We start from the raw sequence: 50,047 nt of genomic DNA, 5'->3' as shown, positions 1-50,047 counted from the left end.
TCACCGTGGGCGCGCCCCCCCGCCCGGCCGAGGCCTGGCAGGGCGCCGCTGCCTTCACGGCCTGGCGCTCGGGCCCGCGCCGGACCTTCGCACTCGCTCCACCCGACGGCGCGGCCCGCCCCGCTCCGACCACCCGGTCGACACGTAGGCTGACCTCGGATGAGGGTGGCCGGACGGATGACGACGATGGAGGCGGCGACGTATGGGCGTTGATGTCCTGCGCTGGAGCGAATACCCCAGCGTGCCGTGGAAGAACGGCGGCGGCGTGACCCGGGAGGTCGCGTCGGGTGCCGTGCCGGAGCCCCTCGCCTCCACTAAGGCCACCGACGGTTTCGACTGGCGGGTCAGCGTCGCGGACGTGGACACGCACGGACCCTTCTCTTCCTTCCCCGGGATCGACCGCGTGATCACCCTGGTCGAGGGCGAAGGCATGGTGCTCACCGTGGACGGGAGACCCCAACTGGTCGAGCCGTTGGCCCCCTTCGCCTTCTCCGGCGACGCGGCAACGGACTGCCGACTGGAGGCAGGCGCGGTCCGCGACATGAACGTGATGACCCGCAGGGGCCGGGCAACGGCACACGTGCGGATCCTCCCCGTCACCGCCGGACGGACGGCCACGCTGGCGTGCGCCACGCACGAGACTCTCCTCGTCATGGCCGCCAGCGAAGGGGTCACCGCCGGTGGCCCGGACGGACAGGAGACCTCGCTGGGCCGTCTCGACTGCGTACATCACCCAGGCCCGGGGCCGCTGGCCCTGCGGGGCGAGGGCACAGTGGCCGAGATCAGGATCGCCCCGGCGTTCTGACGACGGGAGCCAACCCGCCCCACGACGTGAGCGGCGCAGCTCGGAGAGTGCCGTCGCGAGGTCCCCGCACTGCATGCCCCGGACCAGCACCGGCAGGTGGCGGTCGCCGAGGACGACGACGGCACTGTCGCCGGACACGTCGTGTGGCACGCCGAGCCGGACCGCGGGCGCGGCAGCATCACGATGCGCGAACTGCGCGAACCGCACGAACTGCACAGGCTCGGCGCGAAGATGGTCGAGATCGGCACCGGAGGCGATGACCTTCACGCGCCCGGGCCCTCCACGAGAGTCTCGGGTGCGCAGCTCGGTCATGCCCTGGGTGAACGGCGCGCCGCCGCGTGGGCAATCGTGGGGCGAGGTGATCTGACTGATGCCGTCACCGCCCCATGTGACCGGTTTGCGCCCTGTTCATCATCCTTGATCCTCCCGAAAGATGGGGGCTTGTCAGGAAAGCGCACCTGTCGAGTGAGGATTCCAGGATGGCCAGGAACGCGAAGGGCACCACGACACCGCAGCAGGGCTACGAGGACCGGAGCCCCGAGGAGATCACGGCGCTGCTCGCCGGGGCCGCCGACCCGGAGCAGCGGCTGGCCGTCCACCAGGATCTGTACCCGGACGTGGTCAACCTCGCCACGGCGGAGAACGTGCTGGTCTATCCATCGCTGCGGGACAACGTCTTCGACGGGCTCGGCGTCCTCGAGCAGAAAGACGTCAAGTACGCCCCTTCGTACGGCAGCCCGGACATCCGCCACAACATCGCGGAAATGCTCCAGCCGATGCTCTCCCCGGACCTGAGGAGCGAGGACATCTTCGGCACATCGGGGACGTCGGCCGCCCTGGAGTGCCTGGCGTTCGCGCTCAAGGACGGCGGGATCCTGCGGAGCGGTGACCGGGTGCTGCTGCCCGCCCCCTACTGGCAGGGCTTCAACTGGTGTTTCGAGCAACGGCCCGAACTGATCACTGTTCCCGTTCACCTCCAGGAGAGGGGAGCGGAGAACTTCGAGCTCACCCTGGCAGATCTGCAACACGCCTACCGGACCCAGCCGGAGCCGCCGAAGCTGCTCGTCCTCACCAACCCCAACAACCCGCTGGGCGACAACTACGGCAAGGACCTGCTGGAGAGCATCTACCGGTGGGTTCTCACCGAGACCGGCATGCACATCATCTCCGACGAGATCTACGCCCACTCCCAACTCACCGGGGCCCAGCCGGAGTTCGTCAGCGCCCTTGCGCTGGACGCCTACCGGAACAATCCGGAGGCGAAGAACCGGGTGCACGTCGTATGGGGATTCGCCAAGGACTTCGGGATGTCGGGCTTCAAGGCCGGAGTCGTGATCTCCAGGTCGCCGGTGGTCCACCAGACCATGCAGGGCATCAAGGACAAGCAGAACTCCCTCTCCTGGTTCAGCCCGTTCGACTCGCTCAAACACTTCGTCATCGGGAAGATGCTGGACACCACCAGCGGCGGCAAGAGCTACCCTCTCGAGCTGATGAAGCAGTACCGGGGCTGGCTGACGACCGCGTTCCAGGAAATCCGCCGTGCCCTCGATGACGGCGGAATCCCGTACCGCTACCGCGAAGGGCAGAACGCGGCGCAGTTCTTCTGGCTCGACCTGCGCGCCTATCTGCCGCCGTCGGGCACGGTGATCCCGCCGGAGATCGGGCCGCACTTCCCGCAACTCGACCGCGTGCCGGAGCCGTTCGCCGAGAAGAGCGCGCAGGCCGAGAAGAAGGGGACGGTCGCGCTGCCGATCCTCTTCCCGAACATCTCCAGCGAGGAGGAGTGGCTGCGCTGGTACCTCGCCACGTACGCCCAGGTGCAGCTGCTCCCCGGACAACTCCTGTCGTGCGCCGAGCCGGGCTACTTCCGACTGTGCTACACGGCCGTCGACACCGCCGAAGTCATCGCGTCGGTACGGAGGATCGCCGACCTCCTGGCTCCTTGGGGGAACGGCGGCCGCTGACCCTTCTGTTTCGCTCTCTGCACCCAGCGCACCGTGGTCGCCGGCGGCGTGCTGGTTGCGGGTTCCATCGAACCCAGGAAGGCCCGGACCGAAGAGTCTCCGGCCTGGGCCTTCTGCGCTTGCTGGAGGATGGATGGCCCTCCCGCGGGTTACTTCACGTCGACGTAGTCCGCCGCGGAGGCGACCGGCGCAGTGGTGGAGGTGCCTGCGAAGGAGTAGCGGAAGTAGCCGTCCGCCGTGGCCTTCGTCGTCGTCCTCAGGTTGCCCTTGCTGTCTGTCGTGACGGTCTTGAGGGTCTTGTAGGTGCTGGTTCCCTTCTTCTTGAACTGGAGCTTCACCGGCTGCTTGGTGTAGCCCCCGTACTTGTAGGTCTCCCAGTTGGCGCGGGTCAGGGCGCCCGTGACGGTGATCGTCTTGTTCTTCTTCACCGGTTCCGGCGAGGCGTTGACGCTCAGTCGGGAATTGCGCAGGACCTTCGCCTTCGCGGCGGAATCCTTGGTCATGTAGTCACCGTCGTTGGCCAGGACGTGGGATCTCACGGTCCAGGTCCCGGCCGTGGTGTTGTCCTGGACGTGGATGCGCGGGTTGATCTTCAGCGTGTGGGTGCAGGTGGTCGTGGTGGAGTTCTGGCGCACGCACTTGCCCGCGACGTTGCCGGGCACCACGAGACCGTAGTTCTCGCCGTTCGGGAACTCGGTGTGCCACATGACCGGGAAGGTGTTTCCGGTCGCGATGCCCGAGTCGTCCGTGGCGGTCACCACGATGGTGAACGTCTTCACGTCCGTGGTCCCCAGGACGATGTTCTTCCCTCCGTTGACGACCACCTTCGTGATCTTGATGTCGCCCGAGAAGTCATCCGCCTGCGCGGCCGCCGGGATCGTGAGTGCGGACAGGGCGAGGGCCCCGGCGAAGCCTGCCACGGTGATGCGGTGATGCATAAAAGACGTTTCCCCATGTTCCAGCGCCTCAGGAACGTCCCGAGGCGGAGCTGCCAAAGCCCACCCGGTACGCGGGTGGCACGGACATGACCAGCAGGTCGCCGGAATGGTTGCCCACCAATCACATGGCTGCCTGGACGAGCGCGGGGCTCACCTCATCTTCTGGCCCCGGCGATCGGGCGGGACGAGCTGATCCGGTACTTCAACCCTCACTCCGGCCGACGAGGTGTTCCTGCCGAAGTTCCGCCGGTCCCAGAACATGCTCGGCGCCGCTGCTGCTGGCGCAGGGCAGGTGCTGGCGGGACTGGAGGCAGGCCCGCATCAGGTGGGCGACGGGCTCCGGCAGTGGGGACGGCGGGTCTCCCGACTGGATCGTGAGCCGCTACTCGACGGGCCCGCCCGCGTCCGCCGCGGATTTCGCCGCCGCCACGGGAAAGGGCCTGTCGTCACATGTCACGCCCCATCACCGTGGGCTCAACAGGTCCAGTGCAGACTGGCTGTCATCGTCCGCGGCGCGGTAGATCACCAACCGCTGGTCCGGATCTTGCAGTGGCGTGAGCACTTCGAAATGTACGGAGATCACGCCGACGTCAGGATGCCGCAGAACCTTGTGGCCGCGACCGTTGACCTTGACGTCCCGCTCCCCGGTCACTTACCGGTCCCGGCGCGGGCCGACCTGCGGGCGTGGATCGGCCACCTCGACGCTCTCGGCGTCAAGAACTCCGGCGGGCTGCGCGGCATCATCGGCTGGGTTCTGGTGTTCCGTGACCCCGACGGACTGGCGGTCCGGCTGCATACCCGAGAGCATCACGAGTTCGACGAGGCCCGTGCTGACGTCGATTCGCGGTGGCTGCGGCTCTCCGCCGACGCCGAGGTGGTCGACGCGAAACCGTGAGGTGCCACCCGAACGGGACTGTGTGGACGTTCCGGACTGGCTCGGCTTGGCGGCGGGGCCCGGATCGGTACGGGTCGTGGGCGACTAGGGGCGAGTCCAGGGTCGGCTACAAGAGATCGGCTCGTGCTGACCGTTGAAGAGCGGGGTCTCTGATCCCGGATGCGATCCGGCGCCTCGCTGCGGCGACCAGGCGCCGGCGCCGATCGCTCGTGTGCCGGGTGGCCACGTACGAGGGCGGTCTCGTTCAGCCGCCTGTCTTGCGATGCGAAGAGAAGGCCGGTCTCACAGAGAGGCACGGACCAGGGTCGCAAGGTGTTCCGCCGCGCAGCGCAGCGGGGCGTCATCGCCGGAGACGCGGCTGATCAGTTCGGCGCCTTCCAGCGCCGACAGGACGGTGCAGGCGAGCGCCGCCGCCTCGCCCTCTGGCATGCCAGCGTCCCGCAGCCTGACTGCGATCAACTCGCGCCACTGGCGCAACGCTTCGTCCGAGGCGCGTTGGATCAGCGGGGACCGGCCGATGATCTCCAGTGCGGTGGCCGCCACGGGGCATCCGTCGGTCCAGTCGGACTCACGCAGCGCGTCGGCCATCAGATGCGCGCAGCCTGCGATCGCGTCGGCGGGGTCGTCGGTTGCGGTCAGGCCCTGGCGCAGCAGCTCGGCGAAGTCCTCGGCTCCGAACCGCAGTGCTTCGGCGGCCAGTTCTTCCTTGCCCCGGGGGAAGTGGTGGTAGAGGGAGCCGTAGGTGGCTGCTGCCTCATTGAGGATCTGCTTGATGCTCGTGCCTTCGTATCCCTGGCGCTGCAGCAGCGTCGCCGTCGCCATGACGAGCCGGGTGCGGGTATCGCTCGGCTCTGCCCGCCCGGCTGTCGTCTGCTCCGTGGCCTTGGTGGCGTTCATGACATCAGGCTACCGAATAGATCGATCGATCTAGCCTGTTACGCTCCACTGGATTGATCGATCTAGTGGAGGTGCGATGAACGACGTATCCGTCCTTGACGCCCATCCGGGGTTCGGGCGCATGTTTGCTCCCGGGCGACTGACGCTCGGTCTCTTCTTGCCGCTGTGGCCGTACGCGGGCGACATGAAAGCCATGGCCGGACAGGCAGAGGTGATCAAGCGCGCCGACGCGTCGCCGCTCTCGGCGGTGTGGGTCCGCGATGTTCCCCTACTCGACCCGGGCTTCGGTGACGTGGGGCAGGTCTACGACCCCTGGACCTACCTGTCCTGGCTGGCCGCGCACACCAAGCGCCTGTCGTTGGCGGCGGGCAGCGCGGTCTTCACGCTGCGCCACCCCATCGACCTGGCCAAGCAGGCCGCCTCGATCGACCAGCTCGCCGGTGGCCGCCTGGTCCTCGGAGCGGCATCCGGAGACCGGGCCTCGGAGTTTCCCGCCTACGGGCTCGACCACACCACGCGGGGAGAGCGGTACCGCGACGCGTTCGAGTGGTTCCGGGGGCTGACGGAGACGACAGGCCCGACCATCTCCTCGGCTCTGGGCCGCATGGGCGGCGGGCTCGACCTCCTGCCCAAGCCGGTCGCTCGGCGGATTCCGCTTCTGGTCACCGGCTCCTCGCAGCAGAAGCCGGAGTGGATCGCCGAGCACGCCGACGGCTGGCTGGTCCACCCTGGATCCCCGAACTCGATCGCCGGCACCGACGCGCTCGGCCACAAGGTGGCGGCCTGGCGGGAACTCATCCCGGGCGGCCGGTTCAAGCCGGTGGCCACCAACGAGTGGCTCGACCTGGCCGAGGACCCGCACGCCCCACCGCAGTCGCTGCGCGGCGGCTTCGTCCTGAGGATCGGCACCCAGGCGCTGATCGAGCAGTTGCACCGGTGGCAGGAGCGCGGCATCAACCACGCCGCCCTCGGCGTGCAGCACGGCCGTCGGCCCGCAGCCGAGGTCGTCGCGCAGCTCATCGAGGACGTCGTCCCGCACTTTCCGGCGATGGCCGGACCCGAGCCCGAGGAGCCCGTGTGGTGACCCGGCCCATGACGTGCGCCGTGCCCCGGGCTCGGCAGGCTCCCTCGAGCAATTCCGCGACGTCATGCGGCACTTCGCCACCGGCGTCGCCGTCTTGACGACCATCGGCCCCACGGGCCCGCACGGGATGACGGCGAACGCCGTCATCCCGGTCTCACCGCGCCCGCCCACGGCACGTGCGGCGGCCCATCACGGCACGGCCATACACGCGATCCTGCAGACCGCTGCGAGCTGTGCCGTCGACCATCCTGCCGCGCACCAGCAGGCCCTCACGATGCTGTTCGCGCGCTCGCGCCCCGACAACGATCCCTGCCAGCAGGTGCCGTGGTGGCCCTCGAGGACAACGGGAAACCCGGTACTCAGCCAGCACTCAGCGTCACAGCCGGGACAATCACTCCTCAGCTGCCGTGAGCCTCTCGCTGAACTCGGCAATCTGTTCCCGAAGTTCCTGCACCTGCGTGCAGGCCCCAGCCCTCGCTGTCGGAGTTCTTCGATCAACGAGCCCATCGCCGCCCTCACAGTCCTCCCGAAGCGGAATCAGCCTGCCCGGGGACTGGGCCAGGACCGCTGTCGCCTGAGCCCGGGCACCGCTACCGTGCGATGGTGATCGGTTCTACGCTGCCTCTCCTCTTTCTCGATGTCGATGGACCGCTCATTCCCTTCGGAGCGGCCCAGCAACAGCTTCCCAACGGATACCCGACCTACCGGACCGGGCACGAGACGCAGGAAGCCGACGCGAATCCGCTGATCACCAGGATCAATCCGGCGCACGGTCCCCGGCTGTTGGCGCTGCCGTGCGAGCTGGTGTGGGCCACGACTTGGATGTCCGACGCGAACGAATGCATCGCACCGTGGCTCGGCCTGCCGGAACTGCCCGTAGTGACCTGGCCCGAGCCGACCGGCGAGGACGAGAAGGACGGGCTCCACTGGAAGACCCGTGATCTCCTCCACTGGGCCGCCGGACGCCCCTTCGTATGGGTCGATGACGAGATCACCGACACCGACCGCACCTGGATGGAGGCACACCACCCAGGCCCAGCCCTTCTGTACCGCATCGACCCCCGACAAGGCATCACGAGCGAGGACTTCGCCGCTCTCGACCACTGGCTGCAGCTACACGTGAGCCAGGCCCCGTGAGCAATGCGAGGCCGCAGCGCGGGAGCGCGTGAGTGAACTGCAGGCACAGATCGCTGAGTTGACCGAGCAGTTGGAGACAGCTGAGGAACGCCTGGTGCAGCTGGAGGGGGCCCGCGTCACGGTGCGCGAGGTTCTCGACGAGGTAGCGGACGACGAACGGGCCAGGGAAGTCCGCGTGGATGAGACGGGCGAGGCACACGAGGCTGAAGGGGACTCGCCGATCGGCGTGCTGACGGTGCCGGTACGGCGACCTGGTATGGGCGTGCCGGTTCTGCCTTCGCACGGGGCACGAGCAGCCGGTCGAGCGTGGCCCGCACCAGGGCAAGGGTGGCCGGGGACAGGTCCATGTGCCCGGTCGTCGCGACCGTCAAGCCCAAACGGCCAACCCCATCTCCCACGCAAAGCTCGGTATACGGGGCGGGAGTTGAGGCACCATCTGGGCATGACCGAGATGCGGGACACGCTCTGGAACGAGGCCATAGGCCCGGAGGACTACAGGGACACGGATTCCTCCGACCGCTACCGGACCACGGTGTTCGAGCGGTACAAGCTCCGCGTGGACCTGGCCGACCGCGTGAGCGCCCGGCGCACCGCCTCCAACACCTTCTTCCTCACCGTCAACAGTGTCCTGGTCACCGTCCTGGCGACGGCCGCCCCCGACCTGCGGGACGGCATCTCGGTGTGGCTGGTGCGCGGACTCCTGGTCCTGCTGTCGATGTGCGTGTCGTGGCTCGTCCTGGTGCGCTCCTACCGCCATCTCAACAAGGTCAAATGCGCGGTCATCGGCGCCATGGAGGAGCGGCTGCCCGCGTACGCGTACTCGCGCGTGGAGCGGGCCTTCCTCGGCGAGGGTCACGACCCGGAAAGGTCCCTCCAGCTCAGTTTCGTGGAGCAGTGGGTCCTGATCGTCTTCGCCCTCGCCTGCCTGCTGGGCTTCATACCCCTCGCCTCGTGAGCGGCTGGATACCGGCGACGCCGGGACAGTCGCTGCGGCACGTCCTGCGCAGCACCGGCCGGGAATCCTGGGCCGCCTGGGGGAACAAGCTGGTGTTCTGTATGGCGACGACGCTCGGCCTGATGAAGGTCGTCGCCTGGGCGCAGACCCGGCAGGGCCCGTGGGAGAACGGCGCCTTCGGGCTGCTGCTGCTCACGGCGGCGTTCGGCGTCTGCCTCCCGCTCTACCGGAGGCTCTCGGTGCGGTCCCTGCGGCGGCTCATACTGCCGCTGGAGTCGAGTGACCGCTGCACGGACGGCAGCTTCGTCCTCTACCTGCGCAACTTCCAGGTGGACGGTCGGCTAGCCGACGCCGACCACCTGAGCACTCAGCCACTGTGGAACCACGTCCTGGGCGAGGCCCTCGGCTACGGAAACGGCCTGGTCCACGAGAGCCCGCGGGAGGTGCGCGTCGTGCGCGAGATCCAGCGACTCGGAGCCGTCATCGCAGTGGGGGACGCGAGCGAGCCGCTGCCCTATCTGCCGGGTGCCAACCGCTACTTGCTGCCGCACCACAAGTGGAAGCGTGTCGTGGACCGGGACATGCGCCGCGCCCGCCTCGTGGTCATGGTCGCGGGGCTCGGCCGGGACAGCGGCCCGGCCACGAGCACCATGTGGGAGTACGCACAGGCCAGGCGCGTCCTGGCCCCCGAGCGGTTTGTGCTCCTGGTCTGCGGTGACCAGGACGACTACGAACGCTTCCGGAAGGCGACGACGGCGTATCTCGACGGCGTCCGCCGGCGCTCCACACCGTCCGAGCTACCCGACCACCCCGCGCTGCGGCGGCCCGAGCGGCTGCGGAAGCTGCACCCCCTGCGCGGCGTCATCACCTTCGGCCCCGACTGGACCCCGCGCTTCACCCTCTTCGATCCCACCGCGTCCGCCGCCCGCACGGAGCTGTGCCGCCAGCGTGAGGTGGTGCGCAAACAGCTCACTCCGTGCCTCGACGCGATCGAGGAGCGCCTTGAGGGGATGGCCGTCCACGTGCCCGACATCGACATGGCGTTCGCGGTGATGCGAACCGCCATCATTCCGGTGGCCGTCGGCTGCATGCTGTGGTCCCGGTTCGAGCTGACCGCCCAGCGAGCCGTCATCGCCGTCGTATGCGTGCTGCAACTGGTGGGAATCACACGGCGTATGCTCTCCGCCTCGGAGACCTTCGCCAGGATCCGGCACCCGGCGCCGGGAGACAACGATGCTGGACCTGAGCGATCAGCGGCATAACCCGCGCGCTCCCCAGTACGGGCGCCTTGGCGCTTTGGAGATCCGGTACGGCAGGGCGTCCAGGGGCAGCCCGCCCAAGCGGCGCACGGTGCTCACGGTGCCGGAGGTCGACTGGATCGTCCCGGTGGTCCAAGAGTGGGTTGAGGAGGTCCGCGCTGGCTTCCACCCAAGACGGCACCTCGCCTTGTGGGTCACGGAGCCTGGCGACGCCTGGAGGCGACCACCATGCACCCAGCCGACGCCGCCCTGTCGCTGCCGCGGGGTCGGCACTCGCACGGCCTGGCCCGCCTGGCCGTGAGGGAAGCGATCCACATGTCCTATGACGGCGCGCTGGAGGCCATCTGGCGTCGGTGCGGCCCGGTGCTCGACAAGCGCCGGCTCGCCGGCCTGCTCGTCGAGGCCGCCTGTGACATCGACGCCTTCAACAAGGGGCGGGTCGTCGAACCGTGCACATCGGACACGGTGTTGGTGCTGTCTGTGGACGGCAAGGGCATCGTGATGAGGCCCGCAGCCCTGCGGGAGGCCACCCGGCAGGCCGCCGAGAAGAGGCAGCACACCTTCCGCACCCGCCTGACCGCAGGCGAGAAGACCGCGCGGACACGCATGGCCACCCTGGGCGCGGTCTACGACTGCGCACCGGCCCCGCGGTGTCCGCACGACATCATCGCCCCGCCCGGCGGCCGATCCGGCGACTACGTTCCTCGGCCCGGCCCGGTCGCCCGGGCCAAGTGGCTGTGTGGTTCGGTCGTCCACGATGCCGAGCACGTCGTGCGGTAGGTCTTCGGCCACGCCAAGGCCCGTGACCCGCACCATCGCCGCTGCTGGGTGGTGCTCGTGGACGGCGTCCGGCACCAACTCGACCTGGTCCAGGCCGAAGCCCGCCTCCGTCACATCGGCGTGCACATCGTCGTCGATCTGATCCATGTGCTGGAGAAGGTCTGGTCAGCGGCGTGGTGTTTCCACTCGCCGGGCGATGCCGGGACCGAAGACTGGGTTGGCGCCCACGCCCTGGCCATCCTGACTGGCGGGGCCGTCAAGGTCGCCGATGCCATTTAAGGGCGGTCTGACCAGGCCGAGTTGACCACTGAACAGCGCCACGGCGTCGGCGTCCTACTGGAAAGATCATGTCGCGCGGGAACATCAGCGGCTCTATCCAACCTTTGACCAGTCCACATACGCCCCACACCCGCACTGCCCGGAGTGTCAGCGGCTCATCAGCGCGAAGACGCCCCAGCCGAGGTACTCACGGGTGTATTGCACGTAGCGGGCGGGCCCGGTGGCGAGTTCGGCCCGGACATCGGTGGCCAACTCGTCATCGGGGTTCTGGTCGAGCCAGCAGCGAAGGTTGAACCACTGCGCGGCCTGGTACCGGTCCCAGCTGTCCTGATCGGCCAGCACCATCTCCACGACGTCGTAGCCGAGGTCGCCGAAGTGCCCGATCAACTCCGGCAGCGACCGAAAGTCGGCTCTGCTGCCGGCGTGGCAGCCCTCGATGACGTCCTGGGTCGGCGGTGCCTGACGCCAGTACGGCTCGCCGATCAGCATGAGGCCGCCTGGGCGGAGGCTGCGGCCCAGCAGTTCGACGGTGCCGGCCACGCCGCCCCCGATCCAGGTGGCGCCGACACACGAGGCCAGATCGACCGGCTCGTCCGTGACGTGGCCGGAGGCATCGCCGTGGACGAAGTCGACCTGGTCGGCGACTCCGAGTTCAGCGGCTCGGGCACGGGCCTTCTCGGTGAACACGGTGCTGATGTCCACCCCCGTTCCCGTGACGCGGTGGTCACGCGCCCAGGTGCACAGCATCTCGCCCGTTCCGCTGGCGAGGTCGAGCGCCCGCGTGCCAGGTGCCAGATGGAGCGACTGGCCCAGCGTGGCGAGCTTGTCAGCGGTGATCGGGTTGTGGACGCGGTGGCTGCTTTCGCGAATGGTCCAAATACGTGGAAGATCCACAGGGGGGATTCCTTAATTCGATGAGGTCCTGCCGTTCCTGGAGGGCAGCCGTCCGCAGTCGGCCACCACTGCTCGAACCCTCATCAAATGCACCCCGCTTGGACGTGTCGATCTTGGACGCGGGTAAACCTAGAGCTCTCGGGAGCGATGCGTCCACCGATTTCGGGCGGTGCTGCCCACCACGCGGCCCGAGCAGGCGCTCAACACCAGCCCGACGGCCAGAGCGTGAAGCAGCACCAGCCTGTCATCGCCCGGACCCGGTCGCCGGGGGCGGCCCGCCGACCCGCGCCGCGAGCCGCTTCGGTGCCTGAACGCGGTAGCTCTCGGTGAGGAGTTCGGCCACCTCGGCCCAGTCGGTGGCCCCGTCCAGGCGCATGCCCACGACGTTCCTGCCCCAGGAGAGGCGGAAGAACGGGGCGCCCGCGTTGGTCAGGGCCTCGAACTCCTCGCCGTGCGAGCGGAACGTGAGCGTCGTGGTGAGGCCCTCGGTCGCGATGGCGCGCGCCGACGGGGAGGCTGAGCGGGTCCAGTCGGTCAGGTACACGTGCGCGAAGGTCGCGGTGCGGATGCGCCAGCGGGTGCCGATCCAGGCCGGTTCCTCGTGCGCGTCGGGGAGGTTCAGGCACACGGTGCGCAGGTGGGTGAGGACGTCGAGGGGGACCTCGTCGTCCGGGATCCTCTGGCGCGTCATAAGTGTCTCTCCCCTGGCTGCAGGTTTTCCGGTGAGTTTAAGGACCCGGTTGTCACGGTGGCGTTCGCAGGAAACCGGCCGACACGTGGTCCAGCGGCCCGCCGGTGGCGTCACCCCCGCCCGCATCCCGTACATGTACACCTCCGCGCTCAGACCCTCGCCGGAACAAGCTTGCCCCTCGCGCGCAGGATGGCTTCACACAGGTTGTGCCATGCGCCTCATGCCGACGTTCCAGGCGGCCCTCACCGCCTCTCCGCCGCTGGGGCCGCACCGCGGACCGGGCACGGGGCGAACCTGCGCTCACCAGTAGGAGCGTCCGCCAGTAGGTCATGTGCGCGGCGAAGTTGGCGGCCCGACGGGCACGATCTTGATGATCATGGAGTTCTCTACGCTCTGTGACTATGCGGAGTTCGCCGCGATTGTTCCTCTGTGTCGTTGTGGTGTTCGCGTTACGGAGTGCCCGGTCGACGAGGGAAGGGCCTGGCCGTAGGGGCGGGTGGGGCCAGTACCACTCCCTGCGAGAGTGCTGACGTATCCGGTCCGCCGCGTGTACGTTTCTGGGCATTCACGCCGCGCCACTGGACCGGAGACCCACGTTGGAGAGAACGGATCGCTCCTTACCCAATCGCCGCGCACTTCTCGCGACGGCCGGCGCGATGGCGGCGGGCAGCGTATCGGCCGCCCTACCCGCTGCCGCGGCCACCGGTACGGATGGTTCGGAGCCCACAGCGTTCGGGCCGGAGACGATCCGCCCGGACGACCGCCGGTACACCAGCCTGCTGCGCGGCAACAACTTCCGCTTCGTGGGCCACCCGGACGAGATCCGCGTGGCCGGATCGACCGGTCAGGTGGTGGAGGCGGTGTCGGACGCCGTGCGCTTGGGGCGCCGGGTCGCGGTACGCAGCGGCGGCCACTGCTTCGAGAACTTCACCGCCGACCCGGCGGTCCGCATGCTGGTGGACCTGTCGCCCATGGACGCGGTCGGCTACGACGCCGAGCACCGCGCGTTCGCGGTGCAGCCGGGGGCCACCCTCGGACAGGTCTACCGGACGCTGTTCAAGGGCTGGGGGGTGACGATCCCGGCGGGCTCCTGCCCTGAGGTGGGTGCGGGCGGACACCTCGTCGGCGGCGGGTACGGGCCCCTCTCCCGCCGGTACGGCTCGGTCGTGGACCACCTGTACGGCGTGGAGGTGGTGGTCGTCGACCGCGACGGCACCGCCCGCGCGGTGCTGGCCACCCGCGAGATGGGCGACCCGCACCGCGACCTGTGGTGGGCCCACACCGGCGGTGGCGGCGGCAACTTCGGCGTCGTCACCCGCTACTTGCTGAGGGCACCCGAGGCCACCGGCACCGACCCCTCCCGCCTGCTGCCGCCCTCGCCCCGCGAGGCGCTGGGGCGCCTGGTCCACTGGGACTGGGACCAGACGATGACCGAGCAGGCGTTCACCACCCTGCTGCGCAACTTCGGGATCTGGCACGAACGCAACAGCGCGCCCGGCTCGCCGGCCACCGGCCTGTACGCGATCCTCATGCCGTCGCACCAGGGCCCCCAGGGCATCTCGATGATCGTCCAGGCCGACGCCAGCATCCCCAACGTCCAGGGCATGGTGGACGATCTCGTCTCCGCCGTGACCGCGGGCACCGGCGTCAAGCCGGCCGGCGACTCCCAGTGGACGATGCCCTGGCTGCACCGGATGACCTGGCCGGGGACCGGCGAGCCAGGCGATGTGATCACCCGCCGCTTCAAGGACAAGGCCGCCTATCTGCGCCGCTCGTACACCGACGCCCAACTCTCCATCATCCACCGCTACTTGACCGACTCCACCGGCCCCGCGACCGGTGGCATGCTGCTCGTCGGCTATGGGGGCCAGGTCAACGCGGTGCGGCCACAGGACACAGCGGTCGCCCAGCGTGATGTGGTCATGAAGGCGGTGTACCACACGACCTGGGCGGACCCGGCGGACGATGCGGCCAACATGGCCTGGATCCGGGCCTTCTACCGTGACGTGTACGCCGACACCGGTGGCGTACCGGTACCCGGCGAGGTCAGCGACGGCTCCTACATCAACTACGCGGACGCCGACCTCGCCGACCCGGCGTGGAACACCTCCCAAGTGCCGTGGCACACGCTCTACTACAAGGACAACTACCGGCGTCTGCAGCAGGTGAAGGCGCGCTGGGACCCGCGGAACGTGTTCCGCCACGCGCTGGCGATCGAACCGCGCGCCTGAAGCGTGACGGCCCTCGCGGCCAGGAGCGCGGCCGACCGACCTGACCGCCCTAGAAACGTCGGCCAGCGGGTCGTGCGCTGGGATTATCGGACACGAGGACTGGCCGGTCGGGTGTCCCAGCGGTGGGTGTACCAGGCTCGCCGGATCAGGGCGGACGGTGATGATCGCTGTGGCGAGGGCGAGGTAGAACTCGGTGCAGATCCAGCGGCGTTCGGTGTTCCGCCGGAGTTTGCCGAAGTTGTTCATCCAGGAGTTCGTGCGCTCTACCACCCAGCGGCCGTCTGTCTGTATGGGCGTCTTCGTGCCGTGCCGGGTGATGCGGCCGGTGATGCCGCGCTCGGCGAGGTCGGTGTAGACGGGCTGGTAGGGCAGCAGGGTGTGGTCCCGCACGTTGGCTCCGGCTGGGACGGTGACCGCCGGTATCCCGTAGCCGTCGGTCACCTGGGACCGCTTCAGCCCCTGCTTGCCCCGATCCACCGGGCTCTTCCCGGCGGTGTCGCCGCCAGACGGCGCCTTGGTGATGCAGCCGTCCGCGGCCAGGTTCTCCAGCTCCAGGCCCACCATCGTGTCGTAGGCCCGCAGCACCGCGAGGACCAAGTGGCCGACGACACCGGCCTCGATCCACTCGTCCCGTCGACGCCGGATCGTAGTCGCCGAACATGCCTCGTCCGCGACCCGCTCGTGACCCATCCCCGACACCAACGCCAAGACGATCCGGTCGAACACGACCCTGTCGGGGATCCGGGGCCGGTGACATCCGAGTGGATGTTCGTCCCGGCGTTCGGGCAGTAGCGAGAGAAACTCCTCGCGGATCGGGGCGATGATGGACGCAGGCACGACAGACACACCTTCTCCTGAAGATCACAGAGCGTAAGCAACTCCATGATCACCAAGAAGAGTCTGTCGTGCCGTCAGCTTCGACGCATCCACGCCTTATTGGCGGACGCTCTAAGGGGATCCTCCGGAGACGCGCAGCGCGAATCCCGCCGCGGGCTTCGGCGCGAACGCGGTCGATTTACGCGGCAGCAGCACCCCGTGGGACGCCAGCTCCCACACCGTGGACTCGCTCATCGCCGGCAGGAGGAGCGTGACGCCGCTGTCCGGTGCGGCCGTTTCCGCGATGGCGCGTTCCGTGGTGTGCACGTGGCGCATCGCGCCGGGCAGGTCCGGTACCGAGAAGGCCCGGCTGACCAGCAGGTGGTCGGCCACCGCGACGGGCAGCTCCTGCCAGGGGGCCGGCCGCCCGGTCAGAGCCTCGCCCAGAGCCTGCGCGTCGAAGTCCGACACCGCCCAGGCGCTGCCGCCACCGGTCAGCAGCAGTTCGTCCCCGCGCGGTTCCCGTGGCCCTTCCGGCAGTTGTCGAACCCTGGCGACATCGGCGGCCAGGGCGGCCGCCTTGCTCGGATCGAGTCCGGGGAGCACGCGGTGGATCGCGCTCAGCCGAAGCGGGTGTGTCACGGTGTCCACCACCAGCGCCTGGGCGCCGTTCCAGAAGTCCCCTCCCCGTGTCGTCATGAGCCGGAGGGTCGCGGCGTGGCGGTGGTGTCCGTCGGCGATGAGGGCTGGTCCGGTCGCCAAGCCCTGGGTGAGGGCGCGTTGTTCGGCCGGGTCCGTACAGGCCCACAAACGGTGCGTGATGCGCCCGGTGCGGCCGATGGCCATGGGTGGCCGGCGGACCAGGCGGTCGATCAGGAGGGGAAGGGTTCGGTCCGTCGGGCGGCAGGCCACCAAGAGCGGTTCGAGCTGGGCGCCCAGAGCCGCCATCAACGTGGTGTGCCTGCGCACTTCATGGGGTCGCACCGCTTCGTGGGGTAGCAGAGGGCCCGGCGAGTCCGGTGAGTCCGGTGAGTCCGTCGGCAATCGCAGTTCCCCGATCAACCCTCGTTGCAGCACTTCATGGGCGTGACGCTGTTCGTACAGGTAGATCGCGGGCTTCTCGTCGCGGCGCAGCACTCCCCTGCTCAGCCAGCGGTGCAGCTGGCCTCGGGCCGCCCACGGGTCGTCGGTGCACAGGAGTCTGCGGATGTGGTGAGGGCGGACGCGCTGGGCGCGGCCGTGGGCCCGGGGCATGTCGTCATACGGCGGGGAGATCACCCCGGACAAGTCGCCGACGTATGCGGGGTCGTAGCGGACGGCCCGAAAAGGCCGTAGATCGAGGCCGGTTGGGCCCGGTGTGGCACAGCGAGGCATGAGGTCTCCATGATGGGCGGGCGCGCTTGAGGTGGGGCGGGTGGCGGTACCGCCACCCGCCCCGTCAGGGCATGGACGTGGGAATCAGGCCGTGGCAGCGGGCTGCGCTCGGGCCGGCTCGGGCCGCGTCAGACGACCGGCGCGCTGCAGGCCGTAGAGGGCAGCCGAGCAGGCCACGCCCAGCGCGAGCAGGGCGAGCCACGGCAGCGCGGACATGCCCGCCGCCCGGGCCGCGTCGAGGGCCGCGCCGGTGAGCAGGTTGCCCAGCGTGATGCCGACGCCGCAGATGGTGTTGTACAGGCCGTAGTGGGTGGCGACGAGGCGGTCGCCGGAGAGCCGGACGATGGTGTCCATCTCGAAGGGGTACGCGATCATCGTGCCCAGAGCCAGCAGCAGCGCCGCGAGGACGGGTGGCACGGCTGCGAGCAGCCCACGGCCGATCCCCCCGTCGGGCACGGGCGATGCCGTCGCGGCGAGCAGCGGCACGAAGGCCGCCCCCATGATGAGCAGCCCCCAGGCCAATGCCTGGCCGGGCGCGAGGTATTCCTTGCACCAGGCGGTCACCCGGGTCTGCCCGAGGATCGTGGTCAGTCCGGAGGCGGCGAAGAGCAGGGCCACGGCGACCGTGCCGAACTGCCCCTCGCCGCCGAGGCGTCGAACCTCCAGCGGCAGCGCGAGGTAGACCTGGAAGGACAGCACGTACGAGCCGATCATGGCCGTGGAGAAGAGCAGGAAGGCCCGGTTGGCCAGCACACCACGCCACTGGGACCACACCGTCTCTCGCGCTTCGGTGTCCTTGCTCGCGCCGTCGTCGGCCCTGCGGGACGGGAGCGCCCGGATCTGCACGATGCTCAGCAGGGCGAAGATCGCCGCCGATATGAGGCAGGTGACCTTGAAGTCGACTCCGGTGAGCAGCATGCCGACGAGCGGGCCGAGCAGGATGCCCGCCTGGTAGAAGACGTTGAACAGGGCGAAGGCTTCGACCCTGCGCTCCCCCGTGTCGGCGGCGAGGTAGGCCCGTACGGCGGGGTTGAACAATGCGCCCGCGAAGCCGGTGGCCGCGGAGGCCGCGAGCAGCGCGGGGACGGAGTCCACCAGGCCGAGCGTGGCGAAGCCGGCCGTGCGCAGCAGACATCCGGCGACGATCAGCGGCTTGTAGCCGAACCGGTCGGCGAGGGTGCCGCCGACCAGGAACATGCCCTGCTGGCTGAAGTTCCGTACGCCGAGGACGAGTCCGACCAGCCACCCGGCCAGGCCCAGTGTGCCGGACAGATGTTGGGCCAGATACGGCATCAGCATGTAGAAGCCGAGGTTGATGGTGAACTGATTCACCAGGAGCAGTTGGACGCTGCGTTCATAGGAACGCACCTGCGCGACGGCGCCTTTCACTGGTTGCCGCCTTCCGTCTCGCGCGGCTCCGCCGTCGGGACGATCGGGTCTGCCACCTGGGTGCAGCGGGTCCAGCGGGTGATCTCCTTCTCGTCGGGGCGGCCCACCACCTCCGGTTCGGGCGCCGGAGGAAGGCCCAAGAGCCCGTGCTCGGCGCAGTATTCGTCGCTGTAGACCGTCTCCAGGTAGCGCTGGGGGCCGTCGGGGAAGATCGCGACGATCCGGGTGTCCCGGGGCTGTGTACGGGCGAGCCATCCGGCGACCAGCGCGACGGCGCCGACGCTCCAGCCGCCGGTGGCGTAGTGCGAGGTGGCCAACTGCCTGCACGCCCACACCGATTCGGCCGGCGCCACCCAGTGCACCTCGCTGAAACTGTCGTACGCGACGTTGCGCGGGTAGATGCTGGAGCCGAGCCCGCGCATCAGCCTCGGCCGGGCGGGCTGACCGAAGATGGTCGACCCGACGGTGTCGACGCCCACGAGGCGCATGTCGGGGTACAGCTGGTGCAGGACGCGCGAGACGCCCGCGGAGTGGCCCCCGGTACCGACGCTGCACACCAGGACGTCGATGTGTCCCACCTGGGAGGCGAGTTCGAGGGCGAGCGGGGTGTAGGCGGAGACGTTGTCGGGGTTGTGGTACTGGTCGGGGCACCAGGCGCCGAGCCGCTCGGCGAGGAGTTCGACGACTCGCTCGCGGCGAGCCTGCTGCCAGCCACCGGTGGGATGCGCCTCGGGCACCACGTCGACGGTTGCGCCGTACGCGGCCAGGAGTCGGGTCATGGACGGCTCCAGGCCCGGATCGGTGACAAGCGTGACAGGGTGCCCGTAGACCATCCCGGCCAGGGCGAGGCCCAGGCCGAGAGTGCCGCTGGTCGACTCGACGATGGGGTGGCCGGGCTTCAAGTCGCCGCGGGTGCGCGCCCGTTCGACCATGTGGAGGCCGGGCCGGTCCTTGATGCCGCCGGGGTTGAAGCCCTCCAGCTTGGCCCAGAAGCCGCGGTCGGGCGGGGTGAACGGCCGGGACACCCGCAGGACGGGCGTGTTGCCGACGAGCTCGTGGAGGCCGGCGCCGGGGGGCGTGGAGTCGCTCTTGGTCATGGAGTGCATCGTTTTGCTCTCATTCGCTGCGGAAGCTGTGCGGGGTTCTCGTCTCGCGCGGCGCACGCGTTCGGCGCGCCTCGTGGCGGATCGACTGCGATCGGCTGCGGCCGACCGCGAAGGCGGCTCCTAGAGGAGCCACCTGAACAGGGCTGCCAGGGTGGTGCGGCCGCCTTCCGGTGTCCGGCTGCGCACGGCGCCGGAGCGGTCGGCGTTGAGTGGTCCGACTGAGCTTGTGGTGGTGGCGGTTGGGGCCGCGTGCGGCAGGGCCCGGACGGTGGCGGCGGCTCCGGATCGGCCGGAGTCGCAGGGGGAACAGTCGTCCGGGGTCTCCCGTCCGGCCTCGGCGGAGGAGGCGAGCCGCGCTTCGAGCGGCGGCAGCGGCGCGGAGACGGCGGCGGCGCGGGCTGTCGGCCGCTGCGCCGCATGCGCCGGTTCACCGGCGCACTGCACCAGCGCCAGCAACAGGACGGACAGAGCGGGCCATAGGAGTCGGTACTTCCAGAACGCCCGGGTCCGCACGCGCATCCAGCGCACCGGTGGCGAGGCGGGCCGTGGGACAAGGGCTGTCGGGTCGGCGGGGCAGGACGACACAGGGCCTCCGTGCGGCGGCTGCCTCGCCAGAAAGAGGGTCAGGGCGGGGCAGAGACGTGAGGGGGGCTGATAGGGAGCCCGACCATCCCCGCACCGCACTCAGCACGGCACACCAGGAAGGTCAGACACCCCGAACCGGTCGACGGAGGGAGCACGACAGCGGCCTCAGGCCGCGACGGCATGCTTCAGAGGGCTCCGGCCGGTGCTGGGGCGCTGACCTAGATACGCAGGACGGGCGATTCCGCCGCATGTGGGGTCGGTACGACGAAGCCCCGCACCGCCGAGGGGCGCACCTGCTCGGCGTACGTCGGGACGGGTGCGACCGTCGCCGAGTCCAGCGGGGACACGCAGGGGGCGTCCACGTCGGGCCCGTGTGAGGGCTGGCCGAGTGCGCACTCCTCGAAGGCGTGCTGATCACTGTGGCCGCCGTGCCGCTCACCCGACGGCTCCGCGCCGTCGTGGCCATGCGTCGCACTCGCAACCCCTTGCGTCGGGGCGGTGCGCGGGGCGGCGGACGCGTGCGCGGAGGCGGCATCGACCTGCTGGACGTGCCGCACCGTGGCGTCGGGACTGGCCGCGTGCGTATACAGCAGGCCGAAGAGAACCAGGCCCAGCCCCAACAGGCGGAGCAGAATCGCTGATGAGCGATCCCGCCGCGTTCCTGAAGGTGACCTGGTTGTCATCACGCCGTGATCCTAACGACTGCCGGTCGGAACGGCGTAAGGAACCATACGAACACCGCGTGAACAAGCCACACATACCGGCAGACGCAGCGCATCCGAAAGCCAACATCACACTCAGGCCAGGGCGTTCACGGAACGCAACGCCCCGCTCGGTGGCAGGTGGCCGCCCTGCCAGGTGCGCCCGGCGAACCAATTCCCGCCGGGCGCAGCGGTGTCCGGTTCCTTGCGCCAGCCCTTGCTGAGCAGGCCGCGGCCCACCCAACTCTTGCGGCGTACTGTCTCACCGTGGCCATGGCCCCTGAGGTCGAGGCGCGCATACGAAGGCTCGGCAGGCTCCTGGAGCAATGTCGGGAGCAGGGATCCGGTGCACATGCAGGGTGGCACCGGATTCTTCTGGCTGATGTGACCGCGGTGCGTCGGCAAGTGGCAGGCGGGGCGCAGGTGTCCCGGGCCCTCCTGCCGCAGTGGGCGGCGACGCTCGACGACGCGGAAGCCGCTGTGATCGGCAGGGCCTTGCAGCTCGCGCTCGGCGATGCCCGGACCGCCCCATCGGTGGAGGGAGGCGCGAGCCGGCATCCGTTCCAGTACGGCTATCACGCCGGGGACGACGTCTACACCCCGTGCGGGGCACTGATGCGCCCCGGGCCCTGCCACAGCGCCGGTGCCGTGTTCATCGTGGACGATGCCCTGGAGGTCTTCGCGGAAGAGGCAGCCGCCGCGATCGGGATGCGGAGCGCGGGTGACGCGGTGCGGGCGATGTCCAGTGGGCTGGCGGCGGTCCGAGTACCGCTGTTGCTGCTCCTGGCTCGGCTGCGCAGGGCGGGGCAGGTGTTCGTCGTCCCCCGGGACAGCTGGCTGGAGGTTGTCGACCTGCTGCATCACGTCGGTCGGGACACCTGCCGATTCGTCGAGGCGGGATCCGCTGCCGAGCTCGCCGCGCACGCAGCGGCCCCGGATGTCGGCGCGGTGCTGTACGAACCCGTCACGAATACGCCCGCGCCCCGCTTCATCGCGCCGCAGGACCTGTGGCGGGAGGTGGCGGTACGGCGGCCGTCCGGAGGCCTGGCCGTTGTGGTGGATGCGGCGCAGACCCCGCTGCTCGACGTGGCCGGCCAAGTGCCGTCCGGCGTCGAGGTGTTCGCGGCCTATTCGTTCACCAAGTGGGGGGCCGGAGGGCACCACCGTCGTCCCGGCGGCCTGCTGGTGGCCCGGACGGATCCGGCGATGGTGCAGAGGCTGCTGCAGGCGCGGTCCGTGCAGCGGGCCGCTCCGATGTGCCCGCAGGACGCCGCGTGGCTCGCCGTGGATGACGGGGCGACCCTGTGCTCCCGTCTGGGCCGCTATCGGCGCAACCTCGACGCGCTCGCGAACGGACTCGACGCTCTCCCGGGGATCGAGGTCCGCTACCAGTCCCATGGCGCGTTCGTGGTACTGCTCGACCGGCAACGCAAGCCGGGCTGGGCACGGGCCGCAGCATCCGCGGCTGTCCGGGCGGCCGCCGCCGACGGAGTGCCGGCCGGATGGCAGGACTCGTTCGGCCTGCCCGGGCCGGCCCTGTCCACTCTCCCCGGCAGCGGTGAACGCGCGCTACGGCTCATCGCCGGTTCCGGCCCTCGCTCGGTCACCCTGCGCTATCCAGCGGCGATCCGCGGAACTCTCACCCGCGTACGCAGATGAGGTTCGGCAGGCCGCTCCAGATCGCAGAGACACCCATGGGCGACACCGGGCGTCGTATCCGGACGTGGCGTGCCGTCACAGCCGGATGAAGTGATGGAACAGGCCCTCACCGGTGACGCCTGCGAAGCGGAAACCACACTGTTCGAGCAAGTCCTCGGCCTGCTCCGCCGTGTATGTCCGATACCGGCAGCGCTGCTGAGCCACCATCTCGCCCGCCTCACCGTGCTGGCTCCTGGTCAGCCGCTTGACGGAGTAGTCCTTGACGAAAACGCCGTCGGCCACCGCGCGGGCCTCCTGGCCGTACACCAGCCCGCCCGGCAGGGGCCGTTCGTAGTCACGGTGCGGCCCCTGGGCCGCCAGCGCCAGCACGCCGCCCGGCTTCAACGCGGCATGCACCCTGCGGAGCGCCGTGATGTTGTCGTCGTCCTCCAGAAGGTGACTGCCGAAGCTGACAGCATCGTTCTCCTGGTCGTGAATGAAGTACCAGACGCCGCCGACCGAGTACCCCACGTCGAAAGACGAGGGGATGTCCGCATGGCGGATGTCCGCACGCAGCAATCGCACCCGGTCGCCCAGCCGCCGACGGGCCTGGACGAGCATGCTCTCAGTGTGGTCAACGCCTGTGATCTCCAGGCTTCCCTCCGCCAGGTCCAGCAACCTCTCACAGACCAGCCCCGTGCCCACCCCCACTTCCAGGAGCCGGCTCCTGTCGCCGGTCAGATCGAGAAGAGTACGAGCGTAGGCGTCGTAGTCGTAGTAGCCGGAGGTCATGATCAGGTCGTAGTGGGTGGAGAGCCCCTCGTAGGAATCGCTCACGAACGGGACTGTAGCGGCCCCTGGTCGGCAGGCGAGAGGCAACGGCCAAGCGCTGTGGTTCGGGTGATGCATGATCAGGTCGCTGGTTCTGGTCGCCCGGGGTGGGGGTGGTGCGGCTCCTGCCGAGGCCCCTCCTTGAAGGTCGTCGCACAACTCCTGTGCCGGTTCACTGGCCCCGTGAAGGCAGGAGGGTGGGGTTCTCGCCGTTGAGGATCTGCGCCGTCCGGTGCTGGATGTGCGCCGCATATCCGGAATGGGTCAGGACGTAGAAGCGTTCCTCGCAGATTGCCTGGACCACCGTGTCACCGACGGCCCGCGGGTTCAGCCCGTTCTGCTGGAACGCTTCACCGATGTCGGCCACGGATGATCCGCCGTTCGGTTGCGGGCCGACCTCAGGGAAGCGGGTCGGCCGGTTGCGTGCGGAGCGGAAGATGTCCGTGTCGACCAGGCCGGGACAGAGCACCGATACCCGCGGCTTGAATCCACCGTCGACGAGTTCGATCTGGACGGCCTCCGACAGGGAGACGACAGCCGCCTTCGTCGTGCCGTACAGCGATCTGCCCGTCAGTAGTCCGCCGATCGAGGCGGTGTTGACGATGTGCGCCTCCTCGTCCTGCTCGATCATGACGGGCAGGAAGGCACGGATGCCGTGTACGACGCCCATCAGGTTCACCCCGAGGAGCCAGGCCCAGTCGTCGAGCGTGCTCTCCCAGCTCGGCGTGGAACTGGTGTGGACGCCCGCGTTGTTGCACAAGACGTGTACGGCGCCGAAGCGCGTGAGCGTGGCCTCAGCAAGCGAGCTGATGTCATCCGCCCTCGACACGTCGGCCAGGACGGCGTGTACGTCGGCACCGCCGTCTCGCAGACCGGCCGTCGTGGTACGGAGCGCGTCCTCCTCGATATCACTCAGTACCATGCGCAGTCCGGCATCAGCGAACGCCTCGGCCATTCCGCGTCCGATACCGCTTGCCGCTCCGGTGATGACCGCGACCCTGTCGTGCAGATCGTGCATGTGCCCTCCCTGTCGTGTCGCCACCACGTCCGGTCACAGCACGGAACGCGCGTGACGGCGGCCACCGGGAATTCCCCACGTACCGCCGGATGGATCGCTGACGTTGAGTGACGGTTGAGAAGCTGCTGCCGAAGCCGATCCGCCGCAAGTGGGCCCCCACGCGTCCCGCGGGACCCGTCAGAACCTGCCCGCCAGTATCCTTGCGCCCTCCGCCGCTGCTGTCCTCTCTGCCTGGTGAGGCCGAACATTTCGGCCATGTGCGATCTATGGGCGTTTGCCCGCGCGCCCCGCGAGGGGAGCCTGTCGCCGTTGCTCACCCCTACGTTCCTTCAGGAGGACGCGTGATACAGGCGGCGCTGAACACGGGAGACCAGGACGCCTACTTCTTCCGTGGCGGGCAGCTCATCGCCTACGACATGGCCAAGGACACCGCCCCCAAGGGGACGCAGGAACTCCTCGCGGTCTATCCCGATCTGGCGGGGACCGTCTTCGCCGCCAACCTCGACGCCGCAGTCGAGTGGAGGCAGGGAGGGGTGGATGGCAGCGCCATCGCCAAGGTCTACCTGTTCAAGGGTGACCAGTGCGCGGCCTACGACCCGCAGGGCAACCAGCTGATCGCGGGCCCTGTCTCCATCACCGAGATGTGGCCGGAGCTGGGCCGGGTGGGCTTCGGCGGCGGCTTCGACGACGCCTTCTGGTACGAGCGCAAGAAGACCGGAGAGCTGCACAGCCGCAGCTTCGTCTACTTCTTCAAGGGCGACGCATACGTCAGATACGACGCTGACTCGAACACCGCGGAAAGCGTCAAGAGCATCGCCGCGAACTGGACCGGCCTCAAGGATGCAGGCTTCGACCGCGACATCGACGCGGTCGTGGGGCGCCGGGTCCGCGAAGGCTTCCTGGGCTCCGACAAGAAGGCGGACTACGCCTACTTCTTCAAGGGCGACAAGTACCTCAGGTACGACCTGATAAACGACAAGACCATCGGCGGCCCCAGCACCATCTCCGGAGCCTGGGCCGCGCTGAAGGGCACCGACTTCGCCGGTGCCGAAGCCCCCACGCCCACCGCGAAGGTCGCCCGCGCCACGTACACCGTCACCTTCTCCAACCCGGGTGACGACGGCGGCACCCCGGAGCCGTACGGCAAGATCTGGCTCCAGACCAAGGACGGCACCGAATTCCGCCTGTGGACCCAGCGCAACGTCGCAGGCGATGCCGCACCCACGCGCGGCCGTTTCACCAACGCCATCGATCTGCCCTTCGGCGCCGAGGACATCGCCACCGTCCACGCCAACGTCGACGAGGACGACACCTGGAACGGCGATGACTACCTCGCCCGCGGTTCCAAGCCGTTCACCGGTGACGGCACTTACACCCTCACCTCCGACGACGGCAGCGTCGCCATCGAACTGACCGTCGCCTGACCACGCCTGTGTCCGGCGGCCGGCACCCGCCCTTCCCGGCCGCCGGACACACCACCGTGCCGAGGACTCAACCGAGTGTCACGTTCGCGGCCCGTTGGCTCCCCCACCAGGACGGAGTTGGCCTGAGCCAACCAGCCGTCTCGGGGTGCCTCTGTAGCTGGTCAAGTCGCTTGCGGCTGAGGCCGGTTGGGCGTTCACGATCGTGTGGCAGTCCCGCAGTCGGCGTTCCCGGCCTCCCGCATGCGTTCGTCCATCGTCGTGCTGCGGTCGTACGGATCGACGGCCGGGCCCGAGCCCGAGCTCTCGCGCTCGGCGCCGAACGCCGGGGTGAAGTTGCCGCCGGTGTACGTGTCACAACCACCGTTGGTGGCATCGACCTTGTAGGACGCCAGGGAGAACGTCCCGGGCTTGATACGCACCTTCGCCGGGTCATCCCAGCTCATCACGATCTCGCGGCGCACGATGGTGCGCACGACCTCGTCACGTCCCCCATCGGCGCGTACCACCGGGTAGACGTACGTGACATCGGTGCTGACCTCAACCGCCCCGCGCTCGCCCTCGCGGAACGTCATCCGGCCCCGCGTCTTGACCACGTCACCGACCAGATGCACCTTGTCCTTCTCGAAACGGCTGAACAGCAGCAGCGGATCGTTCTTACGGCTGGGCTTGCTGAACGCCGCCGCCAGATAGCTCTGGACGTCCTGCTGCTCCGGGTTGATCAACGCGATCGCCCGGCCGGGATGCTCACCGCGCAGTACCCCAGGATCCAGGCTGGACGCGGCAAGGAAGTCCCGGGACTTCTGGAGGGCTTGCGCGACCTGCGCCCGGCTCATCCAGCCCGTCGCCCGCGCCGCGGGGACATGAATGCCGTCCGTCCCCTCGCCCCACCGAACGGCCGGCGACCCGCGGAACGGCTGCTTCAGCGTGGGCGCCTGCGCCGCCACATCAGCCGGCGGCCGCTGCGGCCGCTCCGACTCCGCGGCCAGTGGTGTCTCCTGGCCGCTGCCGAACCACCCCGCCACCCGCTCCGGAGCCACGGCTACGACCCCGGCCAGCAAGGCGGCCACCACGATCAGCCCAGCCGCGTACCGGCCCTTGCCGCGCCGCCGCCGGTCCGGCTCATACGTCCGCCACCCCTCCGGCCGACCGGGCTCCTCCCGCAGCCGCCGCGCCACCATCCGCGCCCGCGCCGACGGCTCCCGAGGCGCTCCTTCGGACCCGGCCCCCGCCTCCCGCAGAAACTGCGCCCACTCCTCGTCCGATACCGACCCACCCTTGCCCACGCGGTCAATCCCCCTGATGTCACATGCTTCCGGCCCCTCCCCGAGGCCGGTCGTCAGCCATGAAGCCAACCGTCCAGCACCTGGCTCGGACTGGGACGGAATGCGATTCGACGGAGCCGCCCGATGGGTCGCACCCGGCCGAAGGCTGTCTTCACGGCCTTGATCATAGGCCGGTCGATTACGCGGCCCTCAAGCGGTTCGCGCTGGCCCACGGTCCGTCGGGCCCCCTGAAAGCGCGGCTAGCCGGTCGTCCCGTCGAGCATCTCGCGCAGGATGTCCAGGTGGCCGTTGTGGCGGGCCGTCTCCTCGGTGAGGTGGAGGAGGATCCAGCGCAGGTCGACGTGGAGGCCTTTGCGTACGGTTCCTTCGGCCCGCTTGTCCAGGTCGTTCCCGGCGACCAGTGCGCGGTAGCGGGCGCTCTGTTCGGCGTATTCGTCGAGCAACTGCGTGAGCGGGAAGTCGACGGCGATACGCATCTCGCGGTCGGGGTCCTGCTCGGTCCAGGGGCCCTGGTCTTCCTCGCCGAGGAAGACCACCTGGAACCAGTAGTACTCGACCCAGCGGAGGTGGTTGATCACTCCGCTCATGGTCATCAGCGGTGAGCCCGGCAGGAGCGCCTTGCGGGCGTTCTCCACGGAGACGCCGTCGCACTTGGCGCGGGCGGTGTCACGTGCGTAGTCGAGGAACGTGGTGAGCTGGGTGCGCTCGTCCCATGCGGGCGGCGTGTCGTTGATTCTTGTCATCGCGCGAAGCATCCCCGGCCACCGTGCCCACTGTCGAGGCATTATCGACGAACGCCCACCTGCTCCACCCAGCGCCTTCTCCAGCTGGGCGCTACAGCGATTCAGCGCCGACGCGCCGCCCGACATGATCCGCCGGGCAGGGCCTGGGGTCTGTTGTGAAAGTGCTGGTCACAGCCACTCGTTGAGGACGGCGACCAGCACGGTCGCCTCGTAGCGGACCGTGAGCTTGTCATACCTCGTGGCTACAGCCCAGTGGCGCTTCAGGCGGTTGATCCCGCACTCGACCGCGTGCCGCTGCTTGTAGTCGTCCTTGTCGAACTTGGGCGGCCGTCCGCCTCGCGATCCGCGCTTGAGGCGGCTGCGGACGCGGTCCGCCGGGACCGGGATCCGCTTGCTTGGAGTGCGCTCCACGGCCATAGCGTTGAGACAGCTGAACCGAATACCCGACGCGTCGACGCATCATCCCGCACGACCAACTGGAAGATGGCGGTAAGTGGTAGACAACCAATTCACAACGCATGCAGGACTTTTCGATCTGCGTGGAAAGCGCGCGCTCGTCACCGGTGGCACCCGAGGCATCGGAATGATGATCGCGCGTGGCCTTCTCCAGGCGGGTGCCCGCGTGGTCATCAGCTCACGGAACGCGGAAGCGTGCGCTCAGGCTCAGGAACAGCTGTCCACATTCGGTGAGGTGCGGGCTATCCCCGCCGACCTGTCCCGCCACGACGAGTGTCGCCGCCTGTCCGGCCTCGTCACCGGCGACTCGGAGCGTCTCGACATCCTCGTCAACAACGCGGGCGCCATGTGGGACGAGCCGTTGGCGACGTTCCCAGACGCGGCCTGGGACACGGTCGTCGACCTCAACCTGAAGTCGCCGTTCTGGCTAGTCCAGGCGCTGCTGCCCGCACTTCGCAGGGCGGGCACCGCCGACGATCCCGCGCGGATCATCAACATCGGCAGTATCGCCGCCATCCACATCCCCCAGCGGCCCAACTACTCGTACTCCAGCAGCAAGGCCGCACTGCATCAACTCACCAGAGTGCTCGCCAAGGAACTAGGACCGCAGCACGTCACCGTGAACGCCGTGGCGCCGGGACCGTTCCCGTCGACGATGATGGCTGCAACCCTCGATGAGTTAGGCGAGGAGATCGCGGCGTCGGCCCCGCTCCGCCGGATCGGCCGCGATGACGACATGGCGGGTGTCGCCGTGTTCCTCGCCAGCCGGGCAGGGGCATACCTCACAGGCGCCGTGATCCCCGTAGACGGCGGCATCGCCACAACCGCGTAGGCCGCCTACGGTTTGTTTGCGAAAGTTGATCTTGATCGTTGAGGATCACGTCCTGTGGGACGTGGGGATCTGGCGAACGGCCAGTGGGCCCGACTTGAGACGCTGTTGCCGCGGGGCATCAAGTCGGGCCGTCCGCCGGTATGGACGCGACGGCAACTGATAGACGGCATACGGTGGCGGACCCGGACGGGTGCTCCCTGGTCCGTGCAGCGGATTCGGGTTGAGGAAATAGAGGTCACTCACCACGACGCCGATCCGCCCGCCGCCGCCACACGATCCATAACCAGCCAACGACGCAAGCAGCTCAGGAGACCCAGTGGACAGGCCCCAGGGCGTGTCCACTCTGTTCCGATCTGTTCCGAACGCGGCGTCCCTGCCCCCGCTGTGCCGCCGCGGCGTCGTGCCTCGGAGACGGTCTCGCCCATCAGCGCCTGACCGACCCCTGTGGATCGCTGCTCGGGGAGTACGTACATGGCGTACGTACATGGCGTACAACTCGCCCCCGCACGAGGGCCCTTCGGGCCGCCGATGCCGCGCTCCGCCACGGACCCTATGGAGTGGGCCTGTCCGGTAGTTCGCTAGGGGCGCGGGGTGCGCGCCTCGATCCGGTAGTCGAAGGCGGCACCGCCGACGCCGACCGTGGTCACCCCGCCGTCCACGGTGAGAACGGCCCCGTTGACGTAGGACGCGGCGGGCGACAGCAGCCAGTCGATCGCCTCGGCGACCTCCTGAGGATCGCCCGGCCGCCCGGCGGGAGTCAGCCGGTTCGCCTCCTCGTACGCCTCCTCGGCGCCACCCGCCAGCCCCGCCTCCGCCGCGAACCGCGCCATCCGCTGGTCGGCCATCTCCGTACGCACCCAGCCCGGGCACACCGCATTGGCCCGCAGCCCCTGCGGCCCATAGTCGACGGCGAGGGAGCGGCAGAGGTGGAGGAAACCCGCCTTGGACGTCGCATAGGCGGCGTTGCCGACGCTGTTGCGGAGTGCTGCGACCGAGGCGACCGCGACCACCGCACCGCGGGCCGCCAGCAGATGCGGCAGCGCGGCACGCAGCAGCAGGAACGGGCCGGTGAGGTTGGTCCGTATCAGCTCTTCCCAGTCCTCGACCTCGGTGTCGCCGACCGCGCCGCCCCGCCCGATTCCGGCGTTGAGCACCACACCGTCAAGTCTCCCGTAGGCCTGCACCGTCGTCTCGACGAGCTCGCGCACGGCCTCGGGGTCGGCGGCGTCGGAAGGGTGGGCCAGCGCTCCGGTCTCCGCGGCCACCTGGCGCAGCGGTTCGGGCCGCCGCCCCGAGATCACGACCTGGTGCCCGGCAGCGCGCAGCAACCGGGCGGTCGCGGCACCGATGCCTGTCCCCCCGCCAGTGACGACGACAACTCGCTCATCTGCCATGAATGTTGAGCTCCTCAGCAGCACTTGAAAACGCGCAGTGCGATCATATGCAGCACTACCGAATCCGGACGCCTTGGCATTTGTTCACGCATGTCAATGGCTGGTTATGCCCCTGACGATGATCAGTCGTGGCTGAATCGCAGCCTCCCAGGCCCGCAGGCTGCACCGTTCCACGGGCGGGCAGCCGGTGGGCGGCCTCAGACAGATCGATCAAGCCGCGGGGCTCCTCGGAAGGCTCTAGGCAGCGGTGGTTCGGGGTGCCGCCACGGTTTTGGCAGAGGCATCCTCCACCGTCTCGGCGACACGGCTGGCCAGGTCCTCCCACGGACGTGGAGCGACGACCGGCACACCGGCCGCCCGCGCCTGTGCGGCGAGCCACCGGCCGTACAGCACGCTGACGCGTGCGCGATGGCGCTGTGGTCCGGCCTCCGGCTCCCGGCGCAGGTAGTTGGCCGTCACCTGCCCCTCGTCGTCCTCGTGGAGGAAGACGGCACGGACCGGACCTTTGGGCGTCGCCGGTCCGGGCAGGACGTAGTCCCCTTCCAGGATCACCGGGGTGTCGGTGCCCACATGGTTGGCCACCACCGCCTCGATCGCCGGCGCCAGCGCCACGGCGATCTCGATCTGCCGCTCGACCACCGATTCGGGCGTCTGGCGGGCGGCCTCCGGGTGAGTGCGCCAGAAGTGGACCTCCGGCAGGTGCTCGGGCAGTGTCACTGCAAGGAGGGCCTCCACGATGTCGTCGACCTCCACGACGGGGACGTCGTACCGGCGTGCCAATGCCCGCCCGACACTGGTCTTCCCCATCCCCGACGCGCCCCCGACGACGAGCACCCGCCAGTCGGGAAGGGCCTTCACCTCATCCGTACCGTCCACGCGGGCAGAGTACTGCAGCCGCTTCCTTCACCTGGGCCACACCAGCCGCGGCACTCAAGCAGCTGTCTTCTTCGCGGTCCTGCACGAGAGGCAGCGGTGTTGAAGGGGGCGGTATCGGGGCGCCGGGCGGCCAACCGGCTGCGCGCCCGGCCCAGCCCGAACGGGGACTGGATCGCGGGAGATCTGACCGTCGCCGCCCTGGAGGCGACGAGCAGTCTGGACCCGGGCCACTGCGACGATACCGACCGGCGGGGAACCGGCGGTGTGCCAAGCGTAGCCGGAGGCCAGGACGTTCAGGCCCTCATAGAAGGGTCCGGCGGCGTGGGCCGGGGCGATCGCGGTGAGACTGTCGTCCCCATTGATGCTGAACGACGCGGGAGCCCGCCCCTCTCCCACCTGATCGCCTTCACCTGGGGGTCACTTGCCGCAGAACTCGGCGTCGATGACCGCGTCGATGTCGCCCGCCCAGTTGCCATTGAAGTTGAACGCCAGCCCGTGGTTGCCGTCCCGGGTCGTCGCCGCCAGCGCAGTCGTGCCGTGAAAGCCACCGCCGTGCGCCCAGATTTCCTTGCCGCAGCTCGTCTTGGACTGCCGGAGGCCGAGACCGTAACGGAGGTTTGGGTGTTCCTCGTCCATCAGGACGGTCGTCATCATCTCGTCCAGCTGCTCCTTCGGCAGCAGTTCGGCGCGCAGCAGCGCCCTGAAGAAGCGGTTCAGATCCGCCGAGTTGGAAATCATCTCGCCGGCCGCGCCCGCGACGGACGGGTTGTACTCGGTGACGTCGTAGGTCTCCTTCTGTTCCGGGGCCCGGAACTTCGCGTAGGCCCGGCTGCTGGGCTGCGGCAGGTGCGGGTCGGTGCCGGGCACGCTCGTGGCGTGCAGGCCGAGCGGTTCGATGATGCGCTGGCGGATCTCGTCCCCGTACGTATGGCCGGTGGCCTTCTTGATGATCATTCCGGCCAGGATGTAGTTGGTGTCGGAGTAGTTCCACCCCTTGCCAGGCTCGAAGTCCGGCTTGTTGCGCATGGCGACGCGCACCTGCTGTTCGGGGGTCCAGGTGTCGTAGCGGTCTCTGAGGAACTCCTTGTCGAACACCGTCCGTTGGATCTCCGGGTCCAGGGTCCAGTTGTAGATACCGCTGGTGTGGTTGAGGAGCCGACGTACGGTGATCTTGCTGCCGTCATGGCCATGGCCGCGGACGACGCCGGGCAGCCACTGCTCGACAGTGTCGTCGAGATCGATCTCCCCCTCCGCCTCCAGCTGGAGCAGCACGGTCGCCACGAAGGTCTTGGTGATGCTGGCGACGCGGTAACGGTCCTGGGCATCACGCGGCTTCTGCGTCTTGAGGTCACCCACGCCCGACGTGCCGTTCCAGGTCCCGTACTTGTCCACCGCCTGGCCGGTCACGCCGGGCACACCGTCCTTGACGGCGGCGTCCATCGCCTGCTGGGTCGACCGGTGGTGGGCCTCTTCGGAGACGGGGGCGGGGGCGGCAGCGGGGTCCGCCACCGCGGACGCCGTGAACGACGATGCCGTCATGGCTGCTGCCATCACCGTTCCCACCAAACCGAACCTCATCGCACGCACTGTCATGCACCTTCCCTTTCCTTGATGACGATCGGCGGGAGGGACCCGGGCGGGGTGCGCGAAGGTTGCCCGCCCACAGGCTGGTTGAGTGGCTTTCAGCCTTCTTTCAGGACCAGGGCTTCCGTCTGCGGCATCTCCCGCCACTGCCCGCCCGTACGGAGCCGCCGGATCACGCCCTCGAACTGCTGCCGCAGCCGCTCGGAATACGGGCCTTACCCGGCGATCGGCAGATACGGCCCGCCCACGGGAGGTTCTGGCCCGGCGCCTGTGAACCGGCGTACGGGGTGCGGAGCGGCGGTTTCCGCTGCGCGAGATGCGCGTTTGCCGCGAAGGCGGCGCCCCCGTGTACATCCGGGCCTGTTGCGTGCGCTCTATCTCCGGATGGGTCGTCCGGTTCTCATGGATGTGGTGTGCCGGGCTCATTCCGGAATTCTGTTTCTTGGCTCGAGAGGGCATCAGGAGCTGCAGCGCATGACTGGATTCAGGACCACTCCGCGCCATGTGGCGATCATTCTGGATGGCAATCGCCGCTGGGCGCGCAGGAATGGCCTCGACGCCGTACGTGAAGGGCATGCTGCGGGCTTCGGGAAAATCCCGGAAGTGCTGGGCTGGTGCGAGGAAGCGGGTATCGGGACCGTCACGTTGTGGATGCTGTCCGACGACAACATCCGCAGCCGGACGCCTTCGGAGCTGGCTGATCTGTATGACATCAACCGGGACGTCGTTTCTCGGATTGCGGCTGCCCGCCGCTGGCAGCTGCGTCACATCGGGGACCCGTCCCTGCTGCCGGAGACGCTGGCCGAAGTCCTCCTGCAGGCCGAGAAGGACAATAGGCATGTCGACGGCCTGAGGGTCAACCTTGCCCTTGCCTACGGAGGGCGGGCCGATGTGGTGAACGCGGTGCGGACGCTTTTTGAGGAGATGCGCGGAATCCCGCCGCAGATCACCGAAGAATCGTTGTCCCGCCATATGTCGACCGCCGGGCAGCCCGACCCCGACCTGGCCATCCGGCCCTCGGGGGAACTCCGCACGTCCGGGCTGCTGTTGTGGCAGGCCGCCTTGTCCGAGCTCTATTTCTGCGACTGCCTGTGGCCCGATTTCAGCCGTGCCGATTTCGATCGCGCCCTACGCACCTACGGTCTCCGCGACCGCCGTCTCGGCGCCTAGACCGCACAGAAGGGAATGAGTCATGTCCGGTACCGCAGGTCCCCTGCTCGAGGGGAAGACCGCGATTATCACCGGGGCAGCCGCGGGGATCGGGCGGGCCGCCGCGCAGGTGTTCGCCGCCCATGGTGCCCGGCTCGTGCTGGCGGACGTCGACGCACGGGGCGGCGAAGACACCTTGGTCCTGGTGGAGCAGGCCGGTGGCAAGGCGGTCTTCGTCGAGACCGATGTGACCGTCACCGACCAGGTCGATGCCATGGTCGAAACGGCCGTACGGACCTTCGGGCGCCTTGACTGCGCGTTCAACAACGCGGGTACCGACGGCGACTCCGTCCCCCTGGCCCAATCCACGGACAGCAACTGGCAGCACGTGATCGACGTGAACCTGACGGGAACGTATCTGTGCATGCGCGCCGAACTCCGCGTCATGTCCGCCCAGCAGGCGGGATCGGTGGTCAACACCTCTTCGATCGCCGGACTGGTCGGCGTCAACATGGGACTGTCCGCCTACACGGCCGCCAAGCACGGCGTCGTCGGGCTCAGCAAGGCCGCGGCACTCGAATACGCCCACAAGAACATCCGCGTCAATGCCGTCTGTCCCGGGGCCGTACGCACTGACCTGCTCGACCACGTCATCCGTAGCGGCGCCCTGACCGAGGAGGCGGCCAGAGGGCTGCAGCCGCTGGACCGACTGGGCGCCCCGCCGGAGATCGCGCAGGCCGCCGCATGGCTGTGCTCGGATCAAGCCTCGTTCGTCACGGGCGTTGCGATGCCCGTCGACGGCGGCGCCACCTGCGGGTAGCACACCGACGGCAGGAAACACCCCTCGCACGGACTGGAGCAATCGACATGCCGGACCACCTGCCCGTCTTCCGCTATCCCGACAGCTGGGGAGCGCCCCGCAACCCCCTCTCCCACTCACTGACCGACGTATCACTGCGGTGGGGTGAGCGCGTCGGCCTGCCCGATGCTCCCCCTCACGGACTGCACGCCATGGGACGCGACCTGAACATGGGCGCCTATGCCGGATGGATCCACCCCCTGACCGGCAACACCCAACTGCTGCACCTCAGCAGCGATTTCGCCCTGTGGATCACCGTGCTCGACGACGCTCTCGAACGACTCGGACCGACCCTGAAAGTCAAGGAACGCCTCGAACTGGCCGACGCCTGCGCCGAGTTCTTCGCAGGCCCACCCGACTCCGTGCACCCGGTCCTCACCGACTACGTCAGGGGATACCGGGACTTGAAGGCCCGCGCCCGGGACATGATGCCGTCCACCCGCCACGGCCTGTGGCAAGACCGCCTGCACTACGAACTCACAGCGTGCAACCGGGTCTCACTGACAGAAGAGCCCCTCGCCGCGGAAGAGTGGAAGGGACTGGACTTCTACGCGAAGATCCGCCCCTTCACCCCGGGAGTGCTCCCCTTCATGCCGCTCCTGGAAATCGCCGATGACTGCTTCATCCCACGGACCGCGTGGGACGACCCAAGGCTGCGCAAGCTCGAAGAGAACGCCTGCCTGTTGTTCGGCATGTTCAACGACGTGGCTTCGCTGGAGAAGGACGACACAGGAGGCCCCGCCCCCAATGTGGTCCTGATGCACCAGCACGAAACGGACTGCGCGCTGCCGGACAGCATCGATGCCGTCGCCCAGTGGCACAACACCCTGGTAGACGAAACGGAACAGTGCACCGCCGGACTCCTGGCCAGCCACCGGGAACAGCCCTCGGTGGAACGCTACGTCCACAGCGTGCAGCATCTGGTCGCCGGGATCGCGAACTGGCATCTGCACGCCCCCCGTTACGGCGCTCTCATCCGCACGCGCGCCATCCTCGTACCGGCCCCAGGACTCCCGGCCACCCCGCCCCGGTGACCCAACCACGACAACCAGTCCCTCCTGCGCGTATCAGAGGAGGCTGCTTGTTGCCTGCGATGGTCAGTCTGTGATTGCGGCCAGGCGGTTGTTCAATTTGAAATGCTGCCCATCCTGTACCTGCGTCAGATCGACCTTGCTGTCCTTCTGGAAGACCAGGACGATGTCGGATCCTCCATAGCTGAAGTAGCCGAGTTCGTCGCCCTTGTGGACTTCCTGACCCTCGCCGGCGGTGAACGTGACCGAGGAGACGTCGCCGATGCCGACGGCCGCGACGCAGATCATGCCGATGCCCGGCGTGGTGCTTTCGATGTAGATCAGGCCCCGGGTGTTGGCGGCCGCTTCGGTGGCCAGGGGGCGCTGCTGCGCGGTGGGGAGGACGCCGCTGGATTCGGCGACGCTGAAGATCTGCCCGGGGACGGTCTCCACGCGGCGGACCACTCCGTCGACGGGGGCGTGCCAGCGGTGGTAGCCGGTGGCATGAGGGACCGTCTGGATCACGGACCCGCCCCGGAACTGCTCGGTGTAGGGGCCGTGGTTGAGCAGGTCGGCCAGGGCGAAGGACTCGCCCTTGAGCGGGAGTGTCTGGCCGGAGTCCACGTTGTGGTCCACGCGGACCACCGTGCCCTCGGCGGACGTCAGGATGGCGTGGGGGTCGGTGTCGACGGGCCGGGCCTGCGGGGTGAACTCGCGGTGGAAGTAGGCGTTGTACGAGGCGAATCCCCAGTGCTCGGCGGTGCGGTCGGGGATGACGTACTCGTCCAGTTTGTTCTGTTCGACCGCCTGCGCGGACAGCCAGCCGCCCTCGGCCTCGGTCAGTACGGAGCGGCTGGGCGGGCTGTCGAGGAAGGCGCACCATGCTGTGAGCACGTCACGCAGCGCGGTGTTGAACACCGGCAGCCGCAGCAGGCTCGCGCCCATGGGGGTCAGTGACAGGGGGGGCGAACAGTGCGGAGAGCGGGAAGAGGATCCGCTCGTCGGGATTGGGGTGGAACTGCGGGGCGGTGGTGATGACCTGGTCCACGCAATTGAGCAGGTGGTCGATGCTGCGCAGCGGCCGGAGCTGGGGCGGCAACTGGCCGAGCATGCCCTCCACCAGCGGCGTGATGCCGCTGTCGGTCTCGATTAACCGCTTCAGTGCCGCGACGGCGGGACTGAGTTCTTCCTTGCGGTCCTGGGCCTGTGCGGCGAAGTCGGCCAGCCAGGTGTCCACCGCTTGGCGGTTGGGGGGCAGGTAGCCGGCGATCCGGCCGAAGGAGTTGGCGTAGCGGGCATCGAGCGCTGTCGATGTGAGGTCACCCATCACAGGGCTTCTCCCTTGCTGTCGGCGATGGATCAGGAGCCGTAGCCTGTGCGGGCTCCCGCTTCCGTCACCCAGCCTTTCGCCGTACCACAGCCGTCACAAGAGGCCGATCCCGCCAGCGAAATGCCGCGGTCCCACAAGGACAGCACCGTCGGGTCGACCAGGGCGAGCAGCCGCCGTGGAAGGGCACCAGGAGCCGGAGGGGTCGGCCACGGCCTCGCCGGGCATTCGATCGAGGCGTCAGTACCGCCGAACTGCCCGACGAGGTCGTGGTCGGCACGTGCCGACCGTGTTCGCCCACGCCGCCGACGCCGAGCGCGAGAGGTTGCCCAGCCTGCTGCGTGGCCCCGGGCGGTCGATCGTGGGCCGCGGTCGTAGTGGAGCGAGTAACTCCCCCTCCCGATCGGCACGTTCGCGACGGTGATCCACGGAAGCATGATCCGCCCCACGCCGAGCCCCAGGGTGGGGACTCCGCGCCCCCTCCCCAGGAGCTCACCCTGTGGCGGCCAGGTGGCGCTCAGCGGGCGTGTGAGCGCCATCGCGCACTCAGCCGACGATGGCCACGGGCGCGTCCCAGGCGTTGCGGTCGACGGTGATGGTGTAACCGCCGCGCTTCTCCTTGCTGTTGACCATGTACTGGTGGCCGCGGCTGTGGTTCGTGTACAGCGTCTTCGACCACGGCCAGTCACTGGTCGTGGTGTTGACCTTGTCCCACTTCGCGTACCAGAGGTACTCCGGCAGATCGGTGCGGTTGGCAGCGGTGGCCACGGCCTTCGCGCTGGAGCTGCTGAACCCGTAGTACCCGGCCCGGTACGTCTTGCCGCGCAGGGTCTTGGTGAAGGCGCGCACGTAGGTGAGTACCGCCTTGTTGCACGAGGTGTTCGCGATGTCGTACGGCTCCATGTCCAGGTAGATCGCGCTGCCCGCCTTCATGCCGAGCCTGGAGGCCTTGGCCACGGCGTCCTTGCCGTTGGCGACACCGAGGGAGGCGGCGTTGGCCGCCGTGATCTTCTCCGGACTGGAGCCCCGCTGGCAGAACGGCTGGGCACCTACGTAGATGGGGATGAGCTTCCACCCCTGGGCGGTGACCTTCTTCGTCCAGGACGCGGTGAGGTTGGGCTGAGCGCAGCCGCGGTTCTTGCCGCCGATGTAGACGGCGGCCGCGCCGTAGAACCCGGTGCGCCACGCCTTCATCGCGGCGGCCGAGGGAGCGGTGCAGGTGTCGAAGGCCCGACCGGTGTACGTCTTCCTCGCAGGCATGGTCGTGCCCGCCGACGCGCTCTGCACGAGGATGCCGCCCCCCGCGACGATCGTGGCGCCCGCGGCGCCCCAGGCGATGTAGCGATTTCTCTTGGACAGACGGTGCGCAGGCTTGCGCGACGTGCCGAACATACGGTCCCCACCCCTTGATGCGCACTGGTGCGCACTTCTGTTGTTACTGATCGCTGCAGGATATGTCCGGCGCGGGGGGTGCTGAGGTGGTCGTGGTGCAGATCTCACCAACGGCCGATGACGGAAGCCCCAGGACAGCCGCTCGGCACGCCCTGCCCCTGACACGGAGATCACCCACCAGTGCGGACCGCACGAACCCTCGGGCGAAGAGCGACATTTGCGTCAATTCCCTGCCCGCCGCCAAGGTTCCCCGGTACGCGAAGAAGACGCCGCCGCACCGCACCGCGCACCAGGCTCCGGTGGCGAGCGGATGCGAACCCGAGCGGGAGACGTCGGCCGTAGAATCCCAGGCGCTGGCGAGAAAGTGATCATGGAATGGTCAGCATCAGCGGCATCCGCTGTATACATTCCCAGTGAAATTACGCACTCTGCTGACCTCGTCCACCGCACTGGCGGCCCTCCTCACCGGCCTCGTCGCCGGACCGTCCGCCGCAGCCGAGCCCTCGGCAGCATCAGGCCGGGCCACCACACCGCCCGACAACACCTTGTGCATCTACAGCACCGAGACGACCGACAAGACCACCGGCGGCTACGTCTGGGACGTCGGAACCCGTGCCTACGACGTCTGGAACTCCAAGGACTTCCGGGACAAGTACGGACAGCTCTCGTACGCCGAGCAGACGAACAAGCTGCTCTACGAACTGAACGTGAGCCAGCACGTCTTCGGTCACAGCTGGCTGGTGCACTTCAACTCCCACGGCGCGTTCCAGCGCAAGCTCGCCACGGGCGACACCGCGCGCTATGACACGTACTCCTTCCAGCCCCAGGACCCCGACGGCCGCAATGGCGACGGCAGCCCGGTGGACGGCATGTCCATCAACTACACGGGCTACGACATCAATACGCCCGGAAAGCCCCTGGTCGAGTGGGACAGGCCGAGCCGCAAGCAGGACCGCGAGGGTGCTTACGCCCCGCGCGCGGCTCACTGCAAGACCCTCACCGCGACACAGCAGTCCGCGTTCGAGCGGGAGATCGAGCGGCGCAAACAGGCCGACGAGAAGTACACCCTGCTGCCCAGCTGGAACTACCTCCTGACCGGCGGCTGGACCGGGACACCGGCCAGGAACTGCACGACCTTCGCCCTCCAGGTGTGGGACACCACCATGGCGAGCGCCCCCTCCGAACGCATCGACCCGAAGACGCAGCTGCCCGCCGCCGAGCTCGAGCGGCACGGGGCCAAGGTGCCCGCCGACCTCACCCAGAGCGAATTCTCCGCCTGGATCCCCGCACTGGCCGGCAAATGGATCTACGAGAAGAACGGCAACCGGCACGAGAACCCCGAAGTGCCCCGCTTCTCGGACGACCTCACCCACCCGACACCCGCCCGCGACGGCGCCCTCGCCCCCGGCTCCCCCGGCATCGGTGACTCCCCCGCCTCCCGGCCCGCCGGGCTGCGCGTCGATTCACCGTAGCGCGACGACCGTACGACGACGGAGTGCCCGGCACCTCATGCCGGGCACTCAGACCGCGGGGCGCCGCAGCACGTCAGTGACAGCGGGAATCACCTTCCGACCGCGCAAGCACCTCTCATGCGCCGGTCACTCCGTCGATCTGCTCGCGGATGAGATCGGCATGACCGTTGTGACGTGCGTACTCCTCGATCATGTGCACCATGATCCAGCGCAAGGAGACCCCCTGATCGCCCACGAGACCGGCTTCCTCTTCGGACAGGTGGCCGGAAGCGTCCAGCGACGCGTCGGCAATCAGTTCACGGCCTCGGAGAACCTCGGTCTCCCAAGCAGCCAGCGCCTCGTCGATTCCTCGTTCCGGCCGGAGGGCAAAGCCGTCGAGGTTGCCCTGCCCGAAGACCGGCGGCACATCCTGAGCCGCGAATACACGCTGGAACCAGTTGCGCTCCACCTCGGCCAGGTGTTGGACGAGACCGAGCAGCGTCATCGAGGACGGTGACGCCGCGGCACGCCGTAATTGATCATCCGTGAGGCCCGAACACTTCAGGGCGAGCGTCGCAGAAAGTCCAGCCACGCCTCCAGCATGGCGCGCTCGTCGGCATGCGCGGGCGGGACGGGCCGTCCATCCGGTGTCGTCGTCATCGGCACACCATGGCAGCAACAGCAGTGGCCCACAGCTGTCTTCGCCGGCGACGGACACGGAGTGACCGCCGATTCCCTCCCCCACTGCAGCCAGACCCTGAACTTCTGGCATGCGGCGTCCGTATCACTGGTTGAGTGCGTGACCGAATCCCCCGTCATGCCGCGGGGCCGACCACGGAAGGGCAGGGATCGACGATGCTGCGACCAATCACATGGGCAACCCGGGGTGGGCTCCTCGTGGCCGGGACGGCCGCCGCTCTGCTGGCTGTCACCGCACCGGCGACGGCGAGCACGGCGGCGCTGTACTGCGGTGCCGGGCGTGGGCTGACGGCCGAGGCCGCGGTCCAGGGCGCGATCGACGACGCCCGGACCTCGGCGAGCGCGGACGGCAAGTCCCAGTGTGAACTCGTCGGCGAGCCCCAGATCTTCGAGGTCTTCGACGACCCGAACTTCGGCCACATCTTCCGGGCCAGCGTGAACATGTCCTGCGAGTGATCCCGCCGACCAGCACCCCCTGGGGCCCTCTCTCATCTCCGCTCAGCGGCCTTGCGCCCCCGCGAGCGCCTGCCGTGCGGCTGCGGACAGGGCGTCGGCGTCCTGCTCCGTGCTCGCCCAGGCGACGTGTCCGTCGGGGCGGATCAAGGCGGCGGTCACCTGGGCCCAGTGCGCCGGGGGTTGATGCAGGGGTCCGGTGTGTACGGCGAGTCCCGGCCGCTCCAGGTCGGAGAGTCCGCTGCCCGCTGACAGGGCGAGCAGGACGTGGGCATCGGTGCGGAGCGTGGTGAACAGGCTGTTCTGGGAGTCGGTGAAGGCCAGGTCGGGGGCGCGGGTGCCGGTGAGCGGGTGGGACGTCGGTTCTGCGGGAGGGTAGGTGACGCCTAGTGCGGTGAGGCGTTCGGACAGGGCGCGGTTGAACTCGGGCTGCTCTGCGACCATTTCACTGAGCAGCGAGCGCAGGTCCAGGTTCTCGGGCGTGAAGGAGGACATCAGGGCGGTCTGGGCGCGGCTGTGTTCCGCCAACTGGGCGCCGACAGGGTGACGTTCGGCGTGGTAGGTGTCCAACAACCGGTCGGCGGCCCGGCCGTCCAGGGTGGCGTCGAGCTTCCAGCCGAGGTTGTGCGCGTCCTGGATACCCACGTTCATGCCGACACCTCCGGCGGGGAAATGCTGATGGGCGGCATCTCCGGCGAGCAGCACACGCCCGCGTCGGTACGCCGAGGCCAGCCGGGTGGCGTTGCCGAAGCGGGAGAGCCACTCGGGGTCCCGCATGCCGAAGTCCCCGCCGGTGATGGCGATGGTCTTGGCCCGCAGTTCCGCCAGGGTGAGGTCGCCGGGCCATGTGGTGGTGAGGCTGTCGGGGCTGACGCCGACCACACGGAACCGTCCACCGGGCAGCGGCGCGACCATCAGCCCGCCCTGAGGGCCCAGCGTGCTGAAGCCGGGCCGCGGCGGGTCGTCGAGGATGACGTCACCGAGCCAGCCCAGCACGGTGGACGGGGTGCCGGGGAAGTCGATCCCGGCGACGGTGCGCACGGTGCTGCGGGTGCCGTCGCAACCGACGACGTATGCGGCCTGAAGCTCGAACTGCCCCTCCTCCCCTGCCACTTGCACGGTCACCGACTCCGCGTGTGCGGCGAACCCGGTGACGCGGTGTCCGCGCAGGATCCGCGCACCGAGTGCGAGCGCGTGACCTTCGAGGAGTTCCTCGGTCCGGGCCTGGGGCAGGGCGAGGGTGTACGGGAACGGGGTGTCGAGCTCCCGGAAGTCGAGCCGCCGGTCGAGCATGGCGAAGTGCCCGCCGGGTATCCGCAGCCCCTCGTCGAGGAAGGCCTGGTGCACGCCGCGTGAGGCCAGCACCTCGATGGTGCGCGGGTGGATGGTGAGCGCCTTGGAGCGCCGGTCGATCTCCGTGCGCTCCTCGATGACGGTGACCGTCACGCCGCCCCGCCGCAGTTCCGCGGCGAGCCAGAGGCCGACCGGCCCGCCCCCGGCGATGACAACTTGCTGTTCCATGGCGCCTCCCGAGTTCACTCTTGGTCACTGACCAATGTCCTCCGTCGCAGTAAACTAGGTCAATGACCAAGAGGCAAGCGAGCGACAACCGCGGGGCCCGCCTGGACCCCGGCACCGTGATCCGTACGGCACTGGAACTGCTCGACGAGAAGGGCCTGGCCGCCCTGTCCACGCGGGCCGTCGCCGACCGGCTCGGCGTACGGATGAACACCGTGCTGTGGCATGTGAAGACCAAGGCCCGGCTGCTGGAGCTGATGGCGGACGCCGTCATCGGCGAGATCCCGCACGACGACCTGCCGGAGACCTGGGACGAGCGCGTCCGCGAACTGGCCCGCCGCTACCGGCAGGCCCTGCTCGCCCACCGCGACGGAGCCGCGCTCGTCGTCGGCACCTACGCCGCCGAGCCGCACACCCTGCGTTTCACAAACACTCTGGTCGGCGCGCTGTTGGACGGCGGCTTCGAGGACCGCGATGCCGCCTGGACCACATGGACGATCGCGTACTTCACCCTCGGGCTGACCCAGGAGGAACAGGCCGCCGCACAGCAGTCCCTGGAAGGCCGCCTGGCCGCCGCGGTCTCCGAGACCGCCCATCCGGCCCTCCACCGCGTGCTCGCGCACCTCGGCCCCGAATCCTTCGACGAGCGCTTCGAATCCGGCCTGGCCGCGATCCTTACGAGGGCGTGAGCGAGGACCCGACCGCACGGCAACCTCTCCGGGCCGACCGGCCCCGCCGTCCCGGTCAGCAGTGCAGCGCCCGGAACACCCGGTACAGCGCGGCCTTGTCCTCGAAGCCGATGCCCGGGGTGTCGGTGAGGGCGACACGTCCGTCCACGACGGCGGCACAGTCGGCGAAGCCGCCGGTGGGCTGGAACTCGCCGGGGTAGGACTCGTTGCCGCCGAGCTTGAAGGCGGCGGCGATGTGCAGGGAGAACTGGTGGCCTCCGTGGGGTACGCAACGCCGGGACGACCAGCCGTGCCGGTCGAGCAGGTCCAGGATGCGGCGGTATTCGACGAGCCCGTAGCTGAGCACCGGGTCGATCTGGATGGTGTCGCGGTCGGGGCGCATACCGGCGTACCGCAGCAGGTTGCGGGCGTCGGGCAGGGAGAAGATGTTCTCGCCGGTGGCCAGCGGGCCGGGGTAGCGCTCGGCGAGTGCGGCGTGCTGGGCGAAGTCGAGCGGATCGCCCGGTTCCTCGTACCAGAACAAGCCATAGGGTTCGAGGGCCTGGCCGTACCGCAGAGCGGTGTCCAGGTCGAAGCGGCCGTTGGCGTCGACGGCAAGGCGGTGGCCATCGCCGTCGAGCACCTTCAGCACCGCCTCGATCCGCCGCAGGTCCTCGGCCAGTTCGTCTCCGCCTGTCTTGATCTTCACCACCCGGTATCCGAGGTCGAGGAAGTGCCGTATCTCGTCCTGGAGTTCACGCACGCCCTTGCCGGGTGCGTAGTAGCCACCCGCGGCGTAGACGAACACGTCGCGCTCCGGCTCGCCCAGGGCGTACTGCCGGGCGAGCCAGTGGTGCAGCGGCAGACCGGCGAGCTTGGCGGCGAGATCGTACAAAGCCATGTCGACCACGCCGACGGCGACGGGCCGTTCGCCGTGGCCGCCCGGCTTCTCGTCGCGCGTCATGGCGTCCCAGGCCCGCACCGGATCGATGTTCGTCCCGTCCTCCGTCGGCGGGTCCTCGGTCAGCAGGCTCTCGGGCGGGGCCTGGAGCAGCCGGGGGATGACACGGCGGCGCAGGATCTCGCCGACGCTGTACCGGCCGTTGGAGCTGAATCCGTAGCCGACGACCGGGCGTCCGTCGCGGATCACGTCGGACTCGACGGCGACGATCGAGCAGTCCATGTCCTTGAAGTCGATGTACGCGTTCCTCATGGACGAGCTGATCGGCACGGTGCCCTCATGGATCGCGGTGATCCTCACCACTGCTTGCCTCCCGGGGTGCGGGTACGGATACGGGCTCGGTATGGGTACGAGTACGAGTACGGGTTCGGCGTCTTGCGATGGTGGCGGCGAACCGTTCCTCGTCGATTCCTCCCGGCTCCCAGCGGGCGACGGCGACCCCGGCGACGGCGTTGCCGAGCACGTTCGTGAGCGCCCGCATGAGGGAGAGGAAGCGTTCGATGGACAGGATGAGCGCGAGACCGGCGACCGGGATGAAACCGACCGCGGCGATCAGGTTCGCCAGCGTGATGAACGCGGATCCGGTGACGCCCGCGGTGCCCTTGGACACGAACAGGAACACCAGGAACAGCGTGAGCTGATCGGTCAGGCCGAGCGGGACGCCGTACACCTGGGCGATGAACACCGCCGACATGGGGACCACGACGGCGACGCCGTCCAGGTTGAACGAGTAGCCGGTCGGCACGACGAGTCCGACCACGTCGCGCTTGCAGCCGAACTGCTGCAGCCGCGCGATGAGATGCGGCATGACGGCCTCCGAGGAGGACGTGCCGAGCACGATGACCAGCTCGCGGCGCAGCCCCCGGACCAGCCGGATCAGCGACACCCCGACGATCCGGGTGACCGTGCCGAGGACCAGCGTCAGGAAGACGATGAGCGTGGCAAGGACGAGCCCGACGTACTTCATCAGCGCCGTGAGGGCCTCCGGGCCATACGCGCCGACCGTGTACGCCACCGCGCCGAAGACGCCGATCGGGGCAAGGCGGATGACCATCCCGATGATGCGGAAGAAGATGTCGCTGAGGGTGCTCAGAGCGCGCAGGACCGGGTCGGACTGCCGCTTGGGCAGGCGGAGCAGCGCGATGGCGAACAGGACCGCGAACACCAGGATCTGGATGATGTCGCCCGTGGCGAACGAGTGCACGATGTTGTGCGGCACCAGGCCGAGCAGGAACTCGCTGACCGACTTCCCCTTCGCCCCGTCGAGATAGCTGTCGATGTCGTCGGACGCACCCGCGGGCGGCGCCACCCCCTCGCCGGGGCGGAAGACATTGATCGCCAGGAGACCGAGCAGCGTGCCGACGGTGGTGATGATCTCGAAGTAGACGATCGCCTTCAGCGCGATCCTGCCCGCGGACTTCATCCCGCCGACCGACACGATTCCCGTGACCACGACCAGGAACACGATGGGCGGGATGGTGAGCCGGACCAGGTCGATGAACGCGTCGCCGAGTGGTTTGAGGCCATCTGCGGTGTCCGGCATGAGGATGCCGAACAATGCGGCCAGGACGGCGGATGCGAGGACTTGGAGGCCGGTGTTGGCGGCGGCGCTCCGCCAGCGGGAGCGTTGCCGCGGGGGTGCGTTGGTTGGGTCAGCGTCGTGCTTGGCGTCGCGCCCGGTGTCGTACTCGTGATGGTTCTGGGTGTCGTGCTTGGTGTCGCGCTCGGGACGGTTCTTGGTGTCGCGCTCGGGACGGTTCTCGGTGTTGTTCTCGTTGCCTTTCTCGGTCGAACTGCCCATGGGGCTCACCAGCTTCCTTCCGGTCGCCGGATTACGCGTCCGGCAGGAGGGTGTCCCGGAGCGCGTCACGGTCGACGGTGAACCCGAGCCCGGGCCGGTCCGGGATCGTGATGTGGCCGTCCTTGGGCCGGGGGGCGTCGGGGAAGAGCCGTTCGCCGACCTGGCCCATGCCCAGGTGCCACTCCAGGATCCAGCCGTTCATCAGGCCGGCCAGGGTGTGCATGCTGAACAGCGGCCAGCCGCCGCCGTGTGCCACCGGCAGGTTGTAGATCTGCGCCAGGTGGGCGGCCTTGCGGGCTTCAGTGAAACCGCCGCAGTAACAGGCGTTCGGCTGCAGGATGTCGACGGCCTGATGCTCGATCAGCTCGCGCAGCCGCCACCGGTGCCCTTCCATCTGCCCGGCCGCGAGCGGGATGCGGGTGTGCGCCCGCAGATCGGCTATGGCCCTGGCGTCGTTCTGGTGGAGCGGTTCCTCGAACCAGGTGAGGTCGCAGTCCTCGACGGCCCGGCACAGCAGCTTCGCGTCGGTCGGCGTGAACAGATAGTTCGCGTCGATCATGATGTCGATGTCGCCGCCGACGGCCTCCCGCACCGTACGCACGCGTGCGGCGTCCTCCCGCCAGCCACCCTTGTCCACGCCGACGACCAGTTTCAACGCCCGGAAGCCCAGGTCGAGTTGGAGCATCGCGGCCTGGGCGAGCTGATCGCGGTCGTACTGCGGGAACCCGAACGTCGCGTACGTCGGCACCTGCGTCCTGGCCCCGCCCAACAGACTCGCCACCGACCGGCCCGCATGCTTCCCCGCGATGTCCCACAGCGCGATGTCCAGGAGAGACAGGGCACTGGATACGACGCCGGTCATCGTCCTCGGATTGAGCGAGCGCCAGACCCGCTGATGCACGGCCTCGACCTCGCGCGGGTCCATGTCCGTGACCACGGGCAGGAAGTGCCGCTCCAGAGCGGCGACCACCGACCTCGCCAGGAAGTGACCGGTGACGGCCACACCGGTGAGTCCTTCGTCGGTCTCCACCTCGCAGAAGACGAACTCCCGCTGTTCCTCCCGGCCGTACCCGGCGACCTTCTCCCGTAACAGCGGCACCTCGATGGAGGTGGTGTGCACGCTCGCCCGGATGTTCTTGATCTTCATCTCGCGTCCCCACAGACCTCGACGGATCGTGATGTGGGCCACAGTCTCCTGCGACGAATCGCAAACTGTCAACGATTTGCGTTCTGGTTGGCTGCAGGACATCTCCTGCCGCACAGAACGGGGGAAATGAGTTGAGAAACCACAAGAGGGAGCCGGTGCGGCGCCGCCTCCAGCGTCGAAATGGCCGATGCCAGGCCGGTGTTGAGCGGGCCAGTGCTAGATTGCCGACAGTTGTCGACTCTGTACGAGGAGGTCCGGGCGGACGTGGGGGAGAACTCCGACGGGATGACGGCGCTGCAGCGCAAGGTGGCGGAACGCCAGGCGAGTTCGCTGCCCCACATGATCGTCGAGGAACTGGAACAGATGATCATCAACGGGGTGCTCGGCGGGGGCGACCGGATCAACGAGTCCGCCCTTGCCCTGCGACTCGGCGTGAGCCGCGGCCCGGTCCGGGAGGCGTGCCGCCATCTGGAGCGGAGCAAGCTGGTCGAATTCCGCGCCAACCGCGGGATGTTCGTCCGCGAGATCACCGTCGAGGAGGCCGCCCAGCTCTACGACATCCGCGCCACCCTGTTCGGCCTCGCGGGACGGCTGGCCGCCGCGCGGGTCGGCACCACCGAGGCCGCGGCGCTGCGGGCCACGGCGGACCGGCTGGACGAGGCCAGCGGCATGGACGGCTACTACCCGCTCAACGTCGAACTCCACCGGCACCTGGTCGCCCTCTCCGGCAGCCCGAGGCTGGTCGAGCTGTACGACGGGGTCTCCAAGGAGCTGCACCTGTTCCGCCGTCACGGGCTCGAACCGGGCGCCGCCCGACGCACCTCCAACGAACAGCACCGTCGCATCATCGACCAGCTCGAGGCGGGCAACGGCGAGGATGCCGCCCGTCTGATGGAGGCTCACATCCTCGCGGGCAAGAACCGCATGCTGGCCGAGCACGGCCAGTCGCGTCCCTGAACGGTCATGCAGACGGGGCCTGTTCAAGACGCAGGCCATCCGCGCGGCGGCCCGCCTGTCTCGCAGGCCGCTCCCGGATCAGGCAGCGGGTCGCCCGCGTCGCGGCGCGGGCGGGGGTAATTGGGACAGAGGGCGCGTCACCGGCTCCAGTTCCCGCCGGATCACCCTGCGCATGGTCCAGACCCAGCGCCAACGCGGGACGTCCGGATCGAACGCGAGAAAGCGCGCACGCCAGTCCCCATCGAAGACGACAACTCCCTTGAACTGAAAGTTCCACTGCCGCCCCGGGCGCCGGTCCGGGGTCAGAAAGGGAGGGAGGTCCGGCAGCGGCAGCACACGCCCGTCCACCTCCCCGCTCCCGTTCCGGTTCCGGTGCGCCGCACGTTCGGTGTATGCGGCGACGACCGCCCGGCGGAACGCGTCGTACTCCGCGGGCGCACAGCAGACCAGCAGCACGAGCCGTGCCGGATCGACGATGCGCAGCGCTTCGATGAACTCCCAGACCGTGCCGGGCCCCGGCGCGGCCGACAGCATCACCACGTGGGCGCCCCCGAGCAGCTCGCCGACCGTGGTCTGCCAATCATCGGGCGGTAGGTAACCGCGCTGGGCGCCGAGCAGGGGCAGCGCCTCGCCCGGCCGGCCGATCGCCACCATCCGGCCCAGACCGGCGAACTGCTGGACCAGGAACTCCTCCTGGGTCAGCCCGGGCAGCTCCCAGGGCGAGCGCCGGTACCAGCCGCGATCCGGGAGCGGCGGCCTGGCCATGACCGGATCGAGGACGAAGGGGCGCAGGTAGAGCACGTAGCGCACGCCGACGAGCTGGTCGAAGGAGACGATGGTCTCGACGAGGTGCCGCTTGCCCCGGACGAGCTGGCGGGTACCGAGCTGGAAGAGCAGCCAGCCGCCGAGGAGCACCGCCACGTAGATCAACCCCCGCGATGACAAGGGGAGTTGCTCGACAGGCCCGATCGGCTCAAGAAACAGCGGCTTCGTGAGTACGGCGAAGCTGAGGACCGTGAGCAGCCCCACGCCCCGCGACATCCAGCCCAGCACGATCAGCATGCCGCCGCGAGGCAGGCGCTGCCGGTTCGGTTTCGCCTCAGGGCACACCACGAAAGATACGGTGAATCGCATCGCATGCAACGTGTGACCGCCCAACGTGCTTGCCGTCGCTGCTGGTTGAAGCCTCACCGAAGTCGCTGGCGGCGCGTTCACTCAAAACGGCGCCTGGGCCTCGCACAGCAGTCGCATCAATGGTGCAGGGTCCTCGACTCCCTTCCGCAAAGTGTCACCACCCGGCATGCGCGGGCCTCTCTCGTGCTCGCGAGCGTCCGCGCGCGGGTGTCGGTGCGGATGGCTAGCGTGGGCTTATGGCCTACGACGAAGTGCTCGCGGAGCGGATCAAGGAACGGCTTGAGCCGGAGGGCGTGAATGCGAAGAAGATGTTCGGCGGGATCACCTTTCTCGTGAACGGCAATGCGCTGGCCAATCTGTACGAGGAGGGCCTGATGGTGCGCGTCGGGCCGGACGGGATGGAGGAGGCCCTCTCCCGCCCTGGCACCAAGCAGCTCGTCTTCCGCGGCAAAGAGCAGAACGGCTGGGTGGTCCTCGCGGAGGAGACCCTTGACGACAAGGTCCTGGACGACTGGTTGAAGTGGGCCATGGAGGTCACGGAGGAGCTTGTGCCCAAGAAGCCGAAGCAGTCCAAGAAGTAGTCGGCCTGCCCGACCGCCTGCGGCGCCGGGGACCAGTGCTCACTGGTACCCCCCGGCCGCAGAGTAGCCCCCGCACGGACG

Annotated in this window: 50 protein-coding genes and 3 pseudogenes; 23 read left to right on the top strand and 30 right to left on the bottom strand. The window is 68.8% G+C overall.

Going from position 1 to position 50,047, the window contains the following annotated elements; genetic code table 11:
- Positions 1–202 precede the first annotated feature (202 nt).
- Both ACFWZ2_RS08805 and ACFWZ2_RS08800 read left to right on the top strand, forming a co-directional pair.
- Positions 203–805, top strand: coding sequence for a HutD family protein (locus ACFWZ2_RS08805; RefSeq protein ID WP_384543797.1), 603 nt, complete (start codon positions 203–205; stop codon positions 803–805).
- A 479-nt stretch (positions 806–1,284) separates the two neighbouring features.
- A complete protein-coding gene (locus tag ACFWZ2_RS08800; protein WP_384543795.1) occupies positions 1,285–2,769 on the top strand; it encodes an aminotransferase class I/II-fold pyridoxal phosphate-dependent enzyme in 1,485 nt (494 codons plus the stop codon).
- Between the two features lie 149 nt (positions 2,770–2,918).
- On the opposite strand, the gene ACFWZ2_RS08795 is transcribed toward ACFWZ2_RS08800, so the two are convergent.
- Both ACFWZ2_RS08795 and ACFWZ2_RS08790 read right to left on the bottom strand, forming a co-directional pair.
- On the bottom strand, positions 2,919–3,707 hold the full coding sequence (locus ACFWZ2_RS08795; protein WP_384543793.1) for a calcium-binding protein: 789 nt from the start codon (positions 3,705–3,707) through the stop codon (positions 2,919–2,921).
- Positions 3,708–4,170: 463 nt separating this feature from the next.
- Positions 4,171–4,290 carry a hypothetical protein gene (locus ACFWZ2_RS08790; protein ID WP_384543791.1) on the bottom strand — a complete coding sequence of 40 codons (120 nt, stop codon included), beginning with the start codon at positions 4,288–4,290 and terminating at the stop codon, positions 4,171–4,173.
- Between the two features lie 12 nt (positions 4,291–4,302).
- On the opposite strand from ACFWZ2_RS08790, the gene ACFWZ2_RS08785 reads away from it, so the two are divergent.
- A complete protein-coding gene (locus tag ACFWZ2_RS08785; RefSeq protein ID WP_384543789.1) occupies positions 4,303–4,602 on the top strand; it encodes a hypothetical protein in 300 nt (99 codons plus the stop codon).
- Positions 4,603–4,884: 282 nt separating this feature from the next.
- Here ACFWZ2_RS08785 and ACFWZ2_RS08780 read toward each other — a convergent pair whose 3' ends face one another.
- Positions 4,885–5,499 carry a TetR/AcrR family transcriptional regulator gene (locus tag ACFWZ2_RS08780; protein WP_384543787.1) on the bottom strand — a complete coding sequence of 205 codons (615 nt, stop codon included), beginning with the start codon at positions 5,497–5,499 and terminating at the stop codon, positions 4,885–4,887.
- A 76-nt stretch (positions 5,500–5,575) separates the two neighbouring features.
- Between ACFWZ2_RS08780 and ACFWZ2_RS08775 the strand changes: the two genes are divergently transcribed.
- The 7 genes from ACFWZ2_RS08775 (at position 5,576) to ACFWZ2_RS08745 (ending at position 10,993) form a co-directional block, all read left to right on the top strand.
- Complete coding sequence (locus tag ACFWZ2_RS08775; RefSeq protein WP_384543785.1) at positions 5,576–6,583, top strand: LLM class oxidoreductase; 1,008 nt, start codon at positions 5,576–5,578, stop codon at positions 6,581–6,583.
- A gap of 64 nt (positions 6,584–6,647) precedes the next feature.
- Positions 6,648–7,190 (top strand): flavin reductase family protein, encoded by a 543-nt coding sequence (locus ACFWZ2_RS08770; RefSeq protein WP_384543783.1) that lies wholly within the window; start codon positions 6,648–6,650, stop codon positions 7,188–7,190.
- The gene (locus ACFWZ2_RS08765) at positions 7,184–7,720 is read left to right on the top strand and encodes an HAD domain-containing protein (protein WP_384543781.1); all 537 of its coding nucleotides are present in this window, start codon (positions 7,184–7,186) and stop codon (positions 7,718–7,720) included. Before ACFWZ2_RS08770 ends, ACFWZ2_RS08765 begins: the two co-directional genes overlap by 7 nt.
- 442 nt (positions 7,721–8,162) lie before the next feature.
- A complete protein-coding gene (locus ACFWZ2_RS08760) occupies positions 8,163–8,675 on the top strand; it encodes a hypothetical protein (RefSeq protein WP_384543779.1) in 513 nt (170 codons plus the stop codon).
- Positions 8,672–9,937, top strand: coding sequence for a hypothetical protein (locus tag ACFWZ2_RS08755; protein ID WP_384543777.1), 1,266 nt, complete (start codon positions 8,672–8,674; stop codon positions 9,935–9,937). The genes ACFWZ2_RS08760 and ACFWZ2_RS08755 overlap by 4 nt, the downstream gene beginning before the upstream one ends.
- A gap of 225 nt (positions 9,938–10,162) precedes the next feature.
- On the top strand, positions 10,163–10,714 hold the full coding sequence (locus ACFWZ2_RS08750; RefSeq protein WP_384543775.1) for a hypothetical protein: 552 nt from the start codon (positions 10,163–10,165) through the stop codon (positions 10,712–10,714).
- A 48-nt stretch (positions 10,715–10,762) separates the two neighbouring features.
- Positions 10,763–10,993 (top strand): hypothetical protein, encoded by a 231-nt coding sequence (locus ACFWZ2_RS08745; protein ID WP_384543773.1) that lies wholly within the window; start codon positions 10,763–10,765, stop codon positions 10,991–10,993.
- Positions 10,994–11,140: 147 nt separating this feature from the next.
- Here ACFWZ2_RS08745 and ACFWZ2_RS08740 read toward each other — a convergent pair whose 3' ends face one another.
- Entirely contained in the window at positions 11,141–11,887 is a 747-nt protein-coding gene (locus ACFWZ2_RS08740) for an SAM-dependent methyltransferase (protein WP_384543771.1), read from the bottom strand.
- Between the two features lie 244 nt (positions 11,888–12,131).
- Positions 12,132–12,578 (bottom strand): MmcQ/YjbR family DNA-binding protein, encoded by a 447-nt coding sequence (locus ACFWZ2_RS08735; protein WP_384543769.1) that lies wholly within the window; start codon positions 12,576–12,578, stop codon positions 12,132–12,134.
- A 656-nt stretch (positions 12,579–13,234) separates the two neighbouring features.
- Here ACFWZ2_RS08735 and ACFWZ2_RS08730 point away from each other — a divergent pair.
- Positions 13,235–14,809 (top strand): FAD-binding oxidoreductase, encoded by a 1,575-nt coding sequence (locus ACFWZ2_RS08730; protein ID WP_384543767.1) that lies wholly within the window; start codon positions 13,235–13,237, stop codon positions 14,807–14,809.
- 83 nt (positions 14,810–14,892) lie between these two features.
- On the opposite strand, the pseudogene ACFWZ2_RS08725 reads toward ACFWZ2_RS08730, so the two are convergent.
- The 7 genes and pseudogenes from ACFWZ2_RS08725 to ACFWZ2_RS08695 all read right to left on the bottom strand — a co-directional run bounded on the left by ACFWZ2_RS08725 (position 14,893) and on the right by ACFWZ2_RS08695 (position 21,020).
- Positions 14,893–15,655, bottom strand: a pseudogene (locus ACFWZ2_RS08725) (IS5/IS1182 family transposase).
- A 102-nt stretch (positions 15,656–15,757) separates the two neighbouring features.
- On the bottom strand, positions 15,758–16,999 hold the full coding sequence (locus tag ACFWZ2_RS08720) for a DUF1015 domain-containing protein (RefSeq protein WP_384543765.1): 1,242 nt from the start codon (positions 16,997–16,999) through the stop codon (positions 15,758–15,760).
- Positions 17,000–17,083: 84 nt separating this feature from the next.
- Positions 17,084–18,388, bottom strand: a complete 1,305-nt coding sequence (locus ACFWZ2_RS08715) for an MFS transporter (RefSeq protein WP_384543763.1) — start codon at positions 18,386–18,388, stop codon at positions 17,084–17,086.
- The gene (locus ACFWZ2_RS08710) at positions 18,385–19,485 is read right to left on the bottom strand and encodes a PLP-dependent cysteine synthase family protein (RefSeq protein ID WP_384543761.1); all 1,101 of its coding nucleotides are present in this window, start codon (positions 19,483–19,485) and stop codon (positions 18,385–18,387) included. Before ACFWZ2_RS08710 ends, ACFWZ2_RS08715 begins: the two co-directional genes overlap by 4 nt.
- Positions 19,486–19,614: 129 nt before the next feature.
- On the bottom strand, positions 19,615–20,013 hold the full coding sequence (locus ACFWZ2_RS08705) for a hypothetical protein (RefSeq protein ID WP_384543759.1): 399 nt from the start codon (positions 20,011–20,013) through the stop codon (positions 19,615–19,617).
- Positions 20,014–20,297: 284 nt separating this feature from the next.
- Complete coding sequence (locus ACFWZ2_RS08700; RefSeq protein ID WP_384543757.1) at positions 20,298–20,699, bottom strand: DUF6153 family protein; 402 nt, start codon at positions 20,697–20,699, stop codon at positions 20,298–20,300.
- 177 nt (positions 20,700–20,876) lie between these two features.
- A complete protein-coding gene (locus tag ACFWZ2_RS08695) occupies positions 20,877–21,020 on the bottom strand; it encodes a hypothetical protein (protein WP_384543755.1) in 144 nt (47 codons plus the stop codon).
- A 33-nt stretch (positions 21,021–21,053) separates the two neighbouring features.
- Between ACFWZ2_RS08695 and ACFWZ2_RS08690 the strand changes: the two genes are divergently transcribed.
- Positions 21,054–22,439 carry a PLP-dependent transferase gene (locus tag ACFWZ2_RS08690; protein ID WP_384543817.1) on the top strand — a complete coding sequence of 462 codons (1,386 nt, stop codon included), beginning with the start codon at positions 21,054–21,056 and terminating at the stop codon, positions 22,437–22,439.
- A gap of 75 nt (positions 22,440–22,514) precedes the next feature.
- Here ACFWZ2_RS08690 and ACFWZ2_RS08685 read toward each other — a convergent pair whose 3' ends face one another.
- Both ACFWZ2_RS08685 and ACFWZ2_RS08680 read right to left on the bottom strand, forming a co-directional pair.
- Complete coding sequence (locus ACFWZ2_RS08685; protein WP_384543753.1) at positions 22,515–23,255, bottom strand: class I SAM-dependent methyltransferase; 741 nt, start codon at positions 23,253–23,255, stop codon at positions 22,515–22,517.
- A 166-nt stretch (positions 23,256–23,421) separates the two neighbouring features.
- Entirely contained in the window at positions 23,422–24,267 is an 846-nt protein-coding gene (locus tag ACFWZ2_RS08680; protein WP_384543751.1) for an SDR family NAD(P)-dependent oxidoreductase, read from the bottom strand.
- A gap of 341 nt (positions 24,268–24,608) precedes the next feature.
- Here ACFWZ2_RS08680 and ACFWZ2_RS08675 point away from each other — a divergent pair, with 341 nt between their 5' ends.
- Positions 24,609–25,691: a hemopexin repeat-containing protein gene (locus tag ACFWZ2_RS08675; protein ID WP_384543749.1), complete on the top strand. Its 1,083-nt coding sequence runs from the start codon at positions 24,609–24,611 to the stop codon at positions 25,689–25,691.
- A 194-nt stretch (positions 25,692–25,885) separates the two neighbouring features.
- Here the strand turns inward: ACFWZ2_RS08675 and ACFWZ2_RS08670 are convergent, their stop codons facing one another.
- From ACFWZ2_RS08670 to ACFWZ2_RS08660, 3 genes are all read right to left on the bottom strand, one after another.
- Positions 25,886–26,974, bottom strand: a complete 1,089-nt coding sequence (locus ACFWZ2_RS08670; RefSeq protein ID WP_384543815.1) for a hypothetical protein — start codon at positions 26,972–26,974, stop codon at positions 25,886–25,888.
- Between the two features lie 239 nt (positions 26,975–27,213).
- On the bottom strand, positions 27,214–27,717 hold the full coding sequence (locus ACFWZ2_RS08665) for a DinB family protein (protein ID WP_384543747.1): 504 nt from the start codon (positions 27,715–27,717) through the stop codon (positions 27,214–27,216).
- 168 nt (positions 27,718–27,885) lie between these two features.
- Positions 27,886–28,128 carry a hypothetical protein gene (locus tag ACFWZ2_RS08660; RefSeq protein WP_384543745.1) on the bottom strand — a complete coding sequence of 81 codons (243 nt, stop codon included), beginning with the start codon at positions 28,126–28,128 and terminating at the stop codon, positions 27,886–27,888.
- Between the two features lie 82 nt (positions 28,129–28,210).
- Here ACFWZ2_RS08660 and ACFWZ2_RS08655 point away from each other — a divergent pair, with 82 nt between their 5' ends.
- Positions 28,211–29,005, top strand: a complete 795-nt coding sequence (locus tag ACFWZ2_RS08655) for an SDR family oxidoreductase (protein WP_384543743.1) — start codon at positions 28,211–28,213, stop codon at positions 29,003–29,005.
- 54 nt (positions 29,006–29,059) lie between these two features.
- The gene (locus ACFWZ2_RS08650; RefSeq protein ID WP_384543741.1) at positions 29,060–29,440 is read left to right on the top strand and encodes a transposase; all 381 of its coding nucleotides are present in this window, start codon (positions 29,060–29,062) and stop codon (positions 29,438–29,440) included.
- A gap of 143 nt (positions 29,441–29,583) precedes the next feature.
- On the opposite strand, the gene ACFWZ2_RS08645 is transcribed toward ACFWZ2_RS08650, so the two are convergent.
- From ACFWZ2_RS08645 to ACFWZ2_RS08630, 4 genes and pseudogenes are all read right to left on the bottom strand, one after another.
- Positions 29,584–30,399, bottom strand: coding sequence for an SDR family NAD(P)-dependent oxidoreductase (locus ACFWZ2_RS08645; protein WP_384543739.1), 816 nt, complete (start codon positions 30,397–30,399; stop codon positions 29,584–29,586).
- 237 nt (positions 30,400–30,636) lie between these two features.
- Positions 30,637–31,275, bottom strand: a complete 639-nt coding sequence (locus tag ACFWZ2_RS08640) for a shikimate kinase (RefSeq protein WP_384543737.1) — start codon at positions 31,273–31,275, stop codon at positions 30,637–30,639.
- 417 nt (positions 31,276–31,692) lie between these two features.
- Complete coding sequence (locus tag ACFWZ2_RS08635) at positions 31,693–32,826, bottom strand: serine hydrolase domain-containing protein (protein ID WP_384543735.1); 1,134 nt, start codon at positions 32,824–32,826, stop codon at positions 31,693–31,695.
- Positions 32,827–32,990: 164 nt separating this feature from the next.
- Positions 32,991–33,107: pseudogene (locus tag ACFWZ2_RS08630) on the bottom strand (transposase); the annotation flags it as partial.
- A 226-nt stretch (positions 33,108–33,333) separates the two neighbouring features.
- Here ACFWZ2_RS08630 and uppS point away from each other — a divergent pair.
- Genes uppS through ACFWZ2_RS08615 form a run of 3 tightly spaced genes read left to right on the top strand, consistent with a single transcriptional unit; the run spans position 33,334 to position 35,901 of the window.
- Positions 33,334–34,029, top strand: a complete 696-nt coding sequence (gene uppS / locus ACFWZ2_RS08625) for a polyprenyl diphosphate synthase (RefSeq protein ID WP_384543733.1) — start codon at positions 33,334–33,336, stop codon at positions 34,027–34,029.
- Between the two features lie 22 nt (positions 34,030–34,051).
- Positions 34,052–34,828, top strand: coding sequence for a glucose 1-dehydrogenase (locus ACFWZ2_RS08620; RefSeq protein ID WP_384543731.1), 777 nt, complete (start codon positions 34,052–34,054; stop codon positions 34,826–34,828).
- A 47-nt stretch (positions 34,829–34,875) separates the two neighbouring features.
- Positions 34,876–35,901, top strand: coding sequence for a hypothetical protein (locus ACFWZ2_RS08615; protein WP_384543729.1), 1,026 nt, complete (start codon positions 34,876–34,878; stop codon positions 35,899–35,901).
- 63 nt (positions 35,902–35,964) lie between these two features.
- On the opposite strand, the gene ACFWZ2_RS08610 is transcribed toward ACFWZ2_RS08615, so the two are convergent.
- The 3 genes from ACFWZ2_RS08610 to ACFWZ2_RS08600 all read right to left on the bottom strand — a co-directional run bounded on the left by ACFWZ2_RS08610 (position 35,965) and on the right by ACFWZ2_RS08600 (position 38,596).
- Positions 35,965–36,822 (bottom strand): phophatidylserine decarboxylase associated domain-containing protein, encoded by an 858-nt coding sequence (locus ACFWZ2_RS08610; protein ID WP_384543727.1) that lies wholly within the window; start codon positions 36,820–36,822, stop codon positions 35,965–35,967.
- A complete protein-coding gene (locus tag ACFWZ2_RS08605; protein ID WP_384543725.1) occupies positions 36,773–37,204 on the bottom strand; it encodes a phophatidylserine decarboxylase associated domain-containing protein in 432 nt (143 codons plus the stop codon). The genes ACFWZ2_RS08610 and ACFWZ2_RS08605 overlap by 50 nt, the downstream gene beginning before the upstream one ends.
- A 546-nt stretch (positions 37,205–37,750) precedes the next feature.
- A complete protein-coding gene (locus ACFWZ2_RS08600) occupies positions 37,751–38,596 on the bottom strand; it encodes a glycoside hydrolase domain-containing protein (protein WP_384543723.1) in 846 nt (281 codons plus the stop codon).
- A gap of 413 nt (positions 38,597–39,009) precedes the next feature.
- Here ACFWZ2_RS08600 and ACFWZ2_RS08595 point away from each other — a divergent pair, with 413 nt between their 5' ends.
- Positions 39,010–40,068: a hypothetical protein gene (locus ACFWZ2_RS08595; RefSeq protein WP_384543721.1), complete on the top strand. Its 1,059-nt coding sequence runs from the start codon at positions 39,010–39,012 to the stop codon at positions 40,066–40,068.
- Between the two features lie 115 nt (positions 40,069–40,183).
- Here ACFWZ2_RS08595 and ACFWZ2_RS08590 read toward each other — a convergent pair.
- Positions 40,184–40,707: pseudogene (locus ACFWZ2_RS08590) on the bottom strand (DinB family protein).
- A gap of 237 nt (positions 40,708–40,944) precedes the next feature.
- On the opposite strand from ACFWZ2_RS08590, the gene ACFWZ2_RS08585 reads away from it, so the two are divergent.
- The gene (locus ACFWZ2_RS08585; protein ID WP_384543719.1) at positions 40,945–41,202 is read left to right on the top strand and encodes a hypothetical protein; all 258 of its coding nucleotides are present in this window, start codon (positions 40,945–40,947) and stop codon (positions 41,200–41,202) included.
- 42 nt (positions 41,203–41,244) lie between these two features.
- Here ACFWZ2_RS08585 and ACFWZ2_RS08580 read toward each other — a convergent pair whose 3' ends face one another.
- Positions 41,245–42,720, bottom strand: a complete 1,476-nt coding sequence (locus tag ACFWZ2_RS08580; RefSeq protein WP_384543718.1) for an FAD-dependent monooxygenase — start codon at positions 42,718–42,720, stop codon at positions 41,245–41,247.
- A 62-nt stretch (positions 42,721–42,782) separates the two neighbouring features.
- Between ACFWZ2_RS08580 and ACFWZ2_RS08575 the strand changes: the two genes are divergently transcribed.
- Positions 42,783–43,406, top strand: a complete 624-nt coding sequence (locus ACFWZ2_RS08575) for a TetR/AcrR family transcriptional regulator C-terminal domain-containing protein (RefSeq protein ID WP_384543716.1) — start codon at positions 42,783–42,785, stop codon at positions 43,404–43,406.
- A 55-nt stretch (positions 43,407–43,461) separates the two neighbouring features.
- Here ACFWZ2_RS08575 and ACFWZ2_RS08570 read toward each other — a convergent pair whose 3' ends face one another.
- Genes ACFWZ2_RS08570 through ACFWZ2_RS08560 form a run of 3 tightly spaced genes read right to left on the bottom strand, consistent with a single transcriptional unit; the run spans position 43,462 to position 47,294 of the window.
- Positions 43,462–44,649: a mandelate racemase/muconate lactonizing enzyme family protein gene (locus ACFWZ2_RS08570; RefSeq protein WP_384543714.1), complete on the bottom strand. Its 1,188-nt coding sequence runs from the start codon at positions 44,647–44,649 to the stop codon at positions 43,462–43,464.
- Positions 44,624–46,147, bottom strand: a complete 1,524-nt coding sequence (locus ACFWZ2_RS08565) for a cation:dicarboxylate symporter family transporter (RefSeq protein WP_384543712.1) — start codon at positions 46,145–46,147, stop codon at positions 44,624–44,626. The genes ACFWZ2_RS08570 and ACFWZ2_RS08565 overlap by 26 nt, the downstream gene beginning before the upstream one ends.
- A 31-nt stretch (positions 46,148–46,178) precedes the next feature.
- The gene (locus ACFWZ2_RS08560; RefSeq protein WP_384543710.1) at positions 46,179–47,294 is read right to left on the bottom strand and encodes a mandelate racemase/muconate lactonizing enzyme family protein; all 1,116 of its coding nucleotides are present in this window, start codon (positions 47,292–47,294) and stop codon (positions 46,179–46,181) included.
- Positions 47,295–47,525: 231 nt separating this feature from the next.
- Between ACFWZ2_RS08560 and ACFWZ2_RS08555 the strand changes: the two genes are divergently transcribed.
- A complete protein-coding gene (locus tag ACFWZ2_RS08555; protein WP_384543708.1) occupies positions 47,526–48,251 on the top strand; it encodes an FCD domain-containing protein in 726 nt (241 codons plus the stop codon).
- Between the two features lie 78 nt (positions 48,252–48,329).
- On the opposite strand, the gene ACFWZ2_RS08550 is transcribed toward ACFWZ2_RS08555, so the two are convergent.
- Positions 48,330–49,313, bottom strand: a complete 984-nt coding sequence (locus tag ACFWZ2_RS08550; RefSeq protein ID WP_384543706.1) for a hypothetical protein — start codon at positions 49,311–49,313, stop codon at positions 48,330–48,332.
- Positions 49,314–49,621: 308 nt separating this feature from the next.
- On the opposite strand from ACFWZ2_RS08550, the gene ACFWZ2_RS08545 reads away from it, so the two are divergent.
- Positions 49,622–49,966: a TfoX/Sxy family protein gene (locus ACFWZ2_RS08545; protein ID WP_384543704.1), complete on the top strand. Its 345-nt coding sequence runs from the start codon at positions 49,622–49,624 to the stop codon at positions 49,964–49,966.
- Positions 49,967–50,047: the final 81 nt, after the last annotated feature.

Origin of the sequence: Streptomyces sp. NPDC059002 (genome assembly GCF_042740435.1) — a bacterium.
Taxonomy (GTDB): domain Bacteria; phylum Actinomycetota; class Actinomycetes; order Streptomycetales; family Streptomycetaceae; genus Streptomyces.
Note: the sequence above shows the minus strand (reverse complement) of the source record. Positions and strands in the feature narration are given on the sequence as shown.

Excerpts from the sequence above, each read along its gene's own strand:
- ACFWZ2_RS08805 (WP_384543797.1), top strand. The coding sequence starts at position 203 with ATGGGCGTTGATGTCCTGCGCTGGAGCGAATACCCCAGCGTGCCGTGG.
- ACFWZ2_RS08800 (WP_384543795.1), top strand. The coding sequence starts at position 1,285 with ATGGCCAGGAACGCGAAGGGCACCACGACACCGCAGCAGGGCTACGAG.
- ACFWZ2_RS08795 (WP_384543793.1), bottom strand. The coding sequence starts at position 3,707 with ATGCATCACCGCATCACCGTGGCAGGCTTCGCCGGGGCCCTCGCCCTG.
- ACFWZ2_RS08785 (WP_384543789.1), top strand. The coding sequence starts at position 4,303 with ATGCCGCAGAACCTTGTGGCCGCGACCGTTGACCTTGACGTCCCGCTC.
- ACFWZ2_RS08780 (WP_384543787.1), bottom strand. The coding sequence starts at position 5,499 with ATGAACGCCACCAAGGCCACGGAGCAGACGACAGCCGGGCGGGCAGAG.
- ACFWZ2_RS08775 (WP_384543785.1), top strand. The coding sequence starts at position 5,576 with ATGAACGACGTATCCGTCCTTGACGCCCATCCGGGGTTCGGGCGCATG.
- ACFWZ2_RS08770 (WP_384543783.1), top strand. The coding sequence starts at position 6,648 with ATGCGGCACTTCGCCACCGGCGTCGCCGTCTTGACGACCATCGGCCCC.
- ACFWZ2_RS08765 (WP_384543781.1), top strand. The coding sequence starts at position 7,184 with ATGGTGATCGGTTCTACGCTGCCTCTCCTCTTTCTCGATGTCGATGGA.
- ACFWZ2_RS08760 (WP_384543779.1), top strand. The coding sequence starts at position 8,163 with ATGACCGAGATGCGGGACACGCTCTGGAACGAGGCCATAGGCCCGGAG.
- ACFWZ2_RS08750 (WP_384543775.1), top strand. The coding sequence starts at position 10,163 with ATGCACCCAGCCGACGCCGCCCTGTCGCTGCCGCGGGGTCGGCACTCG.
- ACFWZ2_RS08735 (WP_384543769.1), bottom strand. The coding sequence starts at position 12,578 with ATGACGCGCCAGAGGATCCCGGACGACGAGGTCCCCCTCGACGTCCTC.
- ACFWZ2_RS08730 (WP_384543767.1), top strand. The coding sequence starts at position 13,235 with ATGGCGGCGGGCAGCGTATCGGCCGCCCTACCCGCTGCCGCGGCCACC.
- ACFWZ2_RS08720 (WP_384543765.1), bottom strand. The coding sequence starts at position 16,999 with ATGCCTCGCTGTGCCACACCGGGCCCAACCGGCCTCGATCTACGGCCT.
- ACFWZ2_RS08710 (WP_384543761.1), bottom strand. The coding sequence starts at position 19,485 with ATGACCAAGAGCGACTCCACGCCCCCCGGCGCCGGCCTCCACGAGCTC.
- ACFWZ2_RS08705 (WP_384543759.1), bottom strand. The coding sequence starts at position 20,013 with ATGCGCGTGCGGACCCGGGCGTTCTGGAAGTACCGACTCCTATGGCCC.
- ACFWZ2_RS08690 (WP_384543817.1), top strand. The coding sequence starts at position 21,054 with ATGGCCCCTGAGGTCGAGGCGCGCATACGAAGGCTCGGCAGGCTCCTG.
- ACFWZ2_RS08680 (WP_384543751.1), bottom strand. The coding sequence starts at position 24,267 with ATGCACGATCTGCACGACAGGGTCGCGGTCATCACCGGAGCGGCAAGC.
- ACFWZ2_RS08665 (WP_384543747.1), bottom strand. The coding sequence starts at position 27,717 with ATGACAAGAATCAACGACACGCCGCCCGCATGGGACGAGCGCACCCAG.
- ACFWZ2_RS08645 (WP_384543739.1), bottom strand. The coding sequence starts at position 30,399 with ATGGCAGATGAGCGAGTTGTCGTCGTCACTGGCGGGGGGACAGGCATC.
- ACFWZ2_RS08635 (WP_384543735.1), bottom strand. The coding sequence starts at position 32,826 with ATGGCAGCAGCCATGACGGCATCGTCGTTCACGGCGTCCGCGGTGGCG.
- uppS (WP_384543733.1), top strand. The coding sequence starts at position 33,334 with ATGACTGGATTCAGGACCACTCCGCGCCATGTGGCGATCATTCTGGAT.
- ACFWZ2_RS08620 (WP_384543731.1), top strand. The coding sequence starts at position 34,052 with ATGTCCGGTACCGCAGGTCCCCTGCTCGAGGGGAAGACCGCGATTATC.
- ACFWZ2_RS08615 (WP_384543729.1), top strand. The coding sequence starts at position 34,876 with ATGCCGGACCACCTGCCCGTCTTCCGCTATCCCGACAGCTGGGGAGCG.
- ACFWZ2_RS08610 (WP_384543727.1), bottom strand. The coding sequence starts at position 36,822 with ATGGGCGCGAGCCTGCTGCGGCTGCCGGTGTTCAACACCGCGCTGCGT.
- ACFWZ2_RS08605 (WP_384543725.1), bottom strand. The coding sequence starts at position 37,204 with ATGGGTGACCTCACATCGACAGCGCTCGATGCCCGCTACGCCAACTCC.
- ACFWZ2_RS08600 (WP_384543723.1), bottom strand. The coding sequence starts at position 38,596 with ATGTTCGGCACGTCGCGCAAGCCTGCGCACCGTCTGTCCAAGAGAAAT.
- ACFWZ2_RS08580 (WP_384543718.1), bottom strand. The coding sequence starts at position 42,720 with ATGGAACAGCAAGTTGTCATCGCCGGGGGCGGGCCGGTCGGCCTCTGG.
- ACFWZ2_RS08575 (WP_384543716.1), top strand. The coding sequence starts at position 42,783 with ATGACCAAGAGGCAAGCGAGCGACAACCGCGGGGCCCGCCTGGACCCC.
- ACFWZ2_RS08565 (WP_384543712.1), bottom strand. The coding sequence starts at position 46,147 with ATGGGCAGTTCGACCGAGAAAGGCAACGAGAACAACACCGAGAACCGT.
- ACFWZ2_RS08560 (WP_384543710.1), bottom strand. The coding sequence starts at position 47,294 with ATGAAGATCAAGAACATCCGGGCGAGCGTGCACACCACCTCCATCGAG.
- ACFWZ2_RS08550 (WP_384543706.1), bottom strand. The coding sequence starts at position 49,313 with ATGCTGATCGTGCTGGGCTGGATGTCGCGGGGCGTGGGGCTGCTCACG.
- ACFWZ2_RS08545 (WP_384543704.1), top strand. The coding sequence starts at position 49,622 with ATGGCCTACGACGAAGTGCTCGCGGAGCGGATCAAGGAACGGCTTGAG.